We start from the raw sequence: 57,671 nt of genomic DNA on the forward strand, positions 1-57,671 counted from the left end.
AACCAATTGCCGAACCAATTGCCGAACCAATTGCCGAACCAATTGCCGAACCAATTGCCGAACCAATTGCCGAACCAATTGCCGAACCAATTGCCGAACCAATTGCCGAACCAATTGCCGAACCAATTGCCGAACCCAGCGAAAATGATTCTCAGTTACCCCTTGCGTCAGTAGAGAGTGAAGACCCGCGCCAATTGCTGCGCTGCCCGCCGCAAGAGCTAACAGGACAGTGGACCCCTGAAAAGTGGGATTATTGGCTACAAACTGCACGAGAGCAGAATTTATTGGCAGAAGATGAGCGTGCCCTTGCGAGGCAAGGCGTCATGACAGGGGAGTGTAATGGCGAAGCCGTTTTTGTGACGACGGTTGATACTCAGCACATGCAATCTATCTTTGAGCAGCTGATCGAGAAGGTTACTGTGCAATTTCCTGATGCTAACATCCGTATGCAAATTGATAGCAGTGTGGCCGATAGCGATGATATTCTGCCCCATTTACGTCAATCAAAGCGTAACAAACAAGCAGTCGTTGTGGCAGAAGAACAACTGCAACAATCCCCTGTCATGCAATATTTACAGCAGCGCGGAGAAGGGCGTTTGGGAAAGGCAAAATTGATTGATATACTTTAATGGTCTTTTTGTTAATATTGGCATAAATATTGCTTAATAATAACTGGATAATGTTATTAAAAGCACTGTGATTGGTTTATAATCGGTATTTAAGCAATACTAAAAAAAAATTGTGCAAAGGCTGGGGTGAGAGTATGTTAGATAATTTACGCGGTATGGCAGTATTTGCTAGTGTGGTTGGACACGGCTCCTTCAGCGGCTCTGCACGAGAACTCGGTATTACCACCAGTGCCGTCAGTCAGCAAATTCGTTCGTTAGAAAATGAATTGGGTGTGGTCTTATTGCACCGTTCTACTCGTAAGCTGAGCTTAACAGAGGCGGGCGAAAGCTTTTATGAGGCGGCAAAGGACGTGGTCAGTGCTGCTGAGCAAGGCCGTATTCGCGTGAACCAGCTGCGTGATGAGCTGGCGGGCAGTTTGCGCATTGCAACCACGCCTGAGTTGGGTGTTCATCATATTTTGCCCGCGCTATCGACGTGGATGGCAGCGCATGATGATTTGAGCATCAATTATTTGGCGGACAATCACTATGTGGATATGATTGATGAGCGCATTGATATCGCGATTCGTATGAGTCCAAGTATTGATGACAATACATTAAGCAGCTATGCACTGACCGATGTGCGTCAACTGCTTGTCGCCTCGCCACAATATTTACGCCAAAATCCCAAAATTGAATCGCCTAAAGATTTGTCTGAGCATCAGCTGATTAGTATTGATCTGATGAAAGAACCCAATACATTAGAGCTGACACAAACCGAAACGGGTAAAAAAACGCGCATTAAAATGCATGCACGTATGCATACCAATAATGTGTTTATGGCAACCACCCTAGCCAAAGAGGGACACGGCCTTATTCGTGTGATGGAAATGGATGTCCGTAAAGAGCTGGAAAGCGGCGCTTTGGTTGAAGTGTTGACAGGTTATAAATTGCCAAGTTTTGTGCTGTATGCGGTTACCTTAACACGCGAACAACAGCCTGCTAAGATTGTCCGCTGCTTAGAAGTGCTTAAAAAGTATTTTCATGCCAACTAAATAAGTTTGTTAGAACAAAACAGCCGAGATGGTTTATTGGCAATAAGCAATAAATGGCCTCGGCTGTTTTTTTGTGGATAATAGAACTCTTGCAAAAGTACCAGTTTACTGACTTTCACTGACGGAGATGCAAGAGCTAGCGATGACTTATGCAAGAAGTCTAATAATGTTAGATATAGCGCCTATAGCGTGAGATAAAAACGTCTGTTTTATACTGATTGCTATCTTACCCTAAGGCGCTGCTACTCTTTATAAAGTTAACATGCCCCTCTATATCTGCATTTATTGTGACAGATCAATGCCTTGCGGGTCTTTTTTAATGGTATAAAGGGTAATTAATGAAAGGGGCTGTCCTAAATAATTTTGCTTATCTAGGACAGCCCCAATGAAATTAAAAGGCTTATAGTGATGATTTTAATAAAGCGGTCAGGCGCTCAACGACTTGCGTGCTTTCATCACGTGTCATGTTGAGTGGCGGCAATAGACGTACTACGTGACCACCTGTGACGTTGATAATCAGTTTTTGCTCGTCACGCGCACGGTTAACGAGCTGGCTACAGTCGGTCTGTTCTGGCAAGATCACACCAATCATCATACCTGCACCACGGCAGCTGACGCCATGCGCCTTTAGCGCTTCTGTCAGCTCACTACGGATAAAGTCGCCCTCAGTCACGGCATTTGCCATCACATCGGTATTGCTCAGCTCTTCATACACGCTGTGTACCACACGGCTGGCAAGTGGCGTGCCGCCGTAGGTCGAGCCATGACTGCCCGCACCGAACAGCGTGCGCGCACGGCCACGTACCATACACGCGCCGACAGGGAAGCCATTGCCCAAGCCTTTTGCGGTGGTCAACACATCAGGGCGCGCATTACTGTACTGATAGGCAAAGTATCTGCCCGTACGTCCGTTGCCTGTTTGTACTTCATCGAGCATAAACAGCCAGTCATTCGCATCACAAACCGCTTCTAATTCTTCAAGATAGCTAAAGCCATTTTTCGGTGTATTCAGACCGCCTTCGCCTTGAATCGGCTCCACCAAAATCGCGCAGATGTCTTGATGTTGCTCAGCGGCTTGTTTGACCGCTTCCACATCGCCAAAAGGCACACGGATAAAGTCGTCATCTAAGGTAAAAAAGCCTTCACGCGCTTTTGGATTGGCAGTCGCAGATACGGATAAGAGGGTACGTCCGTGAAACGAATTTTCCATCACAATAACTTTTGGACGCGCAAAACCCTTATTATGCGCGTGTAAGCGAGCCAGTTTTAGCGCTGCTTCGTTAGCCTCTGCGCCACTGTTGGCAAAAAACACGCTGTCCATACCCGCAGCCGTACATAAAGATTCGCCCGCACGCTCTTGCCAGTCGATACCAAACAGATTGCTGGTATGTACCAAAGTGGCTGCTTGTTCCTGAATAGCCTTAGTGATGGCTGGATGGCAGTGACCTAAGCCGCACACCGCAATACCTGTCAATGCGTCAAGGTACGGCGTGTCATCTTCGGTATATAGCCAGCTGCCAGCACCGCGAGTGAAGCTGATCGGTTGACGAGCATAAGTGGGCATCAAATAACTGGCTGACATAAGCGTATCCTTATAAAACAATATAAAAATAAAGTTAAAAAAATAATGAACGATCAAATGCCGTTCATCTATGAGGGGTGACGTACGTATTATTAAAATTATAACTCATCAGAAAAGGGGTCTGACTCCGCTGGCATACTGTATTGCTCATCCGCCCATGCCCCCAAATCCAGGAGCTTACAGCGCTTGCTACAAAAGGGTTTATACGGATTGTCTTGCCAAACGGTCGGCGTACCGCATTGCGGGCAGGGATAGGTCTTTGGCGTCGTATCAGGCGTAGAAGTCATGGTAGAAATGCGCGCATCCTCAGTGGATTCATAAATCAGAATCGTTATAATAGCACGCGACCTATAAAAGACAAATAAGGAATCCTGTGATGCCATCGCCCATACTGTCCCATCGAAACGCCCGTGCCTTTCGCCCTGAAAAGCTCTCAGCGCCGCGTGACTTTTGTGTGCCTGAGGTAGTGCATCAAACCGACACACCGATTGTCCTTGAGATTGGGGCGGGGAAGGGCAAGCATGCTTTAGGATTTGCTATCGCGAACCCAAATAGTCATATCATCGCCATTGAGCGCACACGCACCAAGTTTGAAGCGTTTGACAAGTTGGCAAAGGCGCAAGCGTTGCCGAACTTAACCCCCATTCATGCCGATGCCATCGCGTGGACAGTCCACGCCGTACCACCTGCCAGTTTACAACAGATTTATCTGCTGTATCCCAATCCTGAAGCGCACAATCCCAATCAGCAATGGTTAAACATGCCATTCTTCGAGTTTTTATTGTCGCGCTTACAAGCAGGGGGCAAGATTACCCTCGTGACCAATATCGAGAGTTATATGGACAATGCTGAACAGCAAGCGACCATCCTTTGGCAATTGCCTTCTATGCGTTATCGCGTACATTCAGACAGTCAGCGCACTCATTTTGAAATCAAGTACCTAGCGCGTGGCGAAACCTGCTGGGAACTGGTCATGCAAAAACCTGAGGGCTATCAAACCCGCTTTGATGACTGGAAAAGCAGCAATAAATAGCCTAAGCAAAAATAAAACCAATGTAAAATAGCTAATTATTTACTTAATAAAATAGCCTAAGCAAATAAAATTAAAATCTAAAAAACCGCTCCTAAAGAGCGGTCAAAAATTGCGAGTCAAAACAATGCTAAAAGAAGTTAGAGGACAGGCAAGAAGGGTTTTACTAAGCGTTTAGAATCTGTATGTGCATCAATAACTGTCAAAAAAGTATAAGCACCGATAAACTTACGGCTAATGAACATAAATTCTTTAGGGGGTAAATTAAACTCAAAAGACTGCATGGCATGTCTTGCTGTCTCAGCGAGACGAGAGTGCAGCACACTGTTTGCCCAAATATAACGCTGCTCATCGTCTAAGCAATCTGCTGGAATATCAGGATTAAGCTCAGGCGCACTAAAAGGTTCGGTTGCAAGTAAGAATAGATTAGCAACGTCGTTTTTGACTTTCGGACTCATCGTATCAAAGAAGTCATAGCCCGTCATGGCTTTGGCCATTGCCTCATGATCATGAATATATCCTGCCAGTAATAGATTACGAGCAATGGTGAGTAGATGGTCATCGAACTGGCGAATCGCGCCAAAATCGAGCAGTACTAGCTTGTCTGTATCTTCTTCATTATCAGTAATACGCACCAAATAATTACCAAAATTTGGATCGGTCTGCATCTCACCCCATACAAAAATTTCTTGCATGATGATTTCAATCGCTGCTTGACCAATACGATTAAGGCGCTCGTCAGACAGTTGTTGTAGGGCAGGGTTGGTCACACTCACACCCACCTCGAAACTCATACACAATAAGCGGCTGCTAGAATAATCGGTATTGATTTTGGGAACGACATAGCGCGTATCATCTTTAAGACGCTCATAAAAGCGCATGGTGGTTGCCGCTTCGGCATCATAGTCTACTTCGTGGTGTAATAGGTCGCGAATCTCTTCAAACCAAGCTTCAAGCGCACGCGTTTGCGGAACGATATTACTGACCCGTAGCATTTGCTTAAATAAGGCCAAATCAGAATCAATCGCTTCAGCGACACCAGGGTATTGAATCTTTAAGACCACTTCTTCGCCCGTAGCCTTTACTGTCGCGCGATGCACCTGCGCCAAAGATGCGGTACCAATCGGTTCTGGATTGATATCCAGCTCATTTAACTTATCGCCTAAAGTATTAGCAAGTGTTGCTTCAATTTTTGGCCAGCTGAGCGTAGCGGTATCGTCATTTAGCGTATGTAGGGCACGGGTAATCTCTGGTGGCAAAATGTGCTCACCATACATTGCGAGCATCTGTCCGATTTTGACGACCGAGCCTTTGAGCTTGCCCAGCTCTTCTGCCATGTAATTGGCTTGCGCTTCCATAAACGCCTGATTGCGCTCGGCACGGGCTTGCTTATCCATAAACATCCCAGAAACGCTATTACCCGCCCAACGACGACCAATATTTAACGAGGTCTTGGCAATCGAGAGACGACGCTCAAAGCCTGAAGTCTTTAAATTATCGATTGATTTTTTCTTGTTCAGGGATTTAGACGTATCGTATGTCATAGAGATAATCATTTATTAAGTGAGTAATGACTTGCAGGTCTAAGACCGACAGTACCAAACAATCAGCGTATTGAATGTAAAATTGTACCATATAAAGCGTAACTGTCTTAGCAGACATAGTAACGGTTTGATATAAGGTAGATTTTGGGTTATTAAACGGTAGACAATAAAAGAGCCTAGTACGGTGTGTACTAGACCTTTTATTTATTCTTAGATAACGTGCCAGCCAAGCGCGCTATATCATACAAATAGCTGCTTGGCCGAATACGTCTTATTTTGCGTTGTTTTCACGAGCAATAGCATGGTGACCGATATCGCGACGATATTGTGCGCCATCAAACGAGATAGCACCAGTGGTGACCAAGGCTGCTTGCTGTGCGCCTGATATGGTATCGGCTAGGGCAGTGACACATAAGACGCGCCCGCCGCTGGTTACGATAGCGTCATCTTCGTTGCGTGCTGTACCTGCGTGAAATACTTTTACATCATTGTCTGCATTTAATTCAGGCAGACCTGTAATGACATCGCCTTTTGATGAGGTCTCAGGATAGCCTTTTGATGCCATAACGATACCGAGTGCGGTACGGCTGTCCCATTCTGCTTGGCTTGGCAAGTTGCCATCTACGCCTTGCGCGACCAGTTTTGCCATTGAGGATTGCAAGCGCATCAGGACAGGCTGAGTCTCTGGGTCACCAAAGCGGCAGTTAAACTCAATCACAAATGGATTGCCATTATCATCAATCATCAAGCCTGCGTATAAAAAGCCTGTATACGGATGACCTTCGGCTTTCATAGCGTCAACGACTGGATTGATGACTTGGCTCATGACTTTGTCATACACGTCTTGGGTAACGACTGGCGCAGGTGAGTACGCGCCCATGCCGCCTGTGTTTGGCCCAGTATCACCTTCATAAGCGCGTTTGTGATCTTGGCTGGTTGCCATTGGTAAGACATTATCACCATCAATCATGCAAATAAAGCTGGCTTCTTCACCCGTTAAGAATTGCTCGACCACCACGCGGCTGCCCGCATCGCCAAACTTATTGCCTGCCAGCATGTCATCAATCGCAGCGTGCGCATCTTCAATGGTCTCTGCGACAATCACGCCTTTACCCGCTGCAAGGCCATCCGCCTTAATGACGATAGGCGCGCCTTGCTCGCTTACATAGTCTTTTGCTGCCGCTGCGTCAGTAAAACCTTGATAAGCGGCCGTTGGGATATGGTATTTTTCCATAAACTCTTTAGCAAAGGTCTTTGAGCCTTCTAGCTGCGCGCAGTAAGCGGTCGGCCCCCAAGCTTTAATACCTGCGTCACGGCAGGCATCGACAATACCTGCGACCAATGGCGCTTCTGGGCCAACGATGACAAGGTCAATGGCATTGTTTTGGCAAAACTCGATGACCGCGGCGTGCTCATCGCTGCTGCTTGACGTTAACGTGACATTTTGGCACTTGGCTTCCAGCGCTGTACCTGCGTTGCCTGGTGCGACGTAAACTTGTTGCACGTCTGCATCTTTTGCACATTGCCAAGCCAAAGCGTGCTCACGACCACCTGAACCAATTACCAAAATATTCATGTTGATGTTATCCCTTAATAGTAAATCTCTCGCGGTTGCGAGCCTGACGCATTCATAATGAATAATAAAATAAAGCGCTATTTATCGCGCTGTACATGTGCGCGCCTATTCTAACAAGAAATGGGCAACAATTACCATGTGTATCATGCGGTGATAATAGCTGCGCTGCGCGATGATGCTTTTTTAGCGATACTCGCCAGCAAAAATAGGCATAACAAAGCAAATTTTCGCTGTCAATCGACAAAGCTTGAACAAATCTTATGTTTTTGTGACTTGTTTTGCGAATGGTCATAAAAATATGCCAATCTAGAGGTGAAAACCAGGCTGGGGTAGGCGTATAATGGGTGTCATCTGGTGAATGATGATGCTATGTATATACATATATATCAATATTATTGGCCGATTTGCCGTTGATAATGACATTTTTATGGGGTTATTCATTGGCTGCGTGATTGGTGATGGAATTAATAGACAATGAATTAATAACGTCGCTGGCGATGTGATTCATGGTAGTGATTAAGGTGACGTTTTAGGACACGTCATCTTGATGGCTATTTAATAATATTCATAATAACTTTATTAATTTTTATTTGCGACACGCGCACATTCAAAAAACACACTTATAAGGGACAAACCTATGCCCAATTCTCTTAGTATTTCAAAAGAGCGTATTGGTCAGATTAGCGATATTGCCACAAGCTACGTACAAGAAGACAAGTCGCTGCTCGACCATTTTATTCATAATTACTATCGTCCATTGCATCAAGAAATCGCTGAAAAAATCGATGATGCTGACCTTGCAGGCCGTGCGCTACACCATTTTACGATGTTAAAAGCGTATGATGGCAGTGCCCCACAATTAAAAATTATTAATCCGATTCCTGAAGAGCAGCACTTTCACAGCTCACATACTGTCATTCAAATGGTGGCTTATGACCGTCCGTTCTTGGTCGACACCTTATTGATGAGCCTTGAAGCTCAGGGCATCGATGTCCATCGTACCTATAACACCATCATCAATGTACAGCGTGATGATGCGGGTAATATTGCTAAAGTCAGCTCTGTTGAAGAGAGTAACACCAGTCATTTTTCATTGATTCATTGCGAAATCGCTTATCAAGACAATGCAGACCTGCCAGCGTTACGCCAAATCCTGCTCGACAAAATCGAGACCCTAGACACGGTGGTGGGCGACTGGAAACAGATGCGCAATCGCCTAATCGATCTAAAGGATGAGCTTGCCGATAAGCCACTGCCTGAAGTATTTTATTCAAAAGAAGAAGTCCAAGCGTTCTTGGATTGGATTTTGGACGATCACTTTATCTTCTTGGGTTATCGTGAATACCGCTTAGAAGGCGGCGAGCGTATTGAAGTCAATAGCAACGTAGATGCCAGCACCGACCTAAACCTATACGCTATCGGTGATAGTGGCCTTGGTCTACTGCGCGGTTCACAAGAGGACGTACTGTCTGAGAGCTTTAGCAAACTGCCAAACGTATTAAAGCGTCTATTGACTGAGCCTCGTGTATTGATGCTGTCAAAATCAAGCCGTGTATCGCCTGTACATCGTCCTGTATATATGGACTTTTTGGGTATTCATAAATTTGATGACAATGGCAAGCTGGTTGGCGAATATCGCTTTATCGGTCTGTTCACCTCACAAGCGTATCAGCTAAGTGTCCAGCAAATTCCACTACTGCGCGAAAAAGCCAATAAAATCATGGCAATGGCAGAGCTACCACGCGACGGACACGCGTATCACAAAATGATGCATGTCATCAATACGCTACCACGTGATGACTTATTTCAAGCAAGCATCGAAGAGCTGTATCCTGTGGTGTCAGGCATCACACAGCTACAAGATAAGAAGAGCCTGCGTCTGTTCAGCCGTGTTGACCACTACCAGCGCTTTGTGTCGTGCCTTGTGTACATCCCACGCGATAAATTCAACACCGAGCTGCGCATTAAAGTACAAAACGTATTAAAAGACGCGTATAACGGTTTGTCTTCAGGCTTTACGACTGAATTTAACGAATCGGATCATGCCCGCGTCCACGTCCACGTGCGCACCGTTCCAGGTCAAGTCAAAGAAGTAGACACCGCGGCGCTTGAGCAAAAATTGACCGCACTGATGCAGTCATGGAGCGATCATTATCAAAAAATGCTGCTTGATAATGTGGGCGAGCAACAAGCGAATATCTTAAAACGTCGCTTCTTAAATTACATTCCTGCCGCGTATCAAGAAAACTTCGATACCCGCACTGCTATTGAAGATACCAAGCGTCTTGATAGCTTAAGCGAAAGCAATGGCCTTATCTGGCACCTGTATCAATCAACAGGTGACGCCAGCAACCAGCTACATCTTAAGCTGTACGGTCACAACCAGCCCGTCATCTTATCTAAAGTATTGCCAATCCTAGAAAACTTTGGTGTGTCTGTCATCTCAGCACAGACGTATGAGTTTGATTTGCCAGAGCAGCCTGTTTGGATGCAAGAGTATGAGCTGACCTTGCAGCACGTTGATGCGGTTGATATCCGTGTGGTGCGCAATCAGTTTGAAGAAAGTCTGCGCCATATTTGGACAGGATTGGTTGAGAGCGATACCTTTAACGAATTGGTATTGACCACCAAGCTTGATACCTATGATGTTGTGGTTCTACGTGCCTTGTCTCGTTATATGCTACAAGCACGAGCGCCATTTTCAAGCGCCTACATTCAACAAACCGTCGTACGAAACAGCAACATCAGTGTGGCACTGTGCGATTTGTTTGATGCGCGTATGAATCCTGCGCATGGCGATGATGAGCGTAAAGAAAAAACCAAGGCGATTGAGGCCAATATCACAGCGGCACTTGCCAAAGTAGACAGCTTGGATGAAGATCGTATCTTGCGTTGGTACTTAGACCTCATTAACGCGATGGTCCGTACCAACTTCTACCAGCGTGATGAACATGGTGCGCGTAAAGACCGCCTATCGTTTAAATTCTGCGCGGCGGACATTCCAAACTTGCCAAAACCAAAGCCCATGTTTGAAATCTTTGTGTACTCGCCACGTGTTGAGGCAGTTCACTTACGCGGTGGTAAGGTTGCGCGTGGTGGTTTGCGCTGGTCGGATCGTATGGAAGACTTCCGTACCGAAGTGCTTGGTCTGGTTAAAGCACAGATGGTTAAAAACGCGGTTATCGTGCCTGTGGGTTCAAAAGGCGGTTTTATTGTTAAAAACAAAACCATGGCTGATGGGCGCGAAGCGTTCCAAGCCGAAGGCATTGCCTGCTATCAGACATTCTTACGCGGTATGCTCGATGTGACAGACAACATCGTTGATGGCACCATTGTCCCGCCAGCCAACACGGTGCGTCATGACGCAGATGACCCGTACTTGGTTGTTGCTGCCGACAAAGGCACCGCAACTTTCTCAGACATCGCTAACGCGTTAGCAGCAGAATACAACTTCTGGCTCGATGATGCGTTTGCCTCTGGTGGCTCGGTCGGCTATGACCATAAAGCCATGGGTATCACGGCTCGCGGTGCATGGGAATCCGTCAAGCGTCATTTCCGTATGCGCGGTATGGACATCCAAACCCGTGATAACTTTACCGTTGTGGGTATCGGTGACATGAGCGGCGATGTGTTCGGTAATGGTATGCTGTTATCAAAGCACATTAAACTGGTTGCTGCATTTAACCACATGCATATCTTTATCGACCCAAATCCAGATACTCAAAGCTCATATGATGAGCGTGAGCGTCTGTTTGCGTTGCCACGTTCGACTTGGGAAGATTACGACAGCTCGCTCATCAGTGCAGGCGGCGGTATTTTCTCACGTAAAGACAAGAGCATTGCCATCACTGATGAGATGAAAGCCGCGTTTGACATCACGGCGGACAGCCTAACGCCAAACGAGCTGATCAGTGCCTTGCTAAAATCGCCTGTAGACTTGATTTGGAATGGCGGCATCGGCACGTATGTTAAGAGCGTTAATGAGACGCATGCAGACGTTGGCGATCGTGCTAACGATGCGGTACGTGTCAACGGTAATGAGCTGCGTGCAGCGGTTGTTGGTGAAGGTGGTAACCTTGGTCTTACCCAGCAAGGCCGTATTGAGTACGCTCAGCAGGGTGGCCGCGTCTACACCGATGCGATTGACAACTCAGGCGGTGTGAACTGCTCTGACCATGAAGTCAATATCAAAATCTTACTCGGTAAAGTGGTTGAGCAGGGCGATATGACTCTCAAACAACGTAACGAGCTGCTTGAGAGCATGACCGATACGGTGGCAGATTTGGTACTGCGCCAAAACTACCTACAGCCACAAGCCATTGAGCTAAGCCGTATCCGTGCCTCAGCGAACCTAAGCGATCATCAGCGTTTTATTCAGATGTTAGAGTCTGAGCAGCGTCTTGATCGTGCGATTGAGTACTTGCCCTCAGATGATGAAATTACCAAACGCCAAAAAGTGGGCACTGGCCTGACCAATCCCGAGCTGTCGGTCATGCTGGCTTACGGTAAAATGTGGGTGTATGACAATCTATTGGCATCTGATTTGCCAGACGATCCGTACTTCATTAATGAGCTGCGTAAATACTTCCCAGATGAGCTGGTTGGTCGTTTCTTTGATGAGATGACTGAGCACCGCTTGCATCGTGAGATTATCAGCACCTACTTGACCAACAGTGTGGTCAACCGCTTGGGTATCGAAGCGCTGTTCCGTCTGTATGAAGAAACGGATCAATCACTTGCAACCATCATCCGTGCGTATGCCATTACGCGTGATGTGTTCAACGTGACAGAAGCTTGGGTACAGCTAGAAGCCCTTGATAATCAAGTAGATGCGACATTGCTATTAGAGCTTGAGCTGCGTCTGCGTGACGTTTTAGAGCGCGGGGTGGTGTGGTTTATCAATAGCTTTGGTCAAAATCTGCAAGTGGCTGATATGATTGAGCGATTCGGCGCAAGCGTCAGCAACTTAACGCAAGCAGGCGGCTTTATCGAGCAGCAATTTGCCGAGTACTTGCAAGAAGATACCAATTCGTTACGTGCAGACGGCTTGTCTGATAACGATGCGGCGCTGTTTGCTATGTTGCCCTATCGTGTTGATGCCCTAGATGCAGCGATGCTTGCTGAGCAGTATGAGCGTCCAGTTAATGAGATTGCTGCCCTGTACTTTAAAGCATATCAAGCGCTGCAACTCGATTGGATGATTGATCATATCGCTGAGCTGCCACAGAATGACTATTGGGATCGCCGTGCACGTCATGCGCTCGTCAATGAGCTGTCACGCAGCTTGCGCTTGCTCATGGATTCGCTATTGTCAAAACCTGATGCGAAAGTTGCCTTTACAGAATGGGAAGAGCAGCACGCTGAGCACCTAAACGAAGTCGTATCTGATATGGCTAAGCTTGATAACAATGAAGACGGCGTCAGTCTGTCTACTTTGTCCGTACTGATGAGTGAAATCAGCAACTTGGCAACCAAATAAGCCAATAAATTCGTCTATATAAAGAAAAAAGCCCGTGTCTAGCATGGGCTTTTTTTGGTTATCAATTAAAAAAAATGACAGCCTATTTTTAGACAAAGACAATCAATTACTTGCCAGCCACCTGCGCACAGCCTGCGCCATGAAGATGACTAAACCCACCTGAGCGCTTTTCTACTTTAATTTGCGTCAAAATGCGGTCTTTGAGTGCTTGGATATGTGAAATCACGCCAATAAGCTTGCCTTCTTGTTGCAGATTGGTCAGAGTGTCTAAGGCAATATCTAATGATTCTTCATCGAGTGTACCAAAGCCTTCATCCAAAAATAGCGAATCGACGCGGATGTTTTGGCTCGCCATCTGTGATAATCCCAGTGCTAAGGCCAAACTGATGATAAAGCCTTCACCGCCCGATAAGTTTTTGGTACTGCGAATCTCACCGCCTTGATGGTTGTCAATCACGTTCAGCTCAAGCGGTTTGTCGTCATCACGGGTCAGCAAATAGCGGCTACTCATTTTATGCAGCTGCTTATTGGCGTGACCAATCATAATGTCAAAGGTTAAACCTTGAGCAAAGGTGCGATACTTTTTACCATCGGCTGAGCCAATCAATTTATACAGCTGCTCCCATATCGCCAAAGCTGCTTTTTGCTTCGCGATTTCTGCCAGCTGGGTTTGCTGACTTTCTTTCTTGCTATCATTGTCATGAAGCTGCTGCTTAATCGCACCAATCTGCGCCATACACTGATTAAAGTCTGTTTCTGTTTGCGTCTGTCGGCGGGTGAGCGTTTCGCGGTCATCGTCGGTGAGTGGCTGCGCTCGTTGCTGCGCGAGCGTGCGCGTTAGGTCATCAAAGAGCCTTTGCGCTTGCTTGAGTGTGTAGTCAATGTGCGTTTGTTCTGATTTAAGCTGGTTACGCTCATCCATTGGCAAACGTGCCGTCATAAAGGCAGCTTCGTCAGAAAAATCAGAACGCGCCAGCGCCTCATTAAACGTATGATACGCCGCTTCTTTTGTCTGTGTGGCGTCTTCGATACGCTGCTTTAAGGTATGCGCCTGTGCTGTCAGCTGCTGCAAATTATAACGCTCACTATCCAGCCGTCGTTGCGCAGCGTTGCTGCTATCCTGCACACATGCCACGGCGTCTCTCATCTGCCGCTCAGCGGTGTCAATATCGGTAGCGGCAAACGCTTGGGTACGTTGTTTTTCTAGAGCTGACAGCGATTCGGTACTGTCTGTGATGCTGTGTTTAAGCGCCGCTAATGCTGCTGCATCTTTTGTAAGCTGGGCATCTTTATTCTCAATATGGGTATGCAAACGCTCAATCTCAGACTGCAAGCTTTGCTGCGCCTTTTGCTCCTTGTTAAAGGTGTCTTTTAATTGCACTAAGGCGCGGCGCTGCTGGCGTAAGTGATCAAGCTGGCTATCACACTCGGCATCGTCCAATACCGTCTGCTGCTCAATATGCTCAGCCAAAGACTGCAAGTCATGAGGCGCACGTTGCAGTATCTCTAGCGCGGGTGGGTGATAGTTATTGGTCGCATACATGGCCAAGCGCTGCAAAACAGCAGTGATCAGCGCCTCAAGTTCATTAAAATTCGTCGCCAGCTGGTTATCTAGCGTGGTTATTGCGGTATCTATGATGGCGATTTGCGTCTGATGCGCTGTAATCGCACTGGCCAGCGCAAATTGTGAGTGTTGGGCAGCCTCGCTGTCTTGACGTGCCTCAATAATACGCGCGCTCAAGTCATCATAGCGCGCTAAGGTGTCTTTAATATGTGCCTTATGCTGCGTCAGTTTGTCCTTGCAGTCCGTTAATTTTTTGGCAAATGCTACTGCACGATCGTCATTATCATTTAAAGTCACCAGCGGTTTTAGCAGCCTCATCATGGCGCTATCGCCTGAGATGTCTTCTTTAATGTACTGGCTTATGGCGCGCATGGTCTCTGTTATCGCCCTGTCGTGCGTTTGGCTGTGCGTCGTCAGTTCGGCTTGCTGATGCTGTTTACTCTCAAGCGTCGTTTTTTTACTGGCCTGCTCGATATGCTGAGCCGTGATATGTTGATTGAGTGTGGCAATCTCTTTATCCAACGCAAGAATATACTGTGCCAATTCGCTGCTGTCGCCGTCTGAAACAAGGTGTGGATGGCTCTTGCTATACGGATGCTCAAGGGCGCCGCACAGTGGGCAGGGGTGACCGTCTTGCAAATCGGCGATGTAGTGCTCAAGCGCGGCGACCTTTTGTTGCAGCTGTAGCTGGTTATGCTTATCCTCACGTTTTTCTTGAGTGGCTTCGAGTATTTTTTCGTCTTGATTAAGACGTTCTTGAGTGGTGCAAAGCGCTTTATGAATATGCTCAATATCGTCTTTGACCTGCTTTATTTGCGTATCAAGGTCTTGACGCTGCTGATTATGAAAGCGCAGCTGTTCTATTTGCTGACTAAGATGATCAATCTGCTCTTGGGTCTCACGCATTTGTGAGATCGATTGTGCCTTGATGAGCGCGTTTTGCGCTTGCTGTAGTTTGGCCAGTTGCGCTTGGGCTTGCTCGGTTTTGGTACTTTCGGTTTGCTGGCGCTGCTGCTGTGTTTCCAGCGCCGTTTGTTGTTCTTGTCTTTTTTGCACCTGCTGCGCTTTGTCTGCACTTAGCGTTATATTGTGCTGTAGCACTGCTTTTAAACGGCTACATTCACTATCAAACTTGGCAATATCACCATCTAAATGCGTTAACGCTTCGGTATTGGTAAGCTTTTCGGTCAGCTGTGTGAGCTGCTGTTGTTTTTCTGCTGCGGTATGCTGCTGCGCGCTTAAGTCTTGACGCAGCGATGCGATATCGGTGTTAAGCGCATCAAGCCGACCATTGATTTCTTGTGCCGTGCGCCGCTGCTGAGCAATGTCGTTATCTAGCTTGCGGGCTGTAGCGATTTTGGGTAGTGCGTCTTTTAGCGCGGCGTCTGCTGCTTGCTGTTTGTCTTGCTCGGTTTTTAACGTTTCGCTCGCCGCCTGTACCCGTATTTCTTGGGCAGGCAAGTCCTGCTCAAGCTGATTTTTTTCTGTGGTAAGCTGCTCAAGTTGCTCGCGTATATGTGTCAGCTGGCTAAATTGGCTCTCGATTTCTAGGGCTTTGGTCGCCGCATTTAGGCGTTTGGCTTGCGGGATAAAATCGATATCGGCTTGCTTGGCTTGCTGCAAGTCCTGTTGCGCGCTCTGTAATTTGTCTTCTAAACCGCTCACGGCATCCAGCCACGCCAGCTGTTCGCTGAACGTCTTTAATGTCTGCTGCATGTCTTGTTGGCGGTGTTGATAGTCTTGTAAATCAGTGCTTAACTGGCGCTCTTTATCGGCATCGAGCAGTTGCAATCCGTCTATCTTGTATTGCAAGGCGTTAAGCTTTTCTTCTTCAAGACGTTTTTTGCCATGCACTTGTTTGGAGATGGTCGCGTAAATGTCCGTGCCCGTGATTTTTTCTAAGATATCAGCGCGCTCATCGGCCTTTGCCTTTAAAAAAGCAGAAAAACTGCCTTGCGCGAGCAATATCGAGCGGGTAAATTGCTGAAAATCCATACCCGTCAATTCGATGATTTTATTTTTGGTGTGTTTTAAGCTGCTTTCTAACAGTACCCCTTCTGCGCTGCTGTCGTCATGCTTGAGCTTGGCAATCTCGTGTGTGGCGTCCTGTAGATTGCCGTCCACTTTGTTATACGCGCGGCGTTGCCCCCAACGACAGCGATAAAACGTGCCATTTAAATCAATGACCACCTCAGCAAAGCATTCTGCCGTCTGCCGTGTCATCACTTCATTGCTGCTTTTACTGATGCTGTTGATACGCGGCGTTTCGCCATACAATGCCAAGCAAATGGCGTCCAAAATCGTGGTCTTGCCAGCGCCTGTCTGCCCTGTGATGGCAAAAATGCCTTCATCAACAAAGGCGCGATCGGCGAAGTTGATGTGCCATTCGCCTTTTAAGGAGTTGAGGTTTTTGAGTCGAAGTTCGATAAGGCGCATGTGTTGGTCTTATAATTGGTCAGTGGTGAATAAAAATAAGTGCTGAATAAATATTTTAATTATTCGGCATATTTGTCGTCATGATGCAGGTGATGCACTATCTCAGCGTACGCATCGCGCAGTGTGGGTCTTTGGCTGTCAGCAACGTCATGAACTATCAGACAGCGCTCAAACACCTCCATTTCATTGAGATCTTGCAAAGTCTCGTTGCCTTGCTGCTGATTGAGCACTTTTTCATAGCGCTGGTTGTTTTTGATTTTTAGCACCTCATGCGGCAGCTTAGCAACCAATGCCTGTATCTGCTCGCGCAGGTCCGTCACGACTTCGTCGCCATCATAGATGACCTCTAACCAATACACTTGCTGGGCTGGCAGCGCTTGAATGGTGCGTGTGATGTGGTCAATATCGCCCGTAATCTGGGCTAAAGGTTGAAAAGTCGGTACGGCTAATGGCGTAATAAGCATTTGCGTGCCGTTTTTGCGCGTTGTCTGCGGCTCGGTTGCCACAGCTTCAGCGATAGGTTTGGTCTGTTCTACGATGGTTTCTTCTTCGTCATCATCGAACATATCAAAGCCAAACAAATCATCTGTAAAGCTTGCTTGCGTATTTTGCGGCGTGGACGTGGGTGTTTGTGCTTCGGGTGCTGGTTCAGTTGGTGCGGTGCTGGCGGGTGCGCTTTGTGCTGACTGTATGTTCATGTCAATCGGCGGGATATCATCGCCAAACTGCACCAGCAGAACTTGTTTCTGTTGTCGCGCTTCACCGAAGCCCATAGCAATCGGCGAGCCTGAATAGCGAATATGCTCACAGCCCCCAACGCGCTGCGGCACGTGCAAATGCCCAAGCGCAACATAATCAAAGCTGTCATCAAAGGTGTCGGCAGTGACTTTGCCAAGATTACCCACGTACAGTTCGCGCACGCCATCATCTTCGGTGGTCTTGCCGCCTGCCGCAAACAGATGCCCTGTAGCAATGATAGGAACATAGTTCAGATTACTCGCCAGCAAAGCGGCTTGTTTGTCTTTAGCAATAGCAGCAACGCGGTCGTAATGCGTCTGAATGCCTTTGACGACATTGGCATCCTTGGTGTCCATCGACTCGCCAGCGCTTGAGCCGCGTACGTCACGGTCACGCAAATACGGCACTGCCGCGACAATCGCTGTCGGTTGCCCATTGGCATTATCCAAAACCAAAACCTCATCGCTAGCATCATCGCACGCCGTGCCAATAACATGCACGTTTAGCGCCCGCAAAAACTGACTGGGCGCATCCAAAAAGCTCGGCGAATCATGATTGCCCGCGACAATCACAATATGCTGGCAAGTGGACTTGGCAACCGCCGCCAAAAACTCGTAATACAACGCCTGTGCGCGATTGCTCGGCGTCATGGTGTCAAAGACATCGCCCGCCACGATTAAAATATCCACCTGCTGCGCGTGCATGGTGTCCTGTAGCCACGCCAAAAACGCGGCAAACTCCTCATAGCGCATTTGCCCATACAGCCTGCGCCCCAAATGCCAATCGGAGGTGTGTAATACGGTCAAGGGCTTGTTAAGCGTTGGGGCAGCAGTCGACATAGGTCACAATATCATCAGGAAACAAAAGCCTATTGTAACAAGAATTTAGACAGCTGACGTCTGATTTGGCAAGCTTGTGTGATGCGTTTTGTATTATGCAAAGCGTAAGACAATAAAAAAACCCCATGTGCGCATAAAGACATGGGGTGATTCAAGATAACGAGATATCGATAAAATGATGAGTGGTAAAATAAATGCTTAGTCTTTATTAATCATCGATAGCGCATGGGCAATGTGCGCATCTGACAATACCGCGTTGCCTGCCTGACCGCCGCGTAGCCAATTGCTGCTGGCGTCGTGGTCATCATGCGCCTCATACCAAGACAATGTATCATGCAGTGCCACCACATCGCCCATAATCAATAGGGCAGGTGTGGGTAGCTGCGCCTCGGCTTGCTGCTCGACGATGGTCGCGAGCGTCCCTGTTAGCACTTGTTGGTTTGGCATACTGGCATTGGAGACAATGGCAATCGGCGTATCGGCATCGCGTCCCGCCTCGATTAAGCCTGCGGTAAGGCGAGGTAAGGCATGTAGCCCCATATAGAACACCACGGTCTCATTGGGATTCAACAGCGATTCAAACTGCTGGTTTGGCTCGCCCGCCTTTAAAAATCCTGTGACATAGCGCACCGATTGCGCATGGTCGCGGTGCGTCAGTGGAATGCCCGCGTAACTGGCTGCCGCGTTCGCTGCGGTGATACCAGGTACGACCTCATAGCGCACGCCTTCAGCGCGCAGCTGCTCAATCTCTTCACCGCCGCGCCCAAAGACAAAAGGGTCACCGCCTTTGAGACGTACCACGCGCTGTCCTTTTTTAGCATGGCTGACGAGCAGGGCATTAATGTCTTGCTGTGCGACCGCATGGTTGCTGCGTTTTTTGCCGACGTAGATTTTGTCCGCATCACGGCGACACAAGTCGAGCACTTGTGGCGACACCAGCGCATCATAAAACACCACGTCCGCTTGTTGCATCAGACGCAGCGCCTTGAAGGTGAGTAGCTCAGGGTCACCAGGACCTGCGCCCACAATATACACCTCGCCTTGATGGGTACTGACAGCGTGCTCGTCTTTAGGCTGGGCGGCGGCATGCAAATCGGCGCGCAGTTGCGCTTCGGCGTCGCGCTCTTTACCTGCAAAGACCAGCTGACTGACGCGTCCTTCAAATGCCTGTTCCCAAAACTGGCGGCGGCGCGTCAAGGTCGGCAAGTTTGCCTTGACCTCATCACGAAAGCGACCCGCCAAGCCCGCCAGCTTGCCATAGCCTTGCGGAATCAACGTCTCAAGGCGCGCTCGCAATAGGCGGGCAAGTACAGGCGCTTGTCCATTCGATGAAATACCGACCACAATCGGACTGCGGTCAATGATGGCAGGAAAAATAAAATCACACAGCGGCGGGGTATCGACCACATTGACAGGGATGCCAAGCGCGTGCGCATCATGATACACCTGCTGATTGAGCGGCATATCATCGGTCGCAGCGATGACGAGGCGTGAGCCTGCCAGCAAGTCGGCGCTATAGTCTTGGGTCAAGCGCGTGTGCTCAGGCGCACTTAGTAGCGCATGTAATGGCTCGCTGATGTTCTGAGAAACGACCGTAATATGCGCGCCTGCCCGCTGCAAAAGATCCGCTTTACGCAGTGCAACCTCTCCGCCGCCCACAATCAGTACCTTTTGTGCGGTTAATTTAAAAAATAGCGGAAAAGTATTCATAACAGCCTCGTATTTCTATTTTTAGTCAAGACACATGCCTTAATCTGCCGTCATTATGGCGGATAGCCTGTGCAGACTCACCTAATGAATTGGCATTAGTATATTCATTTTATTCATTATTAACATGTATTTTTATAGAAAAAGGAATAGGCGTAAAACCTTATACGGAAAAACCATGTAAAAATAATGGAAAATTGTTTATCAGTATATGGCTTTGCTATAGTTCAGCACTTATTAATGTTTTAAATAGAAAGTTACTAGAAGGTAGGGTCAAGTGTTGATAGTTATTTTACGTGGCGTGATGCTGAGTTTAGCGTCTGCTCTATTTGGAATTCTACTGTTATTGGCGTTTGTACTGACGTATCAAATAAATTGGCCTGTCGCTGGTATATATCGCTACGATTTGTTATTGGCTTATACCTTAATTATTCAGATTTTTTTGGTTTATTTTAAGTTAGAAACGCCACGCGAAGTATCGGTCATTGCCATCTTTCATATCATGGCTATGGTGATGGAGTTGTTTTTAACACATCCAAAAATTGGTTCTTGGCATTATCCTGAACAGGCTGTTTTTAGGATTGAAAATGTACCGCTTTTTTCAGGGTTTATGTATTCAGCAGTGGGCAGTTTTATAGCGCGTGGCCTAAGATTGTTCGATATTTCTTTTACTCATTTTCCAAATTTGATATGGGTAGGTCTGTTGGCGTTTTCTTCTTATGCCAACTTCTTTACTAAGTTCTTTGTTCCTGATATTCGAAATATACTATTCATGATGTCAATTATTTTGTTTTGGCAAACGAAGATATCTATTCAAATTCATAACAAAAATAATGTGCGCTTAGGTAGTACCAAAGAATATCAATTACCATTTCTACCCTTGCTGCTGTTTTTAGCTTTTTTGGTATGGCTGGCAGAAAATATCGCTACTTTTACGAATATTTGGCATTATCCTTCCCAAGAAGGTTTATGGCATATTATCGGTTGGGGCAAACTTGGTTCTTGGTATTTATTACTAACGTTGAGTCTATATTTGGTTTTGATAGTATCAGGAAGAACAACAACCAATAGGAGTAACGGCTTCTTTAAATAGGGTCAACAAAAAAAGCCCTCGCTTAAAATTAAGCAAGGGCTTTCAAATCAAGAAAAAGTAACAATTACAGCTGCGTGTGCAAACCACATTCGCGGTTTTCTTCAACCTTGGTTGGGTCAAAGTAATCAAACTCGTTTGGCAAGTTGTTTTCTTCTAGATACACGTCTAGATCGGCATCTGTCTTTTCAAACAATGGTGCAACTTTTAGCACGCCGTCTTTTGATAGGCTAAGTACGTCAAGGTTTTGACGGAACTCAGTCTGATCTTTACGAATCGCGTTGAACCAGACATCAGGTTTTAGCTCAGCCAAAGCGCGGCGGAATGGCTCAAGTTTGACCTGCTCAGTAAACTCGTCATGTAGCGGGTTATGAATGCTTGGAATGCCATTCATGGTCGCGTCGCGGTGAGCAGCGGTTTGTTTTGGAATGTAGGTCACCACGTTTAGGTTAAGGTCACGAATCACTTTGTTCGCAAACTGGTAAGTGGCGTCAGTATTGTAGCCAGAATCTACCCAAAGTACGGTAATATCAGGACGCTGCTTGGCGACCAAGTGTAGAATCGCTGCCTCATAAGGGCGGAAGTTGGTGGTGATGATTGGGTTTTTCGCTTGAGTCAGTGCCCATGCGACGATTTCTTCTGGTGACTTGCCTTTTAGTTCTGCGTTGGCTTGGTCGATGTTCAGTTCTGGATGTAACTGGCTCATGGGTTTTCCTTATGTTGGTCAGTATATAAAAAATAAAAAGTCAAAAAATGGTTTAAATATTAACGGCTAAAGAGTGGCAATGCCTGCGCGTTGCGTCCGTCATAAGCGCTCTTTAGCGCGGTAAAGGCCTGTTCAATATCGCCTTTCATGTCATGCTCGCGCAGCACAAAGGTGTCTACACCGCAGCGCAATAGGTAAGGAATTTGGTCGCGACCAAACGCGCCAGCAGCACGAATTTCGCCGGTATACCCAAGCTGGCGCAGTGTCTCAGCGAAGCTAAAACCACGACCGTCAACAAAGCTTGCGAAATGAATAACAATCAGGTCTTGCTGCAATAAAAATTCAGTAATCTGTGGTAAGGCATCCGTGTCGGTATTGGCCGTAATCCATACCCCAAGACGGCTGGTGTGCTCTTTTAATAGGGCATACAGCTGCTCAAGCAAACCATTACCCAGTTGACCGCTGGCGTTTAACATATCGGCAAGTGGCACCAGTACGCTTTGTTTTTCTTGACGGTTTAACAGCTCAATCAAGGAGACGTTTGATAGAGCAATACCGTCAGGCAGGTTGGGCGTTTCAAGCGCCAGCCACGTGTCTTCATGGCTAATGTCACAACCTTTCGCATTTAATACGTGATGATTAGCCATACACTTTCTCCTTAAATGGGGCGATGCCGACGCGCTCTACCACCGCGCCAAAGTCTTCAACGTCTTGCTCACTCGTTTCGCGCAGCTCTAAATATACATCAAGGATGGTTTGTAGCGTGCTGGCAACGTCCGTGGCAGGTACGGCTTTACCTAAGATTTTACCGAGGCGGGCATCATTGCTGGCATTGCCGCCAAGGCTGATTTGATACCAGTGCTCACCTTTTTTATCCACACCAAGAATACCGATGTCACCTGTATGGTGATGCGCGCAGGCATTCATGCAGCCTGACATATTTAGGCGGATATTGCCCAAGTCATAGAGGTAATCAAGATCATCGAATTGCTTTTCGATTTGCTCAGCGATGTTGTGTGTGGTGGCGTTCGCCAGTGAGCAATAGTCCCAACCTGGGCAGACAATCATGTCGGTTAGGGTATTGATGTTAGCGCGGGCAAGGTTGAGTTCACTCAGCGCTTGCCACAAGGTGTATAAGTCATTGACTTCTACATCAGTAAAGACCAGATTTTGCTGATAAGTGCTGCGAATCTCACCAAAGCTGTAACGATCGGCAAGATCGGCGAGGGCGTCAAGCTGTACTTCGTTCACATCGCCTGCAGGCACGTAACGGCCATCGACCAGACCTGCTTTTAGTGATATCACTGCCGCACGGTAGCCGTCAACTTTGTGCGCTACGGTGTTGTGCTGATACCAATCGGCAAACGCTTTGTCCGCATCAAGCTGTTTTTGTAAGTCTGATTGCACTTGTAGCGCGTCAAAATTTTGATACTCAGGTGCACTAAAGTAGCTGATCGCGGTGTCAAAGTTGTCATCGGTCAGCGTTAATGCGCCGTCTTTAGTGTTCGCTTCCCATTCAGCGTCGACGAGTTTGGCAAATTCGCGCGCGCCTAAACTTTCGACCAAAATCTTGATACGGGCTTTGTACTTATTATCACGGCGACCGTGCAAGTTATACACGCGCAAAATGGCGTCTAGGTAGCTAAGCAAATGCTCACGCGGCAAGAATTCACGGATGGTCTTACCAATAATCGGTGTACGACCCAAACCGCCACCGACCAAGACTTCGAAACCAATCTCGCCTGCGTCATTTTTGACGATATGTAAGCCCACATCGTGTACTTGCGTTGAGGCGCGGTCGGTCTCGGTACCGATAACGGCAATCTTAAACTTACGCGGCAAAAAGGCAAATTCAGGATGAAAGGTTGACCACTGACGGATAATCTCGCAGTACGGGCGCGGATCGGCAATCTCTTCTTTATGAATACCCGCATACGGGTCGGTTGTGGTATTACGGATACAGTTGCCTGAGGTTTGGATGGCATGCATCTGTACCGAGGCCAGCTTTTCTAAAATATCAGGTACATCTTCAAGCTTTGGCCAGTTCAGCTGGATATTGGTACGGGTGGTAAAGTGCCCATAGCCTTTATCATAGGTGCGAGTAATGTCTGCCAACGCGCGTAGCTGACGACTTGCCAGCAAACCATAAGGAATTGCGATACGCAGCATCGGCGCATAACGCTGGATATACAGTCCGTTTTGGAGGCGTAATGGCAAAAACTGCTCTTCTGGCAGCTCACCTGCTAAAAAGCGCCGTGTTTGGTCGCGAAATTGCGCAACCCGTTCGTCCACCAAAGCTTGGTCAGCGTAGCTGTATTGATACATGACGTAATCTCAATTTCAAATGGCAAAAATGCGCTAAAGACAATCGACTATCGTTAGCGGTGAAAGTGATTTGCGTGTGTTGTTATAGATGCCGCGTCTGTAAATGTATTATCGACTGCGGCTTACTGATATAAAAGTACATTAACGTACTATGGCTTCACATCATATAAGCTCGCCCCTAGAAACATAAATTCATTTAAGTCATATCCATATACAAAGACAGCATAAATTTTCATAAAGAAAGTTAGGTAGCCTATGGCATAGACAAAATATAGAGGCGTTTGCATATTTATATAGATGTGGGCGTCTCGATATAGCGATTGCGATTATAAGCGGTATGCGCCACACGCTTTGCTATCTTAACATCAAACACTTGAGGTTTTTATGACATCATCAGTAGACCAATTGGTACCACCCCATGGCAGCGACACGCTAAAGCCACTATTGCTGACAGGCGCTGAGCGCGACGAGGCATTAGCAGCTGCGAAAAACTTGCCACAGATCACTCTAAGCTCACGCGAGCGCGGCGATTTGATTATGCTGGGTATCGGTGGTTTTACCCCGCTTGATGGCTTTATGAATAAAGCTGATTGGCAAGGGGTCGTTGATGAGATGCGCCTAAAAACAGGCGACAATGCAGGCTTGTTTTGGCCGATTCCGATTACCTTATCTGCACCAAAAGACATTGCCGATACGCTAAACGCCAATGACAAAGTGGCGCTCGTTGCCCAAGACGGCGAAATCATGGGCGTCTTGACGGTCGAAGAAACCTACACTATCGACAAAGAACACGAGTGCCAGCAAGTCTTTACCACCACCGACCCTGAGCACCCAGGCGTTCAGCAAGTCTTAAACCAAGACGATGTGAACGTTGCAGGTAGCGTCCAAGTCCTAAGCGAAGGCGAGTTCCCAACACTGTATCCTGAGATTTATAAAACGCCTGCGCAAACGCGTGAAATTTTTGCCGATAAAAACTGGAAAACCGTTGCTGCATTCCAAACACGTAACCCGATGCACCGCTCACACGAGTACCTTGCTAAAATCGCCATCGAAATCTGTGACGGCGTCTTGGTACACTCGCTGCTTGGCGCATTAAAACCTGGTGATATTCCTGCCGAAGTCCGTCAAGACGCGATTAAAACCTTGATTGATAACTATTTTAAGAAGGACACTGTTATTCAGGCAGGCTATCCGCTCGATATGCGTTATGCAGGTCCTCGCGAAGCCTTATTACACGCGCTGTTCCGTCAAAACTACGGCTGTAGCCACCTTATCGTAGGTCGTGACCACGCAGGTGTGGGCGATTACTACGGCGCGTTTGACGCCCAGACCATCTTTGATGAGATTGACAAAGACGCTCTGATTACCCAGCCCCTAAAAATCGACTGGACGTTCTGGTGTAATGCCTGTGGCGCGATGGCATCGAGCAAAACTTGCCCGCACGACGCCGAGCATCACGTTAAGGTATCGGGCACCAAGCTGCGTAAAGCGCTATCAGAAGACCTTGACGTGCCTGACAACTTCAGCCGTCCTGAAGTACTAGAGATTTTACGTGCTTATTACGGCAGCATCGCTCGTGAAGAGCGCGCTGAGGTCAAGCTAACGGGCGCCTCTGCGGTGTAGATCCAGCGCGTCAGCATAAAACATCAACGCGATATCAAAACTAAAAAGGTGCCATACAATGAGTCTGGCACCTTTTTTATTGCTAGTATCCTTTCTAGTATCTCTCACCGCAGTTAGCGTGATCTATCAAAACTCTAAATCTTCTACCAGCTTTTGATACTCTCCCGCAAGTGAGCCACCGCCTGAGCAAAAATAATTCAGCGCATATTTATCTGGGCTATCAATCGTCAGCATATTGTCTTTAAATTGAAAAAAGACGGTGCTGTCATTTGCTTGCGCCTCAAAAATCGTACCGTGTGCCGCGTCTTGTCCCCTTAATGTCGCCTTACCATCAAACTGACAAGTCTGTTTTTTGATATCGCTACGTGAGCGAACTTTTATATCGATTTGTCGATCACTCTCTGCACGTACCATCACGCCAACCCAGTCATATCCTTGTGCACGTTTGTCATAATCTGTAGAAGCATAATCGCCAGAAATATCGTCTTTTATAACATCACTGATAACGTCCACTGGAGTTGGGTGAACCGCTACCGCACGGTGCGTAGAATCTTTCACTGTGGGTATCACGCTATGACAACCCGTTAAAACAGCTAGGCTAGTGACCATCGTAGTGGCCATCAATGTTAGTGCTGCAGCAGAGTGAAAGCGATGGGACAAAAGAATCATAAAAAGGCCTTCGGTCAAATAAAACAGTCAAATAAATACAGCATTAGTGCTGAGAGTATCCTATAAAAGGATGGTACAGCCTAGATAAATGATAGTCTACTTAATAAATCTGCCTGTACTGATTTACCTCTCGTTTCTCATAATTTCCTAAGAGCATATGCTAAGTGCTTATGCCAACATCAAGACTTGATAAGCGGATTCGTCACTAAGCATCATCAATAGCAGCTGTTAGTATGACGATATTGACGGATACGCAAGTTTTGTTTGCTCGTCTTATTCATAGCCCAATTATTGAGATAGCCCATGACACAGCCAACAATAACAACAAAATCATGCACCCTAAAGCCAAACGCATGGCATATCAAACTGGCAACTGCCGTGGCAAGCACATTGGTATTAAGCGCCTGTAACCAAGCGACTTCTAACCAGTCACCCACCGAAATCGGTGACGACGTGCGTCTATTAAATGTCTCCTATGATGTGTCGCGTGACTTTTATAAAGACTACAACACGTTATTTGCCAAAGACTACAAAGCGGCGCACCCTGACAGTAAGGTGCATATCAACCAGTCGCACGGTGGCTCTAGTAAACAGGCCTTGTCCGTAGCCAACGGCTTGCAAGCAGACGTGGTCACCTTAAACCAAAACACCGATATTAATCTGTTGGTGAAAAAAGGCTTGGTTGACGCCGACTGGCAACAAGCTTTTCCGAACAATGCCGTGCCGTATACCAGCACTATGGTTTTACTGGTGCGTAAGGACAATCCCAAGCAAATCAAAGACTGGCAAGACTTGGCACGTACCGATGTAAAAGTGGTCATGCCGAACCCAAAAACCAGTGGCACCGCGCGTTATGCGTTCTTAGGGGCTTATGGCTACGGTCTGCATACGTTTAATGAGGACGCACACAGCGAACACGCCAAGACCGACAGCTACATGCAAAAGCTGCTTGGCAATGTCGTGACCTATGACAATGGCTCACGCGCGGCGACCACCAGCTTTTTGCAACGTGACTTGGGCGATGTACTCATCACCACTGAAAACGAAGCGCATTTGGTCGCAAGTCAGTATGGCAAAGGGCAGGTTGAGCTGATTTATCCAAGCTACTCGATTTTGATTAGTAATCCCGTCGCCATTGTCACAGGCGTGACACAAAAAAATGGCAACACCAAAGCGGCGAAAGCGTATTTGGACGCCTTATGGCAAGATGATGCGCAGGTGCTGATGGCAGAAATGTATCTGCGCCCAAGCAATGCGCAAATTTTAGCTAAGCATAAAGATACCTTGCCAGCCATCACTACCTTTATGCCAACGGAAGTGTTTGGCTCTTGGGAAACCATTATGGATACGTTCTTTGTTGACGGTGGTCGCTTTGATAGCTTAGCGCAAAGTAAAGCACCGCAGTCTTAAAGTAACTCTAAAGCGTCTTAATAAAATTATGACGCTTTAGAGAAAACAGTGATAAACCGTAAATACAAGTGCTTTTTGAATAACGGGCTATGGCATATCGAAATGGCCTTATTATTCCTTTTTGGCAGTAACATACGCATATTCGTCATTAAACATAATAAGCCAGCGCTGTTAGCATACTGGCATAACTCGATTTTCCTAAACCACTTTTATTATTCTCTGAGGTCTTTATGCCATCATTTGCATCTTCTGCGTCTTATACCATCAAAGCTCGGCACATTTTGGGTGTGGCAGGTATTGCCATGACTGTGGGTTTGGTAGGGTGCAGCAATAATGAGCAGGCAGGTGGGGCAGAGGGCGACGCTGCCTCAGGTGATGCGCAAAACATCGAGCTACTAAACGTCTCGTATGACGTGGCGCGTGACTTTTATAAAGATTACAACCCCATGTTCGTTGAGCATTACAAAGCCGAGCACCCTGATGCCAATGTCAACATCAAGCAGTCGCATGGCGGCTCAAGTAAACAAGCGCTATCGGTAGCGAACGGTTTACAAGCGGACGTGGCGACCATGAACCAAGGCTCAGACATTGAGCTTTTAGAGAAAAAAGGCTTGGTTGCTAGCGACTGGGAGTCAAAATTCCCTGATAACGCCGTACCTTTTACCAGTACCATCGTCTTTTTGGTGCGTAAAGACAACCCCAAACAAATCAACGATTGGCAGGACTTGACCAAGGCAGGTACAGAAATCGTCATGGCCAACCCAAAGGTGACGGGTAACGGTCGCTATGCCTTCTTAGGCGCGTATGGCTACGGTCTACATGCGTTTAATAACGAAGAAGCGCCCGCTAAAGACTACGTCAAATCGCTGCTTAAAAACGTTAAAGTGTATGAAAACGGCGGACGTGCAGCGACCACGACCTTTGTCCAGCGCGGTATTGGTGATGTGCTGATTACCTTTGAAAACGAAGCCAATCTAGCGGCCAATCAGTTTGGCGCAGGTCAAGTAGACATCGTGTATCCAAAATACTCGATTAAGTCAGAAAGCCCAGTAGCGGTGGTCAATACCGTGACTGATAAAAAAGGTACCACTGAAGCGGCGACTGAGTATCTGAACTATTTATGGAGCGAGCCTGCCCAGCAGTTGGCCGCAGACTTGTACTTACGCCCAAGCGTGGCAAGCGTGCTTGAGAAAAACAGCGACAAACTGCCACCTGTTGAGACGTTCCGCCCGAACGATACCTTTGGGTCGTGGGATGAGATCATGAGCACCTACTTTAGCGATGGCGGTGTCTTTGATCAATTGGCGGTCAACGCGCCACAATAAGTCAGACCCACGCGGTCAACTGCGAAATAAGGACATGGTGATACTGTGTCCTTATCTGTTTTCATCCTTAACTTAACGACAATAATAAAAGTAGTGCCAACCCATCGGTAACAGGACATCACTATGCGTGCAACCACTTCTACTGCCAACAAACGCTCTTGGCTCACACGTTTGCGACAGCGCAACGTACTGCCAGGCTTTGGGCTGAGCATGGGTATTACCGTGTTTAGCTTGTCTTTATTGGTGGTGCTGCCCTTTGCCATGATGGCGTATACCACGACGCAAATGGGCTGGACAGGGTTTTGGGAGACCATCACCCAGCCGCAAGTCACCGCCGCGATTAAGCTTAGCCTATGGATGTCATTTTTGGCGATGCTGACCAATATGGTGTTCGGTACGCTCGTGGCGTGGGTGCTGGTGCGTTATGAGTTTTGGGGCAAGTCCATTATCAATGCCTTAGTCGATTTACCTTTTGCCTTGCCAACGGCGGTAACGGGCATTTCACTCGCCACACTGTATGCGCCTAATGGCCTGATTGGTCAATGGTTTGAGCAGTTTGGCATCAAGGTTGCCTTTACGCCATTAGGCATTTGGCTTGCGCTGGTGGTGGTCAGCTTTCCCTTTATCGTGCGTGCAGTGCAGCCCGTCCTTGCTGAGCTGTCGGTGGAGTTTGAAGAGGCAGCAGCGGTACTGGGCGCAAATCGCTTAACCACGTTTAATAAAGTCATTTTGCCTGAGTTGTTCCCCGCGCTCTTGATGGGCGCGGGCATGATGTTTGCGCGCGCGACAGGTGAGTACGGTTCGGTTATTTTCATCGCAGGTAACATTCCGATGCAGTCGGAGATTTTACCGCTGATTATTATCAGTAAGCTTGAGCAGTTTGATATTCAGGGCGCGTCTGCGGTGGCGCTGTTTATGTTGATGATCTCCTTTGTAATTTTGCTCAGCATCAATATTATGCAGTGGCGATTGTCACGCCGCGTAGGAGCACGCTAAGATGCAAGTATCTAATAGCTATAACTATCAAAACAACGCCGCGACCAAAGATCCCTCATGGGTGCGCGGGCTGTTTATTGGCATTGCCGTACTGTTCATGGTGGTCATGCTGGTCGTTCCGCTACTGGCGGTGTTTTATGAAGCCTTTAAAAGCGGTTGGGAGCTGTATATTGCCTCGCTCGTCGAGCCTGAAGCGCTGCAAGCCATTAAATTAACTTTGCTGACCGCTGCGATTGTGTTACCGATTAATATGATTATTGGTATTGCCATTGCGTGGCTGGTGACACGCTACAACTTTAAAGGCAAGCAGCTGGTCACGACCTTGCTGGATTTGCCATTTTCAGTGTCGCCTGTGGTGGCAGGTCTGATGTTTGTGCTGCTCTTTGGTCTCAATTCCGCCGTCGGTGGTCTTTTGGAAAACATGGGCATTCAGATTATCTTTGCCGTGCCAGGGATTGTGCTGGCCACCTTGTTTGTGACGTTCCCTTTTGTGGCGCGTGAGCTGATTCCGCTGATGCAAACCCAAGGCGACTCTGAGGAGCAAGCAGCATTGACCCTAGGCGCAAATGGTTGGCAGACCTTTTGGCATGTGACCTTGCCCAATATCAAATGGGCGCTCTTGTACGGTTTGATTTTGACCAATGCGCGCGCGATGGGCGAGTTCGGGGCAGTCAGTGTGGTGTCAGGGCACATCCGCGGTGAGACCAATACCATGCCGCTACTGGTCGAGATTGCCTATAACGAATACAACTTTACCGCCGCATTTGCGCTCTCGAGTATTTTGGCGGCGCTTGCTTTGGTGACGCTACTGGTGCAGCAAATCATGACCAAATTACAGTCGCGCAAATTTGCAAAATCTGAGCGCTTGGCAGCCGCGCCACTGCGCCTTGCCAGCAAAGACACCGCTGCAGAAGCAGGGGCAGTAGAGGCAGCAGAAAACACGGATACGGCAAAAACGACAAAAAACGCCCGTTCACCGTCTTAACGAGTTACCTATTTAAAGAGCCATTTTTATGAGTATTGAGATTCGTAATGTAAATAAGCAGTTCGGTGACTTTACAGCGCTTGATGATATCAGCATCAGTGTCCCGACAGGCAAGCTGACCACGCTTTTGGGCCCCTCGGGCTGTGGTAAAACCACCTTGCTGCGTATCATCGCAGGGCTTGAGTACGCTGACTCAGGGCACATCTTATTCGATGACATTGATGTCACGCATGTGCCTGTACAAAAACGCCATATCGGTTTTATGTTTCAGCACTATGCCTTATTCCGTCATAAAAATATCGCCGATAACGTCGCCTTTGGCTTAAACTTATTGCCCAAAGACAAGCGCCCAAGCAAGGCCGATATTCAAAAGCGCGTCAACGAATTGCTAGAGCTGGTACAGCTGCCACACGTCGCCAATGCTTATCCGCATCAGCTTTCAGGCGGTCAGCGTCAGCGCATTGCGCTGGCACGTGCGCTCGCGGTCAAACCCAAGCTGTTGCTACTTGATGAACCGTTTGGCGCGCTCGATGCCAAAGTGCGTAAAGAGCTGCGTACGTGGCTTAAAAACATTCACCACGAGCTGGGCATCACCAGTATTATGGTGACGCATGACCAAGAAGAGGCGCACGCGGTGTCTGATGAGATTGTGATTATGAATCATGGTATCGTCGAGCAAGTGGGTACGTCAAAGGAGCTAATGACCAATCCTGCCAGCCCGTTTGTTAGTGAGTTTTTGGACTTAGCGTAAGTGTATCACTCTAAGACACAATAAGACCTGCCATCTGGCGGGTCTTTTTTTATGCCTTTTTTTTAAAAAAATAACAAGAACAGTGCTCATAAATCAACGTCTAGCGACCTTGAAAAATTGCAGTACAAGCGATAAGTCACGGATAATTATGTAAAAGTTATTGTAAATAGTAATAATTATCGTTATTATATCTGGCATTGACGTAATCGTTAGCCAAACAGCAGGAGCCATCCATGTACGTATGTATCTGCAACAGCGTGAAAGAAAAGCAAATCCAAGCCGCCATCGCTTCAGGAGTCGATACTCTGGACGGGCTCAAGGACACTTTGGATGTGGCAACATGCTGTGGCTGCTGCGAACCGATGGTCAATGACTACCTTGATGAGCACCATGCCAAGCTGGATGAGCTGGCCTACGCTGTATAATATGCAGCAATGCGGTATCAATCGGCCTACCGCAAAGACCAACTTCCATAAATCAACTCTCGCGCCATATCGGTATTGTAAATATCGTTATCCAGCATTCAGATACAATCCTTAACTTGTTATGGCGCGTGGCATGTTATATAACTGTTTTCTACTGCCCTGACTTGCTCTGTAAATGACTCTGTCAGTTACGCTTTGCTAAAAGACCCTCGTCTTTTTGGCATCTCCCTTCTTTTGCTTCTTTTAAAATACTCATTACATTAGACGCATTATCATGCCGAGCTAATTATAGTTCTCAACTTGCATTTCATTCTTAGTTCATAATATTACATGACCTATCTGAGTCGTGTGCTATCCTATGCGATATATCTTATTGTTATAGATAAGTGCGCACATGCTGCAAGGTGGCATCGCACTTGTTTGAGTGATTTTGCATAATGAAGGAGCACCCGCGATGAAAGGCAATCAAAAAGTTATAGAGTATTTAAACTTCTTACTCGGTGGTGAACTGGCAGCCCGTGACCAGTATTTTATCCACTCTGAAATGTATGCTGAATGGCACTATGGCAAGCTCTACGACCGCATCCATCACGAGATGAATGATGAAACCTTGCACGCCCAAGCCATCATCCGCCGTATCTTGATGCTTGGCGGCACACCGAAAATGACGGTGGATGACATTCACGTAGGCAGCACCGTACCTGAAATGCTCCAATTGGATTTAGATTTAGAATACGCGGTGCAAACGCATCTAAAAGAAGGCATCGCCATCTGCGAAGACGTGCGCGACTATGTGACCCGTGACATGTTGGTTGAGCAGCTTAAAGACACCGAAGAAGACCACGCGCATTGGCTTGAGCAGCAACTGCGTCTGATTGATATGGTCGGTCTGCCCAATTATCTACAAAGCCAAATGGCGGAAGTGTCGCCTGATTTGGTTTAATAGCAAACGCTGTTGCTCATCACTCATATTGCGTGCCACTGACGATATGTTTACAGGCACGCACCCATTATAAAAACAAGGAAACCGACTATGAAAGGGGATAAAGAAGTCATCCGCGCCTTAAATAAGGTTTTGGGTCAGTCATTGATTGCCATTAACCAGTATTTTTTGCACGCACGTGTCGCCCGTCACTGGGGTCTAGAGGCTTTGAACGATGGTTTTTATAAGCAGTCTATCTATGAGATGAAATGGTCTGATGACCTGATTGCACGTATTTTATTGCTTGGTGGTCTGCCCAATTTGCAAGAGCTGGGTAAGCTGTATATCGGTGAAGATGTACCTGAAATCATTGACTGTAACTTGCGCTTAGAGCAGCAAAAATTTGATATCATTGCCGATGCCATCGCTTTATGTGAAGAAAAGCGCGACTATGTATCACGCGAGCTATTGAACAAGCTCAAAGACGGTAATGAAGAGTACGATGACTGGTTAGAAACGCAGCAAGACCTCATCCGTGACGTTGGTGTGCAAAACTACATCCAATCGCAAATGGATGACCACGAATAAGCATCATTAGTGCTGTGGTAAAAACAGTCTAAAACATAAAAAGCCCAGTGTGATGATATACGCTGGGCTTTTTTATGGCTCTAGGGCGTGTGCCCATTTAGTCATAAACGCTTGAATTAGGGACACGCCCTAATATAAGCCCTCACCATCATTGGGCTTTAGACGCAAAAAGCCCAACCCTGCGACAATCGTCCATGCGCCGAGCAGCCAATAGGTCATCTGAAAAGCCTGCTGCGTGTCTACACCAAAGCGCTCACGTAGGACATTCAGCACCGCCGCACCGAACGCAATGCCAAGACCAATCGCCATCTGCTGATTGACGGCCATTAAACTGTTGCCACTGCTGGTTTGCGCACCTTCTAAATCGCCAATGGTCAACGTGTTCATCGCGCTAAACTGAATGGAGTTACACAGACCAATCACAATAAGTAGCGGAATCATCGCCCAAATATACATATTGGCAGCGAATTGTCCCAGACAAATAATACAGATACCGAGTAGGGAGGTGTTCCAAACCAGCACTTTACGATAGCTAAAGTACTGGATAATGCGGCTGACAAAGGGTTTGACACCAAACGCGCCCGCCGCAATCGGCACCAGCAGCCAACCTGCCTGTGAGGGCGAGTAGCCAAACACCACCTGCAACAATAAAGGCAGTAAAAAGGGCACAGCACTGATGCCGATACGCGTTGATAAATTGCCCACGATGCCGATACGAAAGGTCGGGACGTTAAACAGCTGTAACGGGAATAAAGGCGCATCGCGGCGTTTGGCATGCCAGACATAACCCCCAAGCGACACCGCAGCGAGCAGCGCTAAAACGACAGCGCTTGAGCCGTGCCCTGATTTGGAGGCAAATTCTACCGCTAAGGTAAGTACGCTTGCCCCTGCGGCAAACAAGAAAAATCCAGACCAATCAAAGCGCTGTCCTGCTTCGAACAAATCAGGAATCAAGGTTTTACCAATCCAAAAGCCCAAAATCCCCATCGGAATGTTAATCAAAAATATCCAGTGCCAGCTGGCATACTCGACCAAATAGCCCCCGAGTAGTGGGCCAATGAGTGGCGCAACCAAGGCAGGCACGACCGCAAAGTTCATGACGGTCAGCAGTTGATTGCGTGGATAGGATTTAACTAGGATTAAACGGCCAACAGGCGTGAGCATCGCCCCACCAATCCCCTGTATGACGCGCGAACCGACCAAAAAAGACAAACTGCTGGCTATCGCACACAGTAAAGAGCCAATACAAAAGATGACAATCGCGGTCAAAAACACCCGCCGCGTACCGTATTTGTCTGCCAAAAAGCCGCTAATCGGAATAAAAATCGCCAGCGTCAGCGCGTAGCTGATAACCGTCCATTGCATTTTTAGTGGCGATTCATCCAGTGCCACTGCCATTTGTGGTAATGCGGTATTTAAAATAGTGGCATCTAAAATCTGCATAAACAGCGCCACTGCCAGTACATAAGGGAGGTATTTTTGTTGCGCTGGACTCAAAGTGACCATGAATTACGTCCATATCAAATTTACATCGCTCATGATAGGCGGTTATTACATAAAAGAACAACCAATGACACGATAACGCTGTACTTTCTATACGCGCCGATATAGTAATGTGGCAAATATTAGCCTCTAATAACGGTACAACGCAGTCTTTACTTAGCATACGTACAAATACAATAAACCATAAGGAACACTCATGTCCCAAGAAAACACCTACACACCACCAAAAGTATGGACAGCCGACAAAGAAAACGGCGGAAAATTTGCCAAAACCAATGCGCCGACCGCTGGCGCACGTCATGAACAAAAGCTGCCCAAAGGCGATGCCCCCTTACAACTGTATTCGCTAAACACCCCAAATGGCGTTAAAGTCAATATCTTGCTCGAAGAGCTGGCTGATTGCGGGGTAACGGGCGCTGATTATGACGCCTACAAGATTGATATTGGTGAGGGCGACCAGTTTGGCTCAGGCTTTGTTGAGATTAATCCGAACTCAAAAATCCCTGCTTTGGTTGATTACTCAGCAGAAGAACCCGTAACTCTGTTTGAATCGGGTGCTATCTTGCTGTATTTGGCAGAAAAGTACGGCAAGTTTGTCCCCACAGGGCTTGGGCAGGCGCGTGCCGACTGTCTGTCTTGGGTAATGTGGCAAATGGGCGCTGCGCCTTATTTGGGCGGCGGTTTTGGGCATTTTTATGCCTATGCACCAGAACCGATGGAGTATCCTATCAATCGCTTTGCGATGGAAACCAAACGCCAGTTGGACGTCTTGGATAAGCATTTAGCAAACAGTGAGTATATGTGCGGCGATGGCGCAGACAACTATACCATCGCAGATATTATCATTTGGGCATGGTATGGACAGCTGGCACTGGGCAAACTGTATGACGATGCGGCAACCTTCTTACAGGTAGAGAGCTATACCCATGTTCAGCGCTGGGCGACAATGATTGCTGAGCGTCCTGCGGTCAAGCGAGCGGTTGATTTAGCGTTACAGCCGATTAAATAGCGATAATAGTGATAAAAAACCCATCTGTTAAAACGTATTTTCTAGCGTTTCAAACGTAGCCAAAAAAATAGGCTACAAAACAACGATGAAGGGCGACTCACGACCGTGAGATCGCCATTCATCGTTTTTATTTTGTGCTTTATAGTTAACTCTAAATAAAAACGATACAGGACAATAAATTCATTTGATTAAACGCTATTTTCCTTGCTGGCTGTGACTACGTCTCCAGAGGCTGCGAAAAATAGCGTTTAATCTCATCGTATCGATTTTATAGTGAACTGACTATACTTCTAATAAATATTTAATAAGCATTAAGGGAAAATAAATAATAACCAAAGGTATATAAGCTGATAAAAGTCTGCTTTTATGTTATTGTAGTTAACATAAATACTGAATGTAATTATTTTGATATATGTACAAAAATAATTTATCAAGGTATAGTTACATAATGACACGCTGATATAATAAAATGAAACATCAATGAGCTATTCTCTTGTGAACCAGTTTTTAGTGTTAATCATTATCATTAAGGATGACCATGTCACTACGCCGTTTATTTATCAAGCTATCAACCAGTTTGCAAGATAAGCTGAGAACGCATACACATCTGTTCGTATCTCTTGGATTACTAAGTGTACTTCCAGTACCAATGGGCGCGCATGCAGAGGTGGCATTTTCTTACAATGACTGGCAAGTGGCGTGTGACAATACATTGACCTGTCGTCTGGCGGGCTACCAATCAGAGAACAATGGCGGAATGCCTGTCTCAGTACTGCTAACCCGTAAAGCGGGCAAAAATGCAGTTACAACAGGTCAGGTAAAATTAGGCGGTACCAAAGACAGCTCGGCAAAAGCTTTGATGCAGTTGGGCAATCGCCACCGTATTACCATGCGTTTAAATGGTAAAGATATGGGCGAGCTGCGCCCCACTGATGAATCTGGGGCATCTGAGCTAACCCGCACGCAAGTCGATGCCCTAGTCAAAGCGCTACGCGGCTCAAGCACCATTGAGTTTGTGTTTCGCAACTCTCGCTGGCAGCTGTCAGACAAAGGCGCGAATGCCGTTATGCTAAAGGCCGACGATGCGCAAGGGCGGGTGGGCACCAACAGCGCTTTTATTAACCCCAATGCCAATACCAGTAGCAATAATGTATTGTCACCACGCGCCACACCTGTATTGCATCAAGTCAAACCGAGTGGTAAAGACAATACCCGCAAATTTAGTATCAAAACCGCAGAGCTTGCGCGTATTATCAAAAATGGGACAAAAAACGCCGATGACACCTGTCCCAACCTTATGGACGACAGTGCTTGGCGCATCAATCGTCTGAACAGTCAGCAGCTTTTGGTACAGCACAGCTGCTGGTTGGGCGCGTACAACGCAGGTACGGGCATGTGGGTGATTAATGACAGCAAGCCCTATCAGCCTGTGATGGTGACAGACGCTGCTACCAGCTACGATGCAGGCGTCATCAGCGCTGACCAAAAAGGGCGCGGTATTGGTGATTGCTACTCAAGCACTCAGTGGGTTTGGACAGGCCAGCGCTTTGAAAAAAGCTATGAGTCCAGTACAGGAATGTGCCGATTGGTTGAGGCGGGCGGGGCATGGGATTTACCAACCTTTGTGACGCAAGTAAACAGCATGCCGTAAGTCATTGCTTTATTAAAGTTTATTTTTATTATTATCACAGCCACTGGTTTTTTAGTACGCAATTGTTTAATTCATCTTACGCTTTATACGCTGATTTAAAAAAATTAAATAAATACATGCCCATCTTAATTCTGCTGTGATATACTCCCTCGCCATGTTCAAGGGCATGCCCAATTTGGCTGCTTTGAACAGGAATTATGAGATTGATAACATCGCCTGCGATTTTGGGTCTAGGATGACCGTGAGTAATTGTTGCCGATGATTTTGTGTTCTTAAATAGTTCTATTATTTTTGACTCATATCTTATCTAGCCTGCTATACATTTATAGCTTTGAGACTGCGCACAGCGCACCATTACAGATAAGACACTCGGCACTACCACCAAAATACGTGATGATACACCAACTCTAGGCGCAAGCATGATGCAGATGGCCTAGCGTTGTTGCCATGCGGTTATCAGTGGTAGGCATTCGGCTATTGAATGTACAGTAGCCTATACTACCCAAGGATACTCATGACTGATATTTTATCGACCATCGCAGCACAAAACGGCATTCACATTGACGCCGACACTTCTACTGAAAATAACGCCCCTACGCAACACCAAGACACCCAATCTGACGAAAACGGCATCACCTTTACCGACCTAAACCTTGCCAAGCCAATTCTTGCCGCGCTAGCACGCAGTGGCTACGAGCGCCCAACGCCTATCCAAGCCCAAGCGATTCCATTTGCGCTAGCAGGTCGCGACCTATTGCTATCGGCACAGACAGGTAGTGGTAAAACAGCGTCTTTCGTATTGCCTTTGCTTGATAAGCTTAGCCGCTCAACCACGTTTGATAAAAACATTAAAGCATTGATTCTAGCGCCGACGCGTGAACTTGCTCAGCAGGTACATGACAACGTACGCAACTACTCAAAAGAGATGCGTGGCTTGTTCGCGGTGCCTTTGGTTGGTGGCGCGCCGTACAACGGTCAGATTAATGCCCTACGTAAAGGCGTACAGGTCGTGGTTGCGACCCCAGGCCGTTTGCTTGACCACATCAATGCAGGCCGCGTGGATTTGTCTCACCTTGAAGTCTTGGTCTTAGACGAAGCGGATCGTATGCTGGATATGGGCTTTGCCGATGACATCAACGACATCCTAAAAGCCGCGCCTGCAGACCGTCAAACCATCATGTGTTCAGCGACTTGGGATGGCCCTGTCGGTAACATCGCAGCAAGCTTTACCAAAAATCCTGAGCGCGTGTCTATCAAGGTAGAATCAGCGCATATCGATGAAACCGCGTACTACTGTGACGACTTTGACCACAAAAACAAAATCTTGGACAAAGTGATTTGCCAGCAAGACGTGGATCAAATCATTATCTTTGCCGCGACCAAGCGCAGCACAGAAAAATTGGCACAATCATTGATTGACGATGGTCACAAAGCAAACTTCTTACACGGTGATTTGCCACAAGGCAAGCGCAACCGCATCTTGCAAGACGTGCGTAAAGGTAAATGCAAAATCCTAGTCGCAACCGACGTTGCTGCGCGTGGTCTGGACGTGCCAGCCTTGTCACACGTGATTAACTATGACTTGCCACGTCAAACCGAAGACTACGTACACCGTATCGGTCGCTGTGGTCGCGCAGGTCGTAGCGGCGTTGCTGTCAACCTATGCAGCATGGATGACCGTCCACAATTGGCAGCCATCAACCGCTACCTAAAACGCCACATGCCTATCGCTGAAATCGAAGGCCTGGAGCCAACCAAAACCTACACGCCAAAAGAAAACAAAGGCCGTGGTCGCGGTCGTGGCCGTGGTCGCTCAAACGCAAGCGGCGCGGGTCGTGGTCGTAGCGCAGGCGGCTACCGCGGCGAAGGTCGTGGTGAGGGCGAATACCAAGGTGGCAACCGTCGTAGCGAAAACAAATCTCATGACGGCAAGCCTTTTGAAAACAAGCGTTCGGGCAAGCGTTTTGGTGAAGACAAGCCACGTACTGGTAAGCCAGCAGGCAAGCCCTACAAAGGCAAATCAAGCCGTCCAAGCCGTGATGACGCGCGTCCATCGTCTTCGCGTCCAAACAATCGCTTTGGCGGTAACAAGTCAGGCGCAGGTCGTGGTCGCGGCGGTAACGCTGGCGGTCGTGGCAAAAACGGCGCATAATATGCCAAGTACATATTAGGGCGTAGCATCATTTAGACAGCGAGGCTTAAAGTGAGATAAATCGTAGTCAAACAAGGAAAAAATCACAGAGAATATGGGTATATTCACAAGGTTTTTGACGCTGTTTGGCAAGATTTCGCCAGTTTAAGACCGCTAAATTCTTGAATGGGCTAATTGATGACACGCCCTAAAATAAGCAGTTTAAAAAAGCCAAACGCAATGCGGTTTGGCTTTTTTTATGAGCCTATTTTTTATCGTAACGGTTTCATTAACAATGGTTCATCGTAAACACTGATAGTAAAAACAGAACGTCTATGACAAGACGACAGTAACAAGGAGCGTGTATGAGCGTGAGCATCGACAGCGTGCCATTGGCTTTTGGCATTATTATGGGCATTATTGGCTTGGTGTTTTATACCCAAAGTTTGCCGCACCGATTTTGGCGGCGTTTTTATGCGCTGTTGCCTGGTATCGTGCTGTGCTGCTTTATCCCTGCGTTTTTAAACAGTATGGGGCTGTTCGCGGACGGTATTGGGTCGCAGATTTATGCCTTTAGTGCAGGGTATTTGCTGCCAGCCAGTTTGCTGCTGATGACTTTGTCGATGGATGTGCCCAAGCTCTTGGGGCTTGGTTGGCGAGCGCTGGCGATGTTCTTTGCAGCGAGTCTTGCCATTATTGTCAGTGGCCCAATCAGTTTGTATTTGTCCAAACAAGTTGCGCCTGAGATGTTCGCTGATGACACGCTGTGGCGCGGGTTTTCTGCGGTGGCAGGCAGCTGGATTGGTGGAGCGGCGAACCAAGCGGCGATGAAAGAGCTGTTCGGCGTCAGTGATGACTTGTTTGGGGTGATGATTTTGGTAGATGCCACCAATGCGTCGTTATGGCTGTTTGTGATTTTGCTGCTTGCCAAGCACGCCCGCAAAATTGATAAGTGGCTTAAAGCCGATACCAGTAGTATTGATAAGCTGATTGTGACCGCACAAAACTATGAGCAGGCGCACGAGCGACCCGCCAAGCTAAACGACTTGATGGTGATGTTTGGACTGTGCTTTTTTGTGGTGGGGGTCGCGCATTGGCTTGGTGATGTGATTGCTGCGCAGTTTGCGCCTTATGCGTGGGCAGTGCAATACAGTCTTGCCAGCGCGTTTTTTTGGATGGTGGTGATTATTACGTTGATAGGCGTGCTGTTTTCATTCACACGCGTGCGCCGCCTTGACCATGTGGGCGCATCGAAAATGGGTACGGTGTTTATCTTTGTCTTGATTGCAGCGATTGGTATGCAGATTAATTTGGCAGGCGTGATGTCGCAGTGGCGCTTGCTGCTCGTGGGTTTACTTTGGATGAGTCTGCATGTGCTAATCATTTTTATCGTGGCCAAGCTGATTCGTGCGCCGTTTTTCTTTTTGTGTGTCGGTTCAAACGCCAATACGGGCGGGGCATCGTCAGCACCCATCGTTGCCACCGCCTTTCACCCTGCGCTTGCTCCTGTCGGGGTGTTTTTGGGCATTTTGGGCTATGCGGTCGGCACGATTGGCGGCTATGTCAGCACTCAGCTAATGCGCTTGGTGGTGGGGTAGCGTCTCCCTTAAGTAATGAAAAAAAGCGGTCATCGATAGTAACCGCTTTTTTATTGGTTCTATATGAGCGCGGCTGGTCAGAGATACTCTCTGATGACAGTTTAAAATCCGATAAAGTCCATACCAACGGCGCAGGCTACCGCCAGTTTGCTGAAGGGCTGTATGACTATTTAAAAGACAAGCACATCGCGCGCTGACGGGCGATGTGCTTGTCTTAGCATCAGACTTTTAACCACTAATGTTTAATCAACCATTAAGCAGGCGTCGCCTTTGCTAGCGCCTCAAGCTGCTCAAGATAGCGCCGTCCCAGCTCGGGCTCTGCCGAGGCAATCCACGCGGCGTACCCTGATAAGGTAGCCAGACTTTCGCCGTCATGTAGCGGCTTTCCTGCTTGTAGATTATGAATGGCGGCGCGCAGCATACGTTTGATACGCCGAGGTACACGCGGTGCGCCCTCGCCATTGACCACCATTCCTGTGACGTTTTGCTGCTGTCCTGTGCATACGATGCTGGTCTTGTCGGTATTTAATACAAACCCTTCTTCTTTAACAATTTTATAGACCGAACCGAGCAACAGCCCAATCATGGCATTTTGCGCATCGCTGTCGGCAGCACTGCTACTTGGGAGGCTAAAGGTCAAGTCATCGGCATAGCGGCTGTAACGCAGACCATGCTTATCCGCAAGTCCCGTCAAGCGTCTGTCCATATTGACGCAGACGATGTTTGACAGCGCAGGGCTGGTCGGCGCGCCTTGCGGCAAGGCTCTGTCAGCCAGTGCCACATAATAAGTGACGCCGTTTTGTTGCACCATCTGCCGTGGCGATTCGCTGCATAATAACGCAAGCAACGTGGCGATAGATTCAGGGTAGCCCGCCTGCCGAAACACGCCTTTGGCACGTCGCCAATGAATGGTGGGGAAGAAGTCTTTTAAATCAAGCTTAATCAATACCGCGCTGTCACTGTGCACCTCAGCATTGGTAACGATAGAGCGCCCACTGACAAAGCCATGCGCCGCGCCGTGTGTTGGCAGCTGCTCTAAGATATGGTGCAGTATCCAGCGCTGCGCGGTCTTAAGCGTTGGGATAGGCGACCAAATCTCACGCGTTCCGCCACGGCGTTTTTGAATACTAAAATGGGTGTAGGGCACATGGGTCGCCACTTCGCGCTGATAGCACAAGCCTTTAAGCTGCGCAATGCTTAGATTTAGTGCTGCTGCCAGCTCTTTTGGTTGGGTCAAGACGGGCAGCTGATTACTGACGCGGCGGCGCTCGCCATCGGTCACGTCCCATTTGTCCGCGCTGTGGTCATCCGACCAGTAGATATGGCGACCCAGATAGACGATATGCTGTGACTTATACGCTTGCCATGCGTCTTTTTTGAGCTTTTTTTCTTCAGCGGCTTCTTTTTTGAGCATCGCTTTGTAGCGCTGGCGCTCCGCCTTACTCATGTCATCAATCGGGCGACGTTCAACCAAAAAGCCCTGTGTCACTAATTGCTGCTGTACGTACTGATAGCGCCCGCCTGCCTGCTCGATGTCTTGCCAAAGGGTTTGCCAATGTTCTCTTAAATTTTGTGTGCTGGTGCTGCTCATCGGTTAGATTCCTTTGTCTTCAATATAGCCTTTGGCTTGTAAACGCTGGGCGTGCTGCATCATGGCATCCATCGCTTGCTGCGCGGTGTTAAAGCAGATTTTTTGGCGGCGGGTATTGCCGTTTTGCTCGCGCTCAATGAGTAAGGTGCGCTCATGTACCGACAGTTGGGTGCTGTGGGTTTGCATATGGTTATTTGCGTTAATCGGCATGCTGGGCGCGGTCAAATCCCAAATGTTGGCGCTGGTTGTGTTTGGTGTATTTTTTCTTAGCGCGTTGTTTTGTGGGGTTTGCGCTTGTTCATTATTCGGCACAGCCAAGCGCTTGTTAAAAATACGCGTGCGCGGGGCGTTGACTGCGCGTGCGGTATGCTGATACAGGCGCAGGGCAATCAGGTGCGCGCACGGTCCGTGGCTCAGGCGATGTTGTAAATACTGCGGGCAGCTGCATTCGGCTTTTTTGACCAAGCCATCGTGCCCAAGCGTCAGCTGGCTGTGGTAGCTGCGTCTGTCAGCGGCGACCTCGATATCCGCGCTGATCATGACATCGTCAGGCAGGACGCTTTTGACACTGACATGATGAAACGATTTGGGCTGGGCTAAAATGGCAAACGCCTGCTTTTCGGCATCGTTGTGATACGCGAACTGCGCCATGTCCAGTGGTGTCTGCGTCAATGGACGATAGTGGTAACGCTGGCTGGGCATATCATAGCGCACCAGTCCTTGCTGGGCGGCGCTGATGAGTGCGGCGTGGCATTCGCTGGCACTGAGTGCGTTATCTTTGGCGGCGCATAAGTCCTCTAACGTCTTTGGTGCGTCTTGTAGTGTTTGAACAATATGGGCAATCGTCTCTTGCTGGCTGCTCGTTTGCGTGCCGAGTGGTCGCTTGGGCAACAGCAAATCAAAATTCAGCGCCTGCGACCAGTTGTCTTTATTAAAGCCTGTCATGGCAAAGGTAAAGCTAAACCCATCACCAGCAATCACCCAATAGCTGGGCATCCCTTGCCCCAAGATATGTACGGTCACGTCCTTAGCATACGGCAATAGACGCTTTAATAAGCTCAAACGGCGACGACCCCACAGACGTATCATTTTTGCTTCGCTGCCGCCATAGGGTTTCGCCTGTCCGAGCTGGCAATTTACACTGATATTAAACGGCTCAAGCAGCATTACTGGCGGCTGGTTGGGGGTTAATTCAATGATTAGTCCGCGCCGCTTGCCTTTGATGTCCGCGTGCATCCGCAATTCAAACAGCACGTTATATAAGGCGATGGGGTCAAGGGCGATGCTGTCCATCGGCAGTTGGGCGGCGGCTTGGATTTGCAGCAGTCCGCGTATCCAGCGGCTTGGCACATGGATGCGCTTTTCAATGACGGTATCATCAGACGAGTCTGCGCTTTGAGCTACTGCTTCGGTATTGTCTGTTTCACTGGCTGGCGCGCTTGAATGGCGGCTAAATTGTAGTGCGTCTTGTCCAATGCTCAGCTTGGGCGCTTGGCTGTCGTCAATACGGGCAAGGGTAAGGGCTAAGGCGTCGCTATAGTCAATGCTGGTTGTGCCGTAAGTGCTGGCGCTGTCGGTTGCAAACAGACTGTGCGCTAGGGTGAGCTGTGCGTAGCAGCCTTCATCGCGCCCAAACACCTCAAAGCTGACACCATCAGGATTTACCTCGATAATGGGATCTAGGATGCAGTACGCCAGCGGGTCATTGTGCAGCAGCCAATTAAAATAATCGCGCTGGGCGGTAAATAGGTTTTTGTTGCGGTTTTGCCGCCGCATTTGGCTAAAGACAGCGTAAGCAGCGCGGTCTTTGGGTACATAGCGATAGTCACTCTTAACCACATCAAACAGCGCAAGTAAGCTGTCACGAAACAGTAGCGGCTGGGTGACCACGCCGTCAAAACTTACCGCATCGCGGCGCAGGTCGGTAAACAGCGCTACGTGCTGCTGATGCGCCTCAGTTGGTGTGACGTGGCTGACATTGGCATAGTCCAGCGACATTGGTGTGCCGCGCTCGTTTTCTTGAGTGCTGTCGGTGCGCTCTGTGGGTAGGGGATGATTGGTGCTCATGATTACTTATCTCCTAGGCTCAGATGCTGCGGATTGTGGATGGTCTGCCATGCGTTACTGCCAGCAGGTGGCGTATCAAAATAGGGCATGGGGCGCTTGTTTTGTGCTTTATTTTGCCCACGCTGCCAGCGGCGTTTGACGTTATAGGCGGTTTTTTGAATATCAGGCTGCGTGTGCTGCATCAGGCTATCCAGCCATGCACTGACCCGTGTATCAAACATTTGCCCCAGCGCTTCTATGGCTTGCAGGCGGGTGCTGATGGTTTGCGTCTCGTCGCTTGCGCAGTGATACAGCGCCTCGGTATTTTGCGTTTGTATCCAGCTGAGCAGGGCAGGGCTGGTACTTGTCGTGTTGATATCTGTCTTGACAACGGGGGTCGGCGTTAAGCGTTCTATCACTTGTATGCGTAAGGCATTGGTTTTGGCAGTGAGCAGACGCAACGGCGGCAAGGCTTGCAAGGTGGGTAACAGCTCGGATAACTCTGTCATCTCAGATTCAGGACGTGCCAGCAGCGCGAGCCACACTTGCTGCCACCACGCCTCTACGTGCTCGCTCAGTGCGGGCAGGCTGGCAATGATGGGCAGCTGGCTGATGCGTGTGAGCCACGTTAATGACGTGATAAGACTGCTGTCGCTTGCGTTTGTCGCCGCGCTATAGCGGTACAATAGCCACAGCGCGAGGGCGATTTTTTTTGCCAAAGCATGAATGCGCATCTCGTAGCGCGAATAATCATTGACCGCGCTACCGATACGCTGCATCAGCGCTTGCCATGCTCGCTGCGCCTCAGCGAGACGTTCAGCCGCCATACTCAGGGTTTGGCTGGTAATGGCGCTTTGATGTTGACCTAGATAAGCAAGCGCAATAGACAACATACTGTCGTCAGGGTACGTCAGTAGCTGCATTAAGGTTTCAGGCGCTATAGCGTCATCTTGTAAGATACGCTGCGCAAGCGTGTGGCGTATATGTTCTGATAAGGCTTCGCCATGGGTCAGCATAAAGTCAATAATAGCGTCTACACTGCTGTATTCGGTAATGCGCTGGAGACTCAGCGCCATATCCTCATTATCCAGCGTTTGCTGGCGGCTTTGTATTGCTGCCCAATCATAAGGCTGGCAGGTCTTGTCCGTACCCCACAACTTTTGTGCTGCTTGGTAGGTCGAGGCAAAGACATACGGCTGTTCAGTACTGGTTAACAGATTGAGCAGCAAGGCTTTGTTGCCCTCATTGTCTGAAAAGGATAATAAATATAAAGCGTCCCGTAAGACGGTGCTGTAGGTCGCTGCCGTGACCAGCCCGCTGATATATTGGCGAATCTCTGCCCAAGCTGCAGGCGTACCCAAGCGGCGCAGACCGTGCAACCAATGCATAATGGCTGGGTTGTACGGCGACAGATTGGGCTGATGCAGCTGCGCTTTTAACAACTCAAAAACCTGGGTGCTGTATTCAAAGCGTCCGCCATCAGCGAGCATTCCGAGCGCCTCGCACGCCACATCTTGTAAGTAATGCATCTCATCTTCGGCATATTGTACTAAGCGCTCGTACGCTTGATACAAAATATCGGTCGAGACAGGGGCCGCGTCTGGATGCTCAGGCGTGTCAAATAATGCGCCAATGGCCAGCACGCTACGGCGACGCACATCGCCATCGGTATGGTGCACCATCGTCGCCATCAACAAGCTCGCGCCATCAGCAATACCGACTTTCGCTAGCGCTTCTGCAGCGATAAAGGACACCATCTCTTGACGGCTGGACAAGGCTTGTTTTAATACCGCCGTATCACCGTGTCGATATTGGGCGCGGTACGCGATTGCCTTGACCACAGCGAGCCTGCGTTTTTCAGGCAGCTGAGCGTAAGCTTGTGCCAGTAGTGCATCAATACGCTCGGCCATGTGCGTATCCGCAGGCGTTGCGGTTTTATCATCCTTATCATCACTTTCACGCCCAATCCATGCCAGCGGTGAGACCAGCTCAAGCACGTAGTCACTGTCTTGAACACGCAGTAGCAGGCTAAAGACATCCATTAGGATGACAGGATGGCGTGGATACTGCGTGGTGAGCCAGCGCGTGTCTTCATACTCATCAAAATAATCGTGTATCGGCTGATCAAAACCGCTCACTTTTATCAACGCCTGCATGATATTAGCGCGCTCTGGGCGGTGATTGTGGTCTTGATAAGACAAGGTTAAACGCGCTTGTAAGCCTGTTACCACTGAGAGTGCGCGTGTACTGGCAAGAGCGCGATAAATAAGAGAGCGGCTGATGCGGCGGCGTGGGTCATCGAGCAGTGCAAACAGCCACTCATTGAGGCGCGCTTGCTGTGCGTTGGTCACGATTGAGTGCTGCTCGGCATAATACTGACTAACCTTGTTAATCAGCTGTAAGACTTGCTCTTGGGCGTACTCGGTATGACTGAGCATAAAGTAGGTGAGTAACGCCTCTAATAGCTGAGGATCAGCGTTTAACAGCGTAGGCTGTGCCAATAATTGTTGCCATGCGTGATAACGTGCCTGCCAGTCATACACATAAATAGCATGCTGTAAAAACTGCTGGTGCGCGTCTTTATCTTGCAATCCTGTCTGCTGCCATGTATTGATAACTTGACGTACCAGCGGCGTATCGGCGTACTCCAGTACCGCCAAGCTGGCAGGGAGCTGCCCAATAGCAGCAACCAGATATTGATAAATCTCTTCTGCCAGTAAAGGATGTGCGTCGCGTAACCGCTGGCTAAACGTCGTCGTCAACGTGCTGTCTGTACGATGCTCAGCCACCCACAGCTTGACGCCCGCCGCCACCATATCTCGATGCTCGGTCGCCATTGCCTCTTGTGCCAATGCGGTCAGGGTAATAGGCAGCTCGTGTAGCGCTTCCCACACCAGTGCGCGCGTCTCGGCACGACTGTGATTCAGCAGCGGCAATAGGGCTTGAGTGATGCTCGCTGACCATGTGCCTGAGGGCATTGTCTCAGGCCTTTTCGCCAGCCACAGCAGTCCACGAATGGCTTGGTTAATGACACTGTTCGCATTAGCATTACGAATCACGCCCAGCCACGTGCCAAAGGCAAGGCTCTGATAGTGATTACTATCCGTAGCCTCTGCTGTATCATTGCTTGTTGTCTTATCACTTGCCAATACTGGCAAGTGATGGTTTAGGGTTGCCATCGTGCCAAGCCACGCTTGAATATGCGTCATCTTGGGTTCAGTAAGCAATAACGACAGTTGTCCAAGCGCTTGTACAGCGGTTGCCTTGAGTAACGGTGATAGGCTACTGCGCGGCGCGTGCAGTAAGGCGGCGAGCGATTGTAGTGATTTGCTATTTATCGCAGCTAAGGCGGTTTGGCGTAGGGCTGCCGTTTGCGGGTCATTTACTTGCGGCAATAACTCAGTAAGCGCCTCTTGCAATGCCTTGTTAATCGCATTATGGATATGTTCCCATACGGCTTGTTTATCGTCTGTCAAGCGCGCCAAGCAGTGCGCGTATAAAATGGCACTTTGTGCATCAACGAAGCTTAACGCATTGACCAACAGCGCTGCGCCCTTGTTTGCGTCTTCTTCAGACAAGGCGGTAAAGAGCAGCGTCCAGCGGGCGGCGGGCACGTACGCAGAGATGTTAAATAATGGCGCGAGTGTCCATGCGGTATCAATGCCTAAACCCATACGCCCTTGCAGCCATGTCATGGGTGATACGTCCTTATGCAGGGCAGATAAGTTCTGGTCGGTCTGCTGATACAATGCCGCGCCTGATACCTCGCCCGCTGTACTCCCCAAAACACCAAGGGCAATACTCGCCGACTGCTGCACAAGCGTACGCTCATCGCGCTGCCAGTGCTGTAATGCTTCGATATGATGAGTGCGATTCGCATCCGTCACCCACATCAGATAAGGGGCAACGGCACTAAAATCCGCATCAGAATGATTAAGATAGCGCTGATACCAGCCAAAGGCATCGCCCGTCTGCGGCTCTGCTAAAGCGGCAAGTCCTATTAGCGCCTGTGTTACCTGCTGATGCCAAAGAGTATACGCCGCTTTGTCTTGTTTTTTATCAGGCATCACCTGTTGTAAATAGCGCTCAAACACATCATACGCTTGTTGGCTGTATATCGCTGCCAATTCAGAGGTTTTATGACTAGCAGTGTTGTTCATATTATGAGCACTGACACGCTGTGAATGACGTGCCAGGAAAGTGGCCGTTTTTAGCTGAATGTCGGTGTAGGGGCTTTGGATACCTGCATTCAGCAAAGCTAAGTAGTCGTCATTGGCATCTTCACTACTGATTTGCCCGCCATGTGTCACCAGCTGTAGCGCCACATCTAGGGCGGTTTTGCGCACTTCTAAACCTTCAGCGGCAAGTAATGGCAGCAACAGTGGCATAATAGCTGAAGTCGTATTCGGCTCGGTTAATGTCCCACAGCGCTGTAGCCCTGCAGTAACGATGTCCTCAAAAGGGCTGGCAAGCGCGGCAGTTATCACCTGCTCAATGTTGAATCGCTGCGGATAGTCGCCTGCCGTCTCCAGCGCTTCATGACGAATCGTGCGAAATGGGTCACACAGTAACAGTGCCAATAATGCGCCATCATTGGCATTATCCTCATGGACATTTACTTTTCGTGTGTTTTTGAATAAAAAGCGCTGCCATTCTTCTAACCCTGCGCGGTGTACGTCCTCAAATTGACTTGTGGCGATCAGCTGTAAGTATTGATATAGCGAGGCGCTGTCATGGAGCAGTACGCGCGCAGTCAATACTTTTAAAACCTCTAAGCGTACGCTGGGAAAGCGGTTGTCCAGTAGGGGTTTAAACTGAGTAATGAGTGCTTCATCGCTAATTTTGGCAAGGTTTTGTTGTAGCAATAACGCCAAAGCGTCCTCGTGAATGTGGGCGTGTGCCGAGGCAAAACCAAACGCTGCCCATGTCTGCGTGTCGCTACAGACTTTGCCTAATGCCTGCATGGCGACCTTGCGTACTTGGGTATTGCTGTCGTTTAGCATCGCGCCAAGGAGGGTTTGCGCATCAGCCAGCCGCTGATTGCCGAGCGCGCGTGCCACGCCTGCGCGGACAATGGCATCATCGCTATGAATAAAGCCAATCAATACACCAAAAGCGCGGGCGTCTTTTAAACAGGCAAGGGCATAAGCCGCACGAAAGCTGATGTCTTGATAATGGTTGCTAAGCGCTTGTAATAATGGCGCAAGGGTCGCTTCATCTAATGCGAGTGTGTCTTTACTAACGGATTCCTTTTTCTTGCCTTGGCCTGTCTTTTTATCATCAGCGCTTTGAAAATCTTCAACTTGTAAGGCCAGACGCACATCATGAGTGATATTGCCAGCATTCTTAGCATCAGTATGCGTCAGCGTGCCCTCTGTCAAACTAAACGCATCAAAATCTGCCAGTGTGCGCAGTAGGTAGCTGTCCTCTTGCTGCTGCGCCGCACGCTGCAAGGCATCTGCCAGCTCAGGCTTAGCAAGTAGCGCGATAAAAAAGGCGGTCTGGCGCACCTCACTGTCACTACTTTGCTGTAATAGCATCAGCTGGCGCGTCACTTTAGGCGTGGATAACAAGCCGCGCTGATACAGACGAATCAAACCTGCCTGCACGGTATCGGTATAGCGACTGCTCAAGGCCAGCATGTCCGCTTGTATGCTATCAACAGGGAAGATGGCTTCAAGGGCGATGAGTGCCGCACGGCGAATGCTCAGGCTGTTGTGAGACAACAGCGCAGGCAACACCATTTGACTGTACTGACGGTCACCGTGTTGCTGATCAGGGCTGGTATTATTTAAGTGCTCGTTGCTTGCGCGCATTTGATGTTGCTGTATGGCAGCATTGACCACCTCGTCATGACGGCTGGCAAGCGCTTGGGTCAGATACTCTTGCACCGATAATGGCGCAGCGGCATAGTGCTGCTCTAGTGCCTCAAAAGCCGCGAGGCGGACTTGAGGGCTGATGGTGCTGTTTAATAACTGCTCTAATAGTCCAATACGTGCGCTGAGTGATAACTGGGAAAGTACGTTAACCAGTGCCTGTGCATGGGCGCTGCTCGTACGGGTATCGCTTAAAACCTTTTTGATGATGGCTAAGGCGCGGCTGTCGTCTTGTGCCAATAGCAATGTTAAAGCCTGATTAAATAAGGTCTCATGCTCGTTACTGCTGTCTGCCAAATAGTGCTCAATACGTGCGTAGCCGTCCTGCATACTGTGAATGATAGGCTGTAGACTGTGATTGCTATCGGTATTTACGGGTAAAAAATGTAGGCTGTTGTCTTTGGTAATGGCTAAGAGCGCAGGTGCTTCGGCATAATGCGTCCATGCTAAATAGCGCGGATTGGTAAGGTTGTCTTTACTGCTGCTCGGCTGCCCCTTATCCAGCGCCCAAGACTTGATACTGCCGTCATTGCCTGCGGTAAACAGACGCGCGCTTGAGACGCACAGCGCCTTGATATGGCTGGCATGCCCGCTAGATTTTGCGCGGTCGGTCGGCTGCAAGTCGCCTTGTATGTGGGTGCGATACAAGGTGTTGTCAGCGCCAGCGGAGTAAAAGTAAGGCGAATGCGGCACAAAAGCGAGCGCCGTAATGCGCCCTTGATGCATGGGCTGGGTGCTGCTTGGCTGAATATGACTGTTCTGTATCTCACTGCCATCATAGCGCCACTGACAGCTGACGATAGTGCCTTTGTCATCACCAATAATGAGCCATTGTCCATCGCTGCTGCTGGCGAGCATGGTCGCCTTGGTACTATTGTCACCATTGTCAGACGGCGTGATATCCGCAGCATCATGATGTTGCGCAAATAACGGCGCAAGCGGCTGCACAATGGGGCTGGTGGACAGACGCTTTGCGGTGTCGGCATAAGGGCACACTACCAATGTATGCGCATACAAAACCGCGACAGCGTGGGTCAAAGGGACGATATCTAGCGCGCTTGGTTGGACGTTATTAGAAGATGCTGATGTATGCTGATAAATAGGCAGCGTACTGATTTTTTGAATGGTTTTGGCGTGCCAGTCGGTTTGGTACAAGTGATTGTCAACGCCCAATAAAAATACCGCCTCGCTGTTTGCGGTGATGCACTGCATGGCAACAGGCAGCGCAAGTGTATTTAATTCGGGGCGAGCGCCTAATGTATCTAAAACGTATAAGTCATTTTTGGGCGTAGCGGCGTCACGGCTGCCCTTATCCTGAGGGTCACGCTCAGGCAAGCGGGTGATAAACAGACTGCGTCCAGTCGGCGCTGTCTTATTTTTTGTATTGTTGCTTTTATCATTGTGGGTACTGCTGCCGTACTGGTTTAGGCAAGCATCTTGGCTGATAATGCCGATAATCTCGCCCCAGTAAGCTAAGGTGCTGGTTTTCATAAGGCTGTCTCAATCGATAAATAAAGAGTTATATGTTTTATTAACAATAATGTTTTTCTACGTCTTGGCTGACTTTATGCAGGCGTTACCAATAAATGCTCACGCAGCGTCGGATAGCGATGCAGCAGCCTTGTAACTGCCGTTAGGCTGGCGTGGCGCTCCATCTTGCCTGCCGAATGCGTAAAGGTATATAAGTCAGCGATAATCAGCGCGGCAAAAGACATATCCGTTAAAGCAATATCCCGAAACGTCTCAATCAGCGCCAGCTTGGCTTGGCTGGCAGACAGTAGCGACTGGCTCAGCGTTTGCGGCGTGTCAGGCTCGCTAGTGCGCTGCTTGTTGTATTTATAGTTATGGCTTTGCTTTTTTGCAGTAGGTTTTTGCTCGGGATTGCTCAAGCGCCCTGGTGGCAGCTCAAACAAGCCGCGACGCAATAACAGACGTAGCTGATCGACTTCAGCAGGCAAGGTTTCTGGCGGGTTTTTAACAGCGCTTGTGGCTGTTTCGGTGTCTTCGATGGATAGCAGCTGGCGCTTGGTAACAGGGCGTTTTTGCTTGTATTGTTGCCATAGCATACATACAGCGGCGTAGCGGATGTCGCGGTGACTGCTTTGGGTCAATAAATAGAGTAAATGCACGTCCTGAAACTGCGGGTTTTGTTTTAATAAAGTGATACCAATGCGTCTTGCTTGCGCCTGTTTGCTACCGACCAAGGCGTTTATCGCCGCTGTACTGTATTGGCTACTGTCGATATGATAGAGACGGTTGCTCACACTGGGTTTAGCAAACAAGGCTTGCTGTAATAAGGTCTGTACCTCAAGATACTTGGACTCTGCCAAAGACAGCCACAATTCAGGGGTTAATTGCCAGCGTGCCAGCTCATGGCGGGCGAGTAGTAAGCCAAACTCACGTAGGTTGCTATGACCGCTGGATAATAACGGCACAACGCGCTCGGCGCTAAAAAAGGCGTTTGGAATGGCTGCATTACTGTCGACAGGACGGTCGGTCAAGCTCATGTGGATGCTATCGTGGTGATGACTCATATAGTAGATGGCAAGCTCACTGATGGCGGCGGTCGGGTCATCGGTTGCCATTGACCACAGACGCTCTGTCCCTGCCAAGGTAGCATCTGCTGATACCTCTCGCGTCGTCCCTGCCAGCATCTGCAAAAACGCTGTCTCTGAAATAATACGCATGCTCGCGCCAGCCTCAATCAGCTTTTCTGCCTTTAGCTGCTTGCTGCCTTTACGCCCATGACCGTAAAATGGCGACCCTTCATCGCCAATAACCAAGTAGTCCAAGCTGTTATTCACACCGCTACTGATGAGACCGTTATGCGCCTTGACCTCGGCTTCGGCAGCACTGCGGCTCATGCTTTGCATTTTTCCTGTAAATAAAAAGCGCTGCTGCTCAAAATCGATGCTGCTTTTCTTATCCTCACTTTGGTTGCTATTGATATTTGTAGCAGGGTTGGTCTCTGGTTCAGCAAAGTCAGCGGGCAAAAAGCCTTTATTCATACAATCAATCGCAAACTTACGGTACATCGCCGTATCGCTATGGGCGAGCATTAACAGCCAATTAAAGCCAAGTGCAGTAGGGACAAAGCGGCGCACATCCGACAGCCAATGATGTACCCATTCTGTAGCGAAATACACGTCAAAACTTAAATCGCTAAACCAGTCTTGATAGACAGTTGCTTTAATTGCACTATCCACTTGGTCAAATACCGCGTTATAAATCACGCCATTCGGCTGTACGCCCATCTGCCAATCAGGTTCATAAGCGAGTGCGTGCCAGTAGTTTATAGGCAGGCGGGTAGCATCAATGACCTCGATATCTATCCAGTCACTGAGTGTCTCTTGGGCGAGTGGGTGCAATAACAGATATTGCCATATCGCAGGGTCAATGGTGCTAAGGTCTGTTTTACGCAATTCTTCGAGCACAAAATCCATGCACGCTGCTTGATGCTGACTGTAGCTAGGCAATAGCGTGCGGGCGATATCAACAAAAAAATCAGCACCCAAAGTCTTGGCGCTATAGAGCTTCGGCAGTTGCTGTATAGCAAAACTAACGGCTTCAGGGCTATTGCCCAACAGACGCGCGCGGAACCAATCAGGCGTCAGCTCTTTACGGGTAAAATGCGCGGTTAGCTGGTTGCTTGCGGTCTTAAAATGATAGGACGTTTCTAATAGCTGACCCCAACCTTGTACGCCGATGTCTTTGACGGGATGACGACTGAGTATGAGCTGCATAGCAAACTCGCGTACAGGCGCATGGGCGGATACCGCGAGTAACAGCAGGGTGTCTAAACTCAAATCTTTGGCATAGCTTGATGCATAACTGATGGCGTATTGATACGCTTTGCTATAGTCAGAATGCAAAAGATGCAGCACCACATCATGCAGCCCCAATCCCACAAACTGCGATTTTTCTAATGATGATGAGCGCTCTAGCAGCCATGTCACCAGCTCGTCACGAGCGCGGCTGCGCGTACCTGCCGACACATATTGAATGGTCGCCGCATCAACGTCTTTGAGTTTGATTTTAAAATCGTGCTTGAGGCTGTCGGTCGCGAACTGACGTACCGCTTCGTTTTTGGCGCTGGCAAGTAAGGTAAATAACGGCGTTTCATCACGTTGCCAAGCGCTGGCAAAAGCACGACCGTCAGCAGAAAACAGCTTGCGCGGGGTATTATGGACAAAGCGATTGACGCCGTAATGTACTTCATTATGAAAGCAAATGTGGTTGAGTACCCAGCTATTGACCTGCGCGCTACTGCCGAGCGTCATGTCTGCATCAATGCTGGCAAGTACACGCACCGCCGCGTCGGTATAACATATCGGCAGATGCGTACCCAAATGGCGCAAATAACGCCATGCCCGCAAACTGATATAGGTCTTGGTACGCAGGCTGACCGCATCCTTTAACTGCTGGTCAAAACGGTATGAATCCACCTTGGCAGCAATATGCGCAAAAATCTCATAGTCTTGGCGGTATTCCGCTTGCTTATAAATATATTTTAGACCGCGCCATACGCCGTAGGTTAAGGGTAGAGTATCAATCGCTTGTATCAGCATCGCTCTGGCATAGGCGCGAGTATCCTCCCATAATGCCAATAAAATCACATACGTCTGATAGCGTGGTGGTAGAGTATATACGCTGTCAGCAGACTCTAGCTGCGCCATCAATGCCACGCGCTTGGCAAACTGCACCTCAGGCGGCAAAGCGCGAAACTCAGGTGCAAAAATCGTCGCCAAAAACGTCTCAAAGGTCAGCACATCATCAGGTAGCGGTGTATCACGCGGCGCGTCCGGCTGGCGTGCAAGTTGGTCAAGTTTCTCAATGAGGTTGGGGTCTTCAGCTTGCCACGCCTGATAGATATAAGAAAATGATAAATACATACGCTACGCCTTTGCTATCACGGTATCTGCCAATAAAAGAAGTCCTTATAAAAGCGCATTTTTGCGCGCGTATCAAGAACTTTTGTCAATTTAAATCAAGAAAGCGACATATATTGTCGCGCAATTTATGTATAAAAAGAGCGCGACGCCAGTTGTCGCTTATACTAATAAAATCGACTAAATTTTATGGATAAGTATTGCCAAAAAAACAAGGCTAGGGCACAATAGCCTTGTTGTGAGATTTAGCGTTTCACCGAGTTTCGGTGAGGGATGATGTTGCGTCATCCACGAGACAAGCCATTACACGTAACACAAGGAAGACTGTTTCAGTCCTGCTAATACCTAGATAGTGCCCCTAGTGTCATTAGCTCGCTGGCGCAATCACGCAATCGTGATTGAGCTAATGCACTAGGGGCACTATCTAGGTGCAGTCCAGTGAGTCTTCCATGTACCAAGTTATGAGGTAGATTGAACAACACCATGCTCGATGTTTATAGAGGCGTTTTTATATTAATATCAAGCATATAGGCACAAGAAAAATCAAATCGGAGTTGACCTGTTTATGTAGGTTAGCTCCGATTTTTTTTGGGCTATTGTTTTTAAAAGCATCGTAATTTGTTGATTAGTAGTATTTTTATTCTAATAACATGGCAGGTCGTGTGTCAGCTAAGTAGGTAAAAATTAAGTAAGTACAAATCGAGTAGGGCGGACGTGTACACGATACGATTATCCAGCAGAGCCCAGCGCAAATTGTGCTGTAATGGGTCAAATAATCATAAAATAAGGAAAACGTATGGTGTTTGATTTTTTTAAGGAATGGCGTGAACAGCGTATATTGGACAATAGCGACTATACGCCTGAGGACTGGCAGCAGGCGGCGGCGCGTATCGCCATTCTCGATAGGCTGAATGATGACGAGTTAAGCCATTTATTTGACTTAGCGACGCTATTTTTGGCAGAAAAATCCATCACAGGGGCGCAAGGCTTTGAGATTACAGATGCGGTCAAGCAGTCCATTGCCTTACAAGCGTGTCTGCCTATCTTAAATCTAAGCCTTGAATGGTATGAGGGCTGGTCGTCCATCATCATCTATCGCGGGTCATATAAAAGCCAGCAAACCAGCATGGACGAATATGGCATCGTACACGAAGGCAGCCAGCACCGCAGCGGCGAGGCGTGGCTACGCGGGCCTGTGATACTGTCATGGCAAGATGCGCAGCACTCAGGTGAGCGCGACGGTCACAATGTGGTGATACATGAGTTTGTGCATAAGCTCGACATGATGAACGGTCGGGCAAATGGCTTTCCGCCCATGCATCCTGATATGGACGCGGCGCGCTGGACAGAAATTATGACCCGCGATTTTGAGGATTTTCAAACGCACCGAAAATCAGGGCTAGA

35 protein-coding genes and 1 pseudogene (1 of these 36 running past the window's edge) are annotated in these 57,671 nt (G+C 48.4%); 19 read left to right on the plus strand and 17 right to left on the minus strand.

The features are described from left to right. Positions 1–139 (minus strand): glycine zipper domain-containing protein (locus JIE71_RS12605; RefSeq protein WP_213018010.1); only part of this gene is annotated, 139 nt, incomplete at its 3' end. Between the two features lie 624 nt (positions 140–763). On the opposite strand from JIE71_RS12605, the gene JIE71_RS10920 reads away from it, so the two are divergent. Continuing rightward, positions 764–1,663: a LysR family transcriptional regulator gene (locus JIE71_RS10920; protein WP_199508747.1), complete on the plus strand. Its 900-nt coding sequence runs from the start codon at positions 764–766 to the stop codon at positions 1,661–1,663. A gap of 400 nt (positions 1,664–2,063) precedes the next feature. Here the strand turns inward: JIE71_RS10920 and JIE71_RS10925 are convergent, their stop codons facing one another. Together JIE71_RS10925 and JIE71_RS10930 are read right to left on the minus strand one after the other, a co-directional pair. After that, a complete protein-coding gene (locus JIE71_RS10925) occupies positions 2,064–3,245 on the minus strand; it encodes an aspartate aminotransferase family protein (RefSeq protein WP_199508748.1) in 1,182 nt (393 codons plus the stop codon). Positions 3,246–3,343: 98 nt separating this feature from the next. Then, positions 3,344–3,532 (minus strand): DNA gyrase inhibitor YacG, encoded by a 189-nt coding sequence (locus JIE71_RS10930; protein WP_199508749.1) that lies wholly within the window; start codon positions 3,530–3,532, stop codon positions 3,344–3,346. 89 nt (positions 3,533–3,621) lie between these two features. Here JIE71_RS10930 and JIE71_RS10935 point away from each other — a divergent pair, with 89 nt between their 5' ends. Beyond that, positions 3,622–4,278 (plus strand): DUF938 domain-containing protein, encoded by a 657-nt coding sequence (locus tag JIE71_RS10935; RefSeq protein WP_199508750.1) that lies wholly within the window; start codon positions 3,622–3,624, stop codon positions 4,276–4,278. Between the two features lie 137 nt (positions 4,279–4,415). Here JIE71_RS10935 and JIE71_RS10940 read toward each other — a convergent pair whose 3' ends face one another. Further along, entirely contained in the window at positions 4,416–5,819 is a 1,404-nt protein-coding gene (locus tag JIE71_RS10940) for an ABC1 kinase family protein (RefSeq protein WP_199508751.1), read from the minus strand. A 271-nt stretch (positions 5,820–6,090) separates the two neighbouring features. After that, positions 6,091–7,395: a phosphoribosylamine--glycine ligase gene (purD, locus tag JIE71_RS10945; protein ID WP_199508752.1), complete on the minus strand. Its 1,305-nt coding sequence runs from the start codon at positions 7,393–7,395 to the stop codon at positions 6,091–6,093. A gap of 637 nt (positions 7,396–8,032) precedes the next feature. Between purD and JIE71_RS10950 the strand changes: the two genes are divergently transcribed. Next, positions 8,033–12,874 (plus strand): NAD-glutamate dehydrogenase, encoded by a 4,842-nt coding sequence (locus tag JIE71_RS10950; RefSeq protein ID WP_199508753.1) that lies wholly within the window; start codon positions 8,033–8,035, stop codon positions 12,872–12,874. A gap of 106 nt (positions 12,875–12,980) precedes the next feature. Here the strand turns inward: JIE71_RS10950 and JIE71_RS10955 are convergent, their stop codons facing one another. From JIE71_RS10955 to cysG, 3 genes are all read right to left on the minus strand, one after another. Continuing rightward, positions 12,981–16,874, minus strand: coding sequence for an AAA family ATPase (locus JIE71_RS10955; protein WP_199508754.1), 3,894 nt, complete (start codon positions 16,872–16,874; stop codon positions 12,981–12,983). 59 nt (positions 16,875–16,933) lie between these two features. Next, positions 16,934–18,451 (minus strand): exonuclease SbcCD subunit D C-terminal domain-containing protein, encoded by a 1,518-nt coding sequence (locus JIE71_RS10960; RefSeq protein ID WP_199508755.1) that lies wholly within the window; start codon positions 18,449–18,451, stop codon positions 16,934–16,936. Between the two features lie 198 nt (positions 18,452–18,649). Next, positions 18,650–20,161 (minus strand): siroheme synthase CysG, encoded by a 1,512-nt coding sequence (cysG, locus tag JIE71_RS10965; RefSeq protein WP_199508756.1) that lies wholly within the window; start codon positions 20,159–20,161, stop codon positions 18,650–18,652. A 301-nt stretch (positions 20,162–20,462) separates the two neighbouring features. Here cysG and JIE71_RS10970 point away from each other — a divergent pair, with 301 nt between their 5' ends. Then, positions 20,463–21,251 carry a DUF817 family protein gene (locus JIE71_RS10970; RefSeq protein ID WP_199508877.1) on the plus strand — a complete coding sequence of 263 codons (789 nt, stop codon included), beginning with the start codon at positions 20,463–20,465 and terminating at the stop codon, positions 21,249–21,251. A 64-nt stretch (positions 21,252–21,315) separates the two neighbouring features. Here JIE71_RS10970 and JIE71_RS10975 read toward each other — a convergent pair whose 3' ends face one another. The 3 genes from JIE71_RS10975 to JIE71_RS10985 are packed head-to-tail and all read right to left on the minus strand — an operon-like array spanning position 21,316 to position 24,279. After that, on the minus strand, positions 21,316–21,954 hold the full coding sequence (locus JIE71_RS10975; RefSeq protein ID WP_199508757.1) for a phosphoadenosine phosphosulfate reductase family protein: 639 nt from the start codon (positions 21,952–21,954) through the stop codon (positions 21,316–21,318). A 59-nt stretch (positions 21,955–22,013) separates the two neighbouring features. Then, positions 22,014–22,601 (minus strand): DUF934 domain-containing protein, encoded by a 588-nt coding sequence (locus tag JIE71_RS10980; RefSeq protein ID WP_199508758.1) that lies wholly within the window; start codon positions 22,599–22,601, stop codon positions 22,014–22,016. After that, positions 22,594–24,279, minus strand: a complete 1,686-nt coding sequence (locus tag JIE71_RS10985; RefSeq protein WP_199508759.1) for a nitrite/sulfite reductase — start codon at positions 24,277–24,279, stop codon at positions 22,594–22,596. Before JIE71_RS10985 ends, JIE71_RS10980 begins: the two co-directional genes overlap by 8 nt. 384 nt (positions 24,280–24,663) lie before the next feature. On the opposite strand from JIE71_RS10985, the gene sat reads away from it, so the two are divergent. Further along, positions 24,664–25,902, plus strand: a complete 1,239-nt coding sequence (gene sat / locus JIE71_RS10990; protein ID WP_199508760.1) for a sulfate adenylyltransferase — start codon at positions 24,664–24,666, stop codon at positions 25,900–25,902. 126 nt (positions 25,903–26,028) lie between these two features. Here sat and JIE71_RS10995 read toward each other — a convergent pair whose 3' ends face one another. Next, positions 26,029–26,571: a hypothetical protein gene (locus JIE71_RS10995; RefSeq protein WP_228284656.1), complete on the minus strand. Its 543-nt coding sequence runs from the start codon at positions 26,569–26,571 to the stop codon at positions 26,029–26,031. Between the two features lie 303 nt (positions 26,572–26,874). Here JIE71_RS10995 and JIE71_RS11000 point away from each other — a divergent pair, with 303 nt between their 5' ends. The 8 genes and pseudogenes from JIE71_RS11000 (at position 26,875) to bfr (JIE71_RS11035) (ending at position 33,973) form a co-directional block, all read left to right on the plus strand. Then, positions 26,875–27,981 carry a sulfate ABC transporter substrate-binding protein gene (locus JIE71_RS11000; protein WP_199508761.1) on the plus strand — a complete coding sequence of 369 codons (1,107 nt, stop codon included), beginning with the start codon at positions 26,875–26,877 and terminating at the stop codon, positions 27,979–27,981. A 230-nt stretch (positions 27,982–28,211) separates the two neighbouring features. Then, complete coding sequence (locus JIE71_RS11005; RefSeq protein ID WP_199508762.1) at positions 28,212–29,306, plus strand: sulfate ABC transporter substrate-binding protein; 1,095 nt, start codon at positions 28,212–28,214, stop codon at positions 29,304–29,306. Between the two features lie 123 nt (positions 29,307–29,429). Then, on the plus strand, positions 29,430–30,302 hold the full coding sequence (gene cysT / locus JIE71_RS11010; protein ID WP_199508763.1) for a sulfate ABC transporter permease subunit CysT: 873 nt from the start codon (positions 29,430–29,432) through the stop codon (positions 30,300–30,302). A 1-nt stretch (position 30,303) separates the two neighbouring features. Then, complete coding sequence (gene cysW, locus JIE71_RS11015) at positions 30,304–31,287, plus strand: sulfate ABC transporter permease subunit CysW (RefSeq protein ID WP_199508764.1); 984 nt, start codon at positions 30,304–30,306, stop codon at positions 31,285–31,287. A gap of 28 nt (positions 31,288–31,315) precedes the next feature. Further along, positions 31,316–32,035: pseudogene (locus JIE71_RS11020) on the plus strand (sulfate/molybdate ABC transporter ATP-binding protein); the annotation flags it as partial. A gap of 236 nt (positions 32,036–32,271) precedes the next feature. After that, positions 32,272–32,463, plus strand: coding sequence for a (2Fe-2S)-binding protein (locus JIE71_RS11025; protein WP_199508766.1), 192 nt, complete (start codon positions 32,272–32,274; stop codon positions 32,461–32,463). Positions 32,464–32,917: 454 nt separating this feature from the next. Next, positions 32,918–33,406, plus strand: a complete 489-nt coding sequence (gene bfr, locus JIE71_RS11030; protein WP_199508767.1) for a bacterioferritin — start codon at positions 32,918–32,920, stop codon at positions 33,404–33,406. Between the two features lie 90 nt (positions 33,407–33,496). Next, positions 33,497–33,973, plus strand: coding sequence for a bacterioferritin (bfr, locus tag JIE71_RS11035; protein ID WP_199508768.1), 477 nt, complete (start codon positions 33,497–33,499; stop codon positions 33,971–33,973). Between the two features lie 129 nt (positions 33,974–34,102). On the opposite strand, the gene JIE71_RS11040 is transcribed toward bfr (JIE71_RS11035), so the two are convergent. Then, the gene (locus JIE71_RS11040; RefSeq protein ID WP_199508769.1) at positions 34,103–35,479 is read right to left on the minus strand and encodes a DHA2 family efflux MFS transporter permease subunit; all 1,377 of its coding nucleotides are present in this window, start codon (positions 35,477–35,479) and stop codon (positions 34,103–34,105) included. Positions 35,480–35,672: 193 nt separating this feature from the next. Between JIE71_RS11040 and yghU the strand changes: the two genes are divergently transcribed. The 5 genes from yghU to JIE71_RS11065 all read left to right on the plus strand — a co-directional run bounded on the left by yghU (position 35,673) and on the right by JIE71_RS11065 (position 42,062). Continuing rightward, positions 35,673–36,485, plus strand: coding sequence for a glutathione-dependent disulfide-bond oxidoreductase (gene yghU, locus JIE71_RS11045; RefSeq protein ID WP_199508770.1), 813 nt, complete (start codon positions 35,673–35,675; stop codon positions 36,483–36,485). A 538-nt stretch (positions 36,486–37,023) separates the two neighbouring features. Next, a complete protein-coding gene (locus JIE71_RS11050; protein WP_199508771.1) occupies positions 37,024–38,136 on the plus strand; it encodes a DUF1176 domain-containing protein in 1,113 nt (370 codons plus the stop codon). 514 nt (positions 38,137–38,650) lie between these two features. Continuing rightward, entirely contained in the window at positions 38,651–40,288 is a 1,638-nt protein-coding gene (locus tag JIE71_RS11055) for a DEAD/DEAH box helicase (protein WP_199508772.1), read from the plus strand. A gap of 344 nt (positions 40,289–40,632) precedes the next feature. Then, on the plus strand, positions 40,633–41,865 hold the full coding sequence (locus JIE71_RS11060; protein WP_199508773.1) for a DUF819 domain-containing protein: 1,233 nt from the start codon (positions 40,633–40,635) through the stop codon (positions 41,863–41,865). Positions 41,866–41,918: 53 nt separating this feature from the next. Next, positions 41,919–42,062, plus strand: a complete 144-nt coding sequence (locus JIE71_RS11065; RefSeq protein WP_199508774.1) for a hypothetical protein — start codon at positions 41,919–41,921, stop codon at positions 42,060–42,062. A gap of 56 nt (positions 42,063–42,118) precedes the next feature. Here JIE71_RS11065 and JIE71_RS11070 read toward each other — a convergent pair whose 3' ends face one another. From JIE71_RS11070 to JIE71_RS11085, 4 genes are all read right to left on the minus strand, one after another. Continuing rightward, positions 42,119–43,456 carry a reverse transcriptase family protein gene (locus JIE71_RS11070; protein ID WP_199508775.1) on the minus strand — a complete coding sequence of 446 codons (1,338 nt, stop codon included), beginning with the start codon at positions 43,454–43,456 and terminating at the stop codon, positions 42,119–42,121. A 3-nt stretch (positions 43,457–43,459) separates the two neighbouring features. Continuing rightward, positions 43,460–45,523 (minus strand): hypothetical protein, encoded by a 2,064-nt coding sequence (locus JIE71_RS11075; RefSeq protein WP_199508776.1) that lies wholly within the window; start codon positions 45,521–45,523, stop codon positions 43,460–43,462. A 2-nt stretch (positions 45,524–45,525) separates the two neighbouring features. Then, entirely contained in the window at positions 45,526–52,869 is a 7,344-nt protein-coding gene (locus JIE71_RS11080; protein WP_199508777.1) for a HEAT repeat domain-containing protein, read from the minus strand. 74 nt (positions 52,870–52,943) lie between these two features. Then, positions 52,944–56,270 (minus strand): BRCT domain-containing protein, encoded by a 3,327-nt coding sequence (locus tag JIE71_RS11085; RefSeq protein WP_199508778.1) that lies wholly within the window; start codon positions 56,268–56,270, stop codon positions 52,944–52,946. 793 nt (positions 56,271–57,063) lie between these two features. Between JIE71_RS11085 and JIE71_RS11090 the strand changes: the two genes are divergently transcribed. Further along, positions 57,064–57,671: the 5' portion of a zinc-dependent peptidase gene (locus tag JIE71_RS11090; protein ID WP_206767437.1), read on the plus strand. Its footprint extends 139 nt past the window's final position; only the first 608 of its 747 coding nucleotides appear in the window; the start codon lies at positions 57,064–57,066; its stop codon lies beyond the right edge, outside the window.

It is taken from the genome of Psychrobacter sp. bablab_jr014, assembly GCF_016464015.1.
Lineage (GTDB): Bacteria > Pseudomonadota > Gammaproteobacteria > Pseudomonadales > Moraxellaceae > Psychrobacter.

Excerpts from the sequence above, each read along its gene's own strand:
- JIE71_RS10920 (WP_199508747.1), top strand. The coding sequence starts at position 764 with ATGTTAGATAATTTACGCGGTATGGCAGTATTTGCTAGTGTGGTTGGA.
- JIE71_RS10925 (WP_199508748.1), bottom strand. The coding sequence starts at position 3,245 with ATGTCAGCCAGTTATTTGATGCCCACTTATGCTCGTCAACCGATCAGC.
- JIE71_RS10930 (WP_199508749.1), bottom strand. The coding sequence starts at position 3,532 with ATGACTTCTACGCCTGATACGACGCCAAAGACCTATCCCTGCCCGCAA.
- JIE71_RS10935 (WP_199508750.1), top strand. The coding sequence starts at position 3,622 with ATGCCATCGCCCATACTGTCCCATCGAAACGCCCGTGCCTTTCGCCCT.
- JIE71_RS10940 (WP_199508751.1), bottom strand. The coding sequence starts at position 5,819 with ATGACATACGATACGTCTAAATCCCTGAACAAGAAAAAATCAATCGAT.
- purD (WP_199508752.1), bottom strand. The coding sequence starts at position 7,395 with ATGAATATTTTGGTAATTGGTTCAGGTGGTCGTGAGCACGCTTTGGCT.
- JIE71_RS10950 (WP_199508753.1), top strand. The coding sequence starts at position 8,033 with ATGCCCAATTCTCTTAGTATTTCAAAAGAGCGTATTGGTCAGATTAGC.
- JIE71_RS10955 (WP_199508754.1), bottom strand. The coding sequence starts at position 16,874 with ATGCGCCTTATCGAACTTCGACTCAAAAACCTCAACTCCTTAAAAGGC.
- JIE71_RS10960 (WP_199508755.1), bottom strand. The coding sequence starts at position 18,451 with ATGTCGACTGCTGCCCCAACGCTTAACAAGCCCTTGACCGTATTACAC.
- cysG (WP_199508756.1), bottom strand. The coding sequence starts at position 20,161 with ATGAATACTTTTCCGCTATTTTTTAAATTAACCGCACAAAAGGTACTG.
- JIE71_RS10970 (WP_199508877.1), top strand. The coding sequence starts at position 20,463 with ATGCTGAGTTTAGCGTCTGCTCTATTTGGAATTCTACTGTTATTGGCG.
- JIE71_RS10975 (WP_199508757.1), bottom strand. The coding sequence starts at position 21,954 with ATGAGCCAGTTACATCCAGAACTGAACATCGACCAAGCCAACGCAGAA.
- JIE71_RS10980 (WP_199508758.1), bottom strand. The coding sequence starts at position 22,601 with ATGGCTAATCATCACGTATTAAATGCGAAAGGTTGTGACATTAGCCAT.
- JIE71_RS10985 (WP_199508759.1), bottom strand. The coding sequence starts at position 24,279 with ATGTATCAATACAGCTACGCTGACCAAGCTTTGGTGGACGAACGGGTT.
- sat (WP_199508760.1), top strand. The coding sequence starts at position 24,664 with ATGACATCATCAGTAGACCAATTGGTACCACCCCATGGCAGCGACACG.
- JIE71_RS10995 (WP_228284656.1), bottom strand. The coding sequence starts at position 26,571 with ATGATTCTTTTGTCCCATCGCTTTCACTCTGCTGCAGCACTAACATTG.
- JIE71_RS11000 (WP_199508761.1), top strand. The coding sequence starts at position 26,875 with ATGACACAGCCAACAATAACAACAAAATCATGCACCCTAAAGCCAAAC.
- JIE71_RS11005 (WP_199508762.1), top strand. The coding sequence starts at position 28,212 with ATGCCATCATTTGCATCTTCTGCGTCTTATACCATCAAAGCTCGGCAC.
- cysT (WP_199508763.1), top strand. The coding sequence starts at position 29,430 with ATGCGTGCAACCACTTCTACTGCCAACAAACGCTCTTGGCTCACACGT.
- cysW (WP_199508764.1), top strand. The coding sequence starts at position 30,304 with ATGCAAGTATCTAATAGCTATAACTATCAAAACAACGCCGCGACCAAA.
- JIE71_RS11025 (WP_199508766.1), top strand. The coding sequence starts at position 32,272 with ATGTACGTATGTATCTGCAACAGCGTGAAAGAAAAGCAAATCCAAGCC.
- bfr (WP_199508767.1), top strand. The coding sequence starts at position 32,918 with ATGAAAGGCAATCAAAAAGTTATAGAGTATTTAAACTTCTTACTCGGT.
- bfr (WP_199508768.1), top strand. The coding sequence starts at position 33,497 with ATGAAAGGGGATAAAGAAGTCATCCGCGCCTTAAATAAGGTTTTGGGT.
- JIE71_RS11040 (WP_199508769.1), bottom strand. The coding sequence starts at position 35,479 with ATGGTCACTTTGAGTCCAGCGCAACAAAAATACCTCCCTTATGTACTG.
- yghU (WP_199508770.1), top strand. The coding sequence starts at position 35,673 with ATGTCCCAAGAAAACACCTACACACCACCAAAAGTATGGACAGCCGAC.
- JIE71_RS11050 (WP_199508771.1), top strand. The coding sequence starts at position 37,024 with ATGTCACTACGCCGTTTATTTATCAAGCTATCAACCAGTTTGCAAGAT.
- JIE71_RS11055 (WP_199508772.1), top strand. The coding sequence starts at position 38,651 with ATGACTGATATTTTATCGACCATCGCAGCACAAAACGGCATTCACATT.
- JIE71_RS11060 (WP_199508773.1), top strand. The coding sequence starts at position 40,633 with ATGAGCGTGAGCATCGACAGCGTGCCATTGGCTTTTGGCATTATTATG.
- JIE71_RS11070 (WP_199508775.1), bottom strand. The coding sequence starts at position 43,456 with ATGAGCAGCACCAGCACACAAAATTTAAGAGAACATTGGCAAACCCTT.
- JIE71_RS11075 (WP_199508776.1), bottom strand. The coding sequence starts at position 45,523 with ATGAGCACCAATCATCCCCTACCCACAGAGCGCACCGACAGCACTCAA.
- JIE71_RS11080 (WP_199508777.1), bottom strand. The coding sequence starts at position 52,869 with ATGAAAACCAGCACCTTAGCTTACTGGGGCGAGATTATCGGCATTATC.
- JIE71_RS11085 (WP_199508778.1), bottom strand. The coding sequence starts at position 56,270 with ATGTATTTATCATTTTCTTATATCTATCAGGCGTGGCAAGCTGAAGAC.